The sequence below is a fragment of the Burkholderia sp. BCC1638 genome (genome assembly GCF_902833195.1).
Classification (GTDB): Bacteria; Pseudomonadota; Gammaproteobacteria; order Burkholderiales; family Burkholderiaceae; genus Burkholderia; species Burkholderia diffusa.
This window is the reverse complement of sequence record NZ_CADFEC010000002.1, coordinates 169238-223921: the sequence shown is the minus strand read 5'-3', so window position 1 is coordinate 223921 and position 54684 is coordinate 169238. Positions and strand designations below refer to the sequence as shown.

General features: G+C 68.7%; 54 protein-coding genes (2 of these 54 only partly in view). 22 read left to right on the top strand and 32 right to left on the bottom strand.

Annotated features, from left to right (window positions below; genetic code table 11):
* On the top strand, positions 1 to 419 hold the 3' portion of the coding sequence (locus HWX22_RS02865; protein ID WP_014895828.1) for a cupin domain-containing protein. It extends 133 nt beyond the left edge of the window; the window shows 419 of its 552 coding nt (coding positions 134–552); the start codon falls outside the window, past its left edge; its stop codon occupies positions 417 to 419.
* A gap of 85 nt (positions 420 to 504) precedes the next feature.
* Complete coding sequence (locus HWX22_RS02860; RefSeq protein ID WP_175910559.1) at positions 505 to 1995, top strand: aldehyde dehydrogenase; 1491 nt, start codon at positions 505 to 507, stop codon at positions 1993 to 1995.
* A 50-nt stretch (positions 1996 to 2045) separates the two neighbouring features.
* Here the strand turns inward: HWX22_RS02860 and HWX22_RS02855 are convergent, their stop codons facing one another.
* Positions 2046 to 2246 (bottom strand): heavy-metal-associated domain-containing protein, encoded by a 201-nt coding sequence (locus HWX22_RS02855; RefSeq protein WP_006754615.1) that lies wholly within the window; start codon positions 2244 to 2246, stop codon positions 2046 to 2048.
* A 333-nt stretch (positions 2247 to 2579) separates the two neighbouring features.
* Here HWX22_RS02855 and HWX22_RS02845 point away from each other — a divergent pair, with 333 nt between their 5' ends.
* Positions 2580 to 2912, top strand: a complete 333-nt coding sequence (locus HWX22_RS02845; RefSeq protein ID WP_059819894.1) for a cupredoxin domain-containing protein — start codon at positions 2580 to 2582, stop codon at positions 2910 to 2912.
* Positions 2913 to 2924: 12 nt separating this feature from the next.
* The gene (locus HWX22_RS02840) at positions 2925 to 3761 is read left to right on the top strand and encodes an FTR1 family protein (RefSeq protein WP_059523855.1); all 837 of its coding nucleotides are present in this window, start codon (positions 2925 to 2927) and stop codon (positions 3759 to 3761) included.
* 89 nt (positions 3762 to 3850) lie between these two features.
* Here HWX22_RS02840 and HWX22_RS02835 read toward each other — a convergent pair whose 3' ends face one another.
* From HWX22_RS02835 to HWX22_RS02795, 9 genes are all read right to left on the bottom strand, one after another.
* A complete protein-coding gene (locus tag HWX22_RS02835) occupies positions 3851 to 4069 on the bottom strand; it encodes a hypothetical protein (RefSeq protein WP_059450688.1) in 219 nt (72 codons plus the stop codon).
* Positions 4069 to 4539: a hypothetical protein gene (locus HWX22_RS02830; protein ID WP_175910561.1), complete on the bottom strand. Its 471-nt coding sequence runs from the start codon at positions 4537 to 4539 to the stop codon at positions 4069 to 4071. Before HWX22_RS02830 ends, HWX22_RS02835 begins: the two co-directional genes overlap by 1 nt.
* A gap of 88 nt (positions 4540 to 4627) precedes the next feature.
* On the bottom strand, positions 4628 to 4948 hold the full coding sequence (locus HWX22_RS02825) for a DNA-binding transcriptional regulator (RefSeq protein ID WP_175910563.1): 321 nt from the start codon (positions 4946 to 4948) through the stop codon (positions 4628 to 4630).
* Positions 4941 to 5306: a type II toxin-antitoxin system RelE/ParE family toxin gene (locus tag HWX22_RS02820; RefSeq protein WP_175910565.1), complete on the bottom strand. Its 366-nt coding sequence runs from the start codon at positions 5304 to 5306 to the stop codon at positions 4941 to 4943. Before HWX22_RS02820 ends, HWX22_RS02825 begins: the two co-directional genes overlap by 8 nt.
* Positions 5307 to 5436: 130 nt before the next feature.
* On the bottom strand, positions 5437 to 7254 hold the full coding sequence (glmS, locus tag HWX22_RS02815) for a glutamine--fructose-6-phosphate transaminase (isomerizing) (protein WP_059819891.1): 1818 nt from the start codon (positions 7252 to 7254) through the stop codon (positions 5437 to 5439).
* Positions 7255 to 7308: 54 nt separating this feature from the next.
* Positions 7309 to 8670 carry a bifunctional UDP-N-acetylglucosamine diphosphorylase/glucosamine-1-phosphate N-acetyltransferase GlmU gene (glmU, locus tag HWX22_RS02810; protein WP_175910567.1) on the bottom strand — a complete coding sequence of 454 codons (1362 nt, stop codon included), beginning with the start codon at positions 8668 to 8670 and terminating at the stop codon, positions 7309 to 7311.
* 134 nt (positions 8671 to 8804) lie between these two features.
* On the bottom strand, positions 8805 to 9800 hold the full coding sequence (gene ttcA, locus HWX22_RS02805; protein ID WP_175910569.1) for a tRNA 2-thiocytidine(32) synthetase TtcA: 996 nt from the start codon (positions 9798 to 9800) through the stop codon (positions 8805 to 8807).
* On the bottom strand, positions 9797 to 10201 hold the full coding sequence (locus HWX22_RS02800; protein ID WP_059450683.1) for a dihydroneopterin aldolase: 405 nt from the start codon (positions 10199 to 10201) through the stop codon (positions 9797 to 9799). The genes ttcA and HWX22_RS02800 overlap by 4 nt, the downstream gene beginning before the upstream one ends.
* 78 nt (positions 10202 to 10279) lie before the next feature.
* A complete protein-coding gene (locus HWX22_RS02795) occupies positions 10280 to 11023 on the bottom strand; it encodes an SDR family oxidoreductase (RefSeq protein WP_059523870.1) in 744 nt (247 codons plus the stop codon).
* A gap of 13 nt (positions 11024 to 11036) precedes the next feature.
* Between HWX22_RS02795 and HWX22_RS02790 the strand changes: the two genes are divergently transcribed.
* Positions 11037 to 12227: an SAM-dependent methyltransferase gene (locus HWX22_RS02790; RefSeq protein WP_175915009.1), complete on the top strand. Its 1191-nt coding sequence runs from the start codon at positions 11037 to 11039 to the stop codon at positions 12225 to 12227.
* Between the two features lie 13 nt (positions 12228 to 12240).
* Positions 12241 to 12435, top strand: coding sequence for a DUF2905 domain-containing protein (locus HWX22_RS02785; protein ID WP_059523874.1), 195 nt, complete (start codon positions 12241 to 12243; stop codon positions 12433 to 12435).
* A 77-nt stretch (positions 12436 to 12512) separates the two neighbouring features.
* Here the strand turns inward: HWX22_RS02785 and HWX22_RS02780 are convergent, their stop codons facing one another.
* The 6 genes from HWX22_RS02780 to HWX22_RS02755 form a co-directional block, all read right to left on the bottom strand.
* Positions 12513 to 12734 carry a hypothetical protein gene (locus HWX22_RS02780; RefSeq protein ID WP_059523876.1) on the bottom strand — a complete coding sequence of 74 codons (222 nt, stop codon included), beginning with the start codon at positions 12732 to 12734 and terminating at the stop codon, positions 12513 to 12515.
* A 98-nt stretch (positions 12735 to 12832) separates the two neighbouring features.
* A complete protein-coding gene (locus tag HWX22_RS02775) occupies positions 12833 to 13741 on the bottom strand; it encodes a carbohydrate kinase (RefSeq protein ID WP_175910575.1) in 909 nt (302 codons plus the stop codon).
* Positions 13738 to 15018 (bottom strand): AGE family epimerase/isomerase, encoded by a 1281-nt coding sequence (locus tag HWX22_RS02770; protein WP_059691381.1) that lies wholly within the window; start codon positions 15016 to 15018, stop codon positions 13738 to 13740. Before HWX22_RS02770 ends, HWX22_RS02775 begins: the two co-directional genes overlap by 4 nt.
* A complete protein-coding gene (locus HWX22_RS02765; protein WP_059691382.1) occupies positions 15015 to 16034 on the bottom strand; it encodes a LacI family DNA-binding transcriptional regulator in 1020 nt (339 codons plus the stop codon). The genes HWX22_RS02770 and HWX22_RS02765 overlap by 4 nt, the downstream gene beginning before the upstream one ends.
* Positions 16035 to 16369: 335 nt before the next feature.
* The gene (locus HWX22_RS02760) at positions 16370 to 18208 is read right to left on the bottom strand and encodes a phosphodiesterase (protein ID WP_175915008.1); all 1839 of its coding nucleotides are present in this window, start codon (positions 18206 to 18208) and stop codon (positions 16370 to 16372) included.
* Positions 18209 to 18460: 252 nt separating this feature from the next.
* Complete coding sequence (locus HWX22_RS02755) at positions 18461 to 19504, bottom strand: bile acid:sodium symporter family protein (RefSeq protein WP_175915007.1); 1044 nt, start codon at positions 19502 to 19504, stop codon at positions 18461 to 18463.
* A gap of 346 nt (positions 19505 to 19850) precedes the next feature.
* On the opposite strand from HWX22_RS02755, the gene HWX22_RS02750 reads away from it, so the two are divergent.
* From HWX22_RS02750 to HWX22_RS02740, 3 genes are all read left to right on the top strand, one after another.
* The gene (locus tag HWX22_RS02750; RefSeq protein WP_175915006.1) at positions 19851 to 20336 is read left to right on the top strand and encodes a peptide-binding protein; all 486 of its coding nucleotides are present in this window, start codon (positions 19851 to 19853) and stop codon (positions 20334 to 20336) included.
* Between the two features lie 346 nt (positions 20337 to 20682).
* The gene (locus tag HWX22_RS02745; RefSeq protein WP_059523888.1) at positions 20683 to 21759 is read left to right on the top strand and encodes a porin; all 1077 of its coding nucleotides are present in this window, start codon (positions 20683 to 20685) and stop codon (positions 21757 to 21759) included.
* Between the two features lie 173 nt (positions 21760 to 21932).
* The gene (locus HWX22_RS02740) at positions 21933 to 22895 is read left to right on the top strand and encodes a LysR family transcriptional regulator (RefSeq protein WP_059523890.1); all 963 of its coding nucleotides are present in this window, start codon (positions 21933 to 21935) and stop codon (positions 22893 to 22895) included.
* 113 nt (positions 22896 to 23008) lie between these two features.
* On the opposite strand, the gene HWX22_RS02735 is transcribed toward HWX22_RS02740, so the two are convergent.
* Positions 23009 to 23968: a nitronate monooxygenase family protein gene (locus HWX22_RS02735; protein WP_175915005.1), complete on the bottom strand. Its 960-nt coding sequence runs from the start codon at positions 23966 to 23968 to the stop codon at positions 23009 to 23011.
* Positions 23969 to 24247: 279 nt separating this feature from the next.
* Between HWX22_RS02735 and HWX22_RS02730 the strand changes: the two genes are divergently transcribed.
* The gene (locus HWX22_RS02730; RefSeq protein ID WP_059523894.1) at positions 24248 to 25144 is read left to right on the top strand and encodes an alpha/beta hydrolase; all 897 of its coding nucleotides are present in this window, start codon (positions 24248 to 24250) and stop codon (positions 25142 to 25144) included.
* A gap of 48 nt (positions 25145 to 25192) precedes the next feature.
* Here HWX22_RS02730 and HWX22_RS02725 read toward each other — a convergent pair whose 3' ends face one another.
* Positions 25193 to 25687 carry an Lrp/AsnC family transcriptional regulator gene (locus HWX22_RS02725; protein ID WP_059523896.1) on the bottom strand — a complete coding sequence of 165 codons (495 nt, stop codon included), beginning with the start codon at positions 25685 to 25687 and terminating at the stop codon, positions 25193 to 25195.
* Between the two features lie 113 nt (positions 25688 to 25800).
* Here HWX22_RS02725 and HWX22_RS02720 point away from each other — a divergent pair, with 113 nt between their 5' ends.
* Positions 25801 to 26703 carry a DMT family transporter gene (locus HWX22_RS02720; RefSeq protein WP_175915004.1) on the top strand — a complete coding sequence of 301 codons (903 nt, stop codon included), beginning with the start codon at positions 25801 to 25803 and terminating at the stop codon, positions 26701 to 26703.
* Between the two features lie 220 nt (positions 26704 to 26923).
* Here the strand turns inward: HWX22_RS02720 and HWX22_RS02715 are convergent, their stop codons facing one another.
* The 5 genes from HWX22_RS02715 to HWX22_RS02695 are packed head-to-tail and all read right to left on the bottom strand — an operon-like array spanning position 26924 to position 30001.
* Entirely contained in the window at positions 26924 to 27130 is a 207-nt protein-coding gene (locus HWX22_RS02715) for a DUF1289 domain-containing protein (RefSeq protein ID WP_006762224.1), read from the bottom strand.
* Entirely contained in the window at positions 27127 to 27633 is a 507-nt protein-coding gene (locus tag HWX22_RS02710) for a YbaK/EbsC family protein (protein ID WP_059523903.1), read from the bottom strand. The genes HWX22_RS02715 and HWX22_RS02710 overlap by 4 nt, the downstream gene beginning before the upstream one ends.
* 22 nt (positions 27634 to 27655) lie before the next feature.
* A complete protein-coding gene (locus HWX22_RS02705; RefSeq protein ID WP_059691385.1) occupies positions 27656 to 28588 on the bottom strand; it encodes a hydroxymethylglutaryl-CoA lyase in 933 nt (310 codons plus the stop codon).
* A 29-nt stretch (positions 28589 to 28617) separates the two neighbouring features.
* Positions 28618 to 29559 carry a glyoxylate/hydroxypyruvate reductase A gene (locus HWX22_RS02700; protein ID WP_175910584.1) on the bottom strand — a complete coding sequence of 314 codons (942 nt, stop codon included), beginning with the start codon at positions 29557 to 29559 and terminating at the stop codon, positions 28618 to 28620.
* Between the two features lie 4 nt (positions 29560 to 29563).
* Positions 29564 to 30001, bottom strand: a complete 438-nt coding sequence (locus HWX22_RS02695; RefSeq protein ID WP_059599989.1) for a VOC family protein — start codon at positions 29999 to 30001, stop codon at positions 29564 to 29566.
* A gap of 233 nt (positions 30002 to 30234) precedes the next feature.
* Here HWX22_RS02695 and HWX22_RS02690 point away from each other — a divergent pair, with 233 nt between their 5' ends.
* Positions 30235 to 30858, top strand: a complete 624-nt coding sequence (locus HWX22_RS02690; protein ID WP_059819874.1) for an alpha/beta hydrolase — start codon at positions 30235 to 30237, stop codon at positions 30856 to 30858.
* Positions 30859 to 30912: 54 nt separating this feature from the next.
* On the opposite strand, the gene HWX22_RS02685 is transcribed toward HWX22_RS02690, so the two are convergent.
* The 3 genes from HWX22_RS02685 to HWX22_RS02675 form a co-directional block, all read right to left on the bottom strand.
* Positions 30913 to 33033: a phospholipase C, phosphocholine-specific gene (locus HWX22_RS02685; RefSeq protein WP_175910586.1), complete on the bottom strand. Its 2121-nt coding sequence runs from the start codon at positions 33031 to 33033 to the stop codon at positions 30913 to 30915.
* A gap of 53 nt (positions 33034 to 33086) precedes the next feature.
* Positions 33087 to 33371, bottom strand: coding sequence for a hypothetical protein (locus tag HWX22_RS02680; RefSeq protein ID WP_175910588.1), 285 nt, complete (start codon positions 33369 to 33371; stop codon positions 33087 to 33089).
* A gap of 177 nt (positions 33372 to 33548) precedes the next feature.
* Positions 33549 to 34469 (bottom strand): LysR substrate-binding domain-containing protein, encoded by a 921-nt coding sequence (locus HWX22_RS02675; protein ID WP_175910590.1) that lies wholly within the window; start codon positions 34467 to 34469, stop codon positions 33549 to 33551.
* Positions 34470 to 34583: 114 nt separating this feature from the next.
* Between HWX22_RS02675 and HWX22_RS02670 the strand changes: the two genes are divergently transcribed.
* Positions 34584 to 35222, top strand: a complete 639-nt coding sequence (locus HWX22_RS02670) for a glutathione S-transferase (protein ID WP_175910592.1) — start codon at positions 34584 to 34586, stop codon at positions 35220 to 35222.
* A 97-nt stretch (positions 35223 to 35319) separates the two neighbouring features.
* On the opposite strand, the gene HWX22_RS02665 is transcribed toward HWX22_RS02670, so the two are convergent.
* Entirely contained in the window at positions 35320 to 36576 is a 1257-nt protein-coding gene (locus HWX22_RS02665; protein WP_175910593.1) for an MFS transporter, read from the bottom strand.
* A gap of 108 nt (positions 36577 to 36684) precedes the next feature.
* Here HWX22_RS02665 and HWX22_RS02660 point away from each other — a divergent pair, with 108 nt between their 5' ends.
* The 3 genes from HWX22_RS02660 (at position 36685) to HWX22_RS02650 (ending at position 38429) form a co-directional block, all read left to right on the top strand.
* Complete coding sequence (locus tag HWX22_RS02660) at positions 36685 to 37731, top strand: LysR substrate-binding domain-containing protein (RefSeq protein ID WP_175915003.1); 1047 nt, start codon at positions 36685 to 36687, stop codon at positions 37729 to 37731.
* Between the two features lie 84 nt (positions 37732 to 37815).
* Positions 37816 to 38055 carry a prevent-host-death protein gene (locus tag HWX22_RS02655; RefSeq protein ID WP_175909205.1) on the top strand — a complete coding sequence of 80 codons (240 nt, stop codon included), beginning with the start codon at positions 37816 to 37818 and terminating at the stop codon, positions 38053 to 38055.
* Entirely contained in the window at positions 38055 to 38429 is a 375-nt protein-coding gene (locus HWX22_RS02650) for a type II toxin-antitoxin system VapC family toxin (protein ID WP_175915002.1), read from the top strand. Before HWX22_RS02655 ends, HWX22_RS02650 begins: the two co-directional genes overlap by 1 nt.
* Before the next feature lie 20 nt (positions 38430 to 38449).
* Here the strand turns inward: HWX22_RS02650 and dapA are convergent, their stop codons facing one another.
* A complete protein-coding gene (gene dapA, locus HWX22_RS02645; protein WP_175915001.1) occupies positions 38450 to 39343 on the bottom strand; it encodes a 4-hydroxy-tetrahydrodipicolinate synthase in 894 nt (297 codons plus the stop codon).
* A gap of 452 nt (positions 39344 to 39795) precedes the next feature.
* Here dapA and HWX22_RS02635 point away from each other — a divergent pair, with 452 nt between their 5' ends.
* Both HWX22_RS02635 and HWX22_RS02630 read left to right on the top strand, forming a co-directional pair.
* On the top strand, positions 39796 to 40815 hold the full coding sequence (locus HWX22_RS02635) for a sulfate ABC transporter substrate-binding protein (RefSeq protein WP_175915000.1): 1020 nt from the start codon (positions 39796 to 39798) through the stop codon (positions 40813 to 40815).
* Between the two features lie 156 nt (positions 40816 to 40971).
* Positions 40972 to 41940, top strand: a complete 969-nt coding sequence (locus HWX22_RS02630) for an ion channel (protein WP_175914999.1) — start codon at positions 40972 to 40974, stop codon at positions 41938 to 41940.
* A 74-nt stretch (positions 41941 to 42014) separates the two neighbouring features.
* Here the strand turns inward: HWX22_RS02630 and HWX22_RS02625 are convergent, their stop codons facing one another.
* On the bottom strand, positions 42015 to 42629 hold the full coding sequence (locus tag HWX22_RS02625; RefSeq protein WP_175914998.1) for a glutathione S-transferase: 615 nt from the start codon (positions 42627 to 42629) through the stop codon (positions 42015 to 42017).
* A gap of 382 nt (positions 42630 to 43011) precedes the next feature.
* Here HWX22_RS02625 and HWX22_RS02620 point away from each other — a divergent pair, with 382 nt between their 5' ends.
* Positions 43012 to 43569, top strand: a complete 558-nt coding sequence (locus HWX22_RS02620) for a sugar O-acetyltransferase (RefSeq protein ID WP_059523933.1) — start codon at positions 43012 to 43014, stop codon at positions 43567 to 43569.
* A 1986-nt stretch (positions 43570 to 45555) separates the two neighbouring features.
* A complete protein-coding gene (locus tag HWX22_RS02615; RefSeq protein WP_175914997.1) occupies positions 45556 to 49128 on the top strand; it encodes an indolepyruvate ferredoxin oxidoreductase family protein in 3573 nt (1190 codons plus the stop codon).
* A 90-nt stretch (positions 49129 to 49218) separates the two neighbouring features.
* Here the strand turns inward: HWX22_RS02615 and HWX22_RS02610 are convergent, their stop codons facing one another.
* On the bottom strand, positions 49219 to 50886 hold the full coding sequence (locus HWX22_RS02610; protein WP_059819865.1) for a Na+/H+ antiporter: 1668 nt from the start codon (positions 50884 to 50886) through the stop codon (positions 49219 to 49221).
* Between the two features lie 291 nt (positions 50887 to 51177).
* Between HWX22_RS02610 and HWX22_RS02605 the strand changes: the two genes are divergently transcribed.
* Complete coding sequence (locus HWX22_RS02605; protein ID WP_175909222.1) at positions 51178 to 52464, top strand: EAL domain-containing protein; 1287 nt, start codon at positions 51178 to 51180, stop codon at positions 52462 to 52464.
* Between the two features lie 76 nt (positions 52465 to 52540).
* Positions 52541 to 53266, top strand: a complete 726-nt coding sequence (locus HWX22_RS02600; protein WP_059523942.1) for a copper homeostasis protein CutC — start codon at positions 52541 to 52543, stop codon at positions 53264 to 53266.
* A gap of 96 nt (positions 53267 to 53362) precedes the next feature.
* On the opposite strand, the gene bioB is transcribed toward HWX22_RS02600, so the two are convergent.
* A complete protein-coding gene (gene bioB / locus HWX22_RS02595; protein WP_059523944.1) occupies positions 53363 to 54382 on the bottom strand; it encodes a biotin synthase BioB in 1020 nt (339 codons plus the stop codon).
* A 36-nt stretch (positions 54383 to 54418) separates the two neighbouring features.
* Positions 54419 to 54684: the final stretch of a dethiobiotin synthase gene (gene bioD, locus HWX22_RS02590; protein WP_059703257.1), read on the bottom strand. It continues 454 nt past the right edge of the window; 266 of the gene's 720 nt are visible here — the last part of the coding sequence; the start codon falls outside the window, past its right edge — the gene reads right to left on this strand; the stop codon is at positions 54419 to 54421.

Below are 54684 nucleotides of genomic sequence, written 5' to 3'. Positions count from 1 at the left end.
CGGTCGGCTCGCTGAAGAAACTGCTCGAATGCATTCCGATGAGTCTCGCGGAGTTCTTCACGTTCGAACTCGTCGAATCGCGCTCGGTCGTATCGCGCCGTGACGAGATGCCGAACCTCGGCAACGACGCGCTCGCGTTTCATCTCGTCGGCGCGGGCGTGAAGGACCGCAACATGTGCATCATGCGCGAGATCTACCAGCCGCTCGCCGACACGGGGCCCGAGATGCTCGTGCACGCGGGGCACGAGGGCGGCGTGGTCGTGTCGGGCCGGCTCGAGCTCACCGTCGACGGCGCGACGTGGCTGCTCGACCCCGGAGACGGCTACTACTTCGAAAGCCGTTTGCCGCACCGTTTTCGCAATCCCAGCGCGGAACAGCTCTGCGAGGTCGTGTCGGCGAATTCGCCGGCCACCTTCTGACCGCGCATCACCGCATTCGCCGCCGGCAGTGTTGCCGTTGCGCGGCGTGCCGCAGCGCGAATGCCACGACAATTGAGGCATCCTGATGAACAAGTTGACTTTGGCTGACTGGCAGGACAAGGCGGCGTCGCTCACGATCGACGGGCGCGCATTCATCGACGGCGCGTCGCGCGACGCGCACGGCGGCAGGACGTTCGACTGCGTGAGCCCGATCGACGGCCGCGTGCTCGCGAAGGTGGCCGATTGCGGCGAGGCCGACGTGAACGCCGCCGTCGCGGCCGCGCGCCGCGCGTTCGACGCCGGCGTATGGGCCGGACTGAACCCGCGCGCGCGCAAGGCCGTGCTGCTGCGGTGGGCCGCGCTGATGCGCGAGCATCTCGACGAACTGTCGCTGCTCGAGACGCTCGATGCGGGCAAGCCGATCGGCGACACCACGACGGTCGACGTGCCGGGCGCCGCGTATTGCGTCGAGTGGTTCGCCGAAGCGATCGACAAGGTCGGCGGCGAAGTCGCGCCGGCCGACCATCATCTCGTCGGTCTCGTCACGCGCGAGCCGGTCGGCGTGGTGGCGGCCGTCGTGCCGTGGAACTTCCCGATCCTGATGGCTGCATGGAAGTTCGGCCCGGCGCTCGCGGCCGGTAACAGCGTCGTGCTGAAGCCGTCGGAGAAATCGCCGCTGACCGCGATCCGCGTCGCGCAGCTCGCATACGAAGCCGGCATCCCGGCCGGCGTGTTCAACGTCGTGCCGGGCGCGGGCGAGCCGGGCAAGCTGCTCGCGCTGCATCGCGATGTCGACTGCATCGCGTTCACCGGCTCCACCGCGGTCGGCAAGCTGATCATGCAGTACGCCGCGCAGTCGAACCTGAAGCGCGCGTGGCTCGAACTCGGCGGCAAGTCGCCGAACATCGTGCTGCCGGATTGTCCGGACCTCGACCGCGCCGCGCAGGCCGCGGCCGGCGCGATCTTCTACAACATGGGCGAGATGTGCACGGCCGGCTCGCGCCTGCTCGTGCATCGCGACATCAAGGACGCGTTCATCGAGAAGCTGGTCGCGGCCGCGCGCGCGTACGTGCCGGGCAACCCGCTCGATCCGTCGGTATCGATGGGCGCGATCGTCGACGGGATCCAGCTCGAACGCGTGCTCGGCTACATCGATGCCGGGCGCAAGGAGGGCACGCTCGTCACGGGCGGTGCGCGCGTGAAGGAGGACACGGGCGGCTTCTACGTGGAGCCGACGGTGTTCGAGGTGAAGCCCGACGCGAAGATCGCGCGCGAGGAGATCTTCGGCCCGGTGCTGTCGGTGATCGTGTTCGACGATGTCGACGAGGCCGTGCGGATCGCGAACGATACCGAGTACGGCCTGGCGGCGGCGGTGTGGACGTCCAATCTCACGACCGCGCACGACGTGTCGCGCCGGCTGCGGGCGGGCACGGTGTGGGTGAACTGCTACGACGAAGGCGGCGACATGAACTTCCCGTTCGGCGGCTACAAGCAGTCGGGTAATGGCCGCGACAAGTCGCTGCACGCGCTCGAGAAATACACCGAGCTGAAGTCGACGCTGATCCGGCTGCGCTGACGCGGCCGGTGTGCGGGGCGCGGTGCCGACGGGCGCCGCGCCCGCGCGCGTCAGGCCGAGCGCAGTGCCGGGTGGAAGCCCGCGGCTTCGATGATCGACTGCACGCGTTCGGCGCCTTGTGCCGACTCGACCTTGACCGTCTTCGCGGCCACGTCGATGTCGAGCTTCGCGGCGGGGTCCGCTGCCGTCACGGCGCGCGTGATGGCATTGGCACAGCCGCCGCAGGTCATGTCCTGGACTTCGAATTCCATCGTGTTCTCCTGGGTGGATGGGCGATTGAGAAACATGAGCAGCATGAAGCTTGCCATGGTGGGAAGGTCAAGCCCCTGCGATGCGTTCGGCGCCGCATAAGTAATTTGTAAAACTGAAGTCAGACGAATCGCAATCCGCCCGCGTGCGTCAGTCCGAATTTTTCCCGATTGACGCTCGGGTATTGTCGGCGAAATCTGGCGGAGCCTTGCGCGACAAGGTGCATGTCATGTCGGTGATGCACGATGTCCATGCCACCAGTAAGGGTACTTGAAGAGGGAAATGCGAATCGATCTTACTATCGGTTCCCCTCGATATTTCATTTCGTTACCCGTATGAATCGCTTCGCTTTCGGTTTCGCACTGGCCCTGCTGGGCGCATCGGCAACGTCCGCATTCGCTGCCGACGACGTCGTCAACCTGACCCTGAAGGACCACAAGTTTTCGCCCGACGGCGTGACGATTCCGGCCGGCAAGAAGGTGAAGTTCGTCGTGAAGAACCTCGACGCGACGCCCGCGGAATTCGAAAGCGACGATTTCAAGGCAGAGAAGGTCGTGCCGGCCGGCAAGTCGATCGAGATCCTGATCGGGCCGCTGAAGGCCGGCACCTACGAGTTCCACGACGAGTATCACGAAGCGCAGTCGAAAACGCACCTGACCGTCAAATAAGCGGATATCGCCATGCTGTCTACCGCCCTGATCGTCTTTCGTGAAGTGCTCGAGGCCGCGCTGGTGGTTTCGATCGTGATGGCCGCGACGAAGGGCGTGCCGAGGCGCGGCTGGTGGGTCGGCGGCGGGCTCGTCGGCGGCGTGATCGGCGCCGGCCTGATCGCCGCGTTCGCCGACGTGATTTCGCAATGGGCCTCCGGCATGGGGCAGGAAGTCTTCAACGCCGGCGTGATGTTCGTCGCGACGCTGATGCTGGCGTGGCACTGCATCTGGATGAGCCGCCACGGCCGCGAGATGGCGCTGCACATGGGCGAGGTCGGCCGGGCCGTCGCGGCCGGCAGCCGGCCGCTGACGGGGCTCGCGATCGTCGTCGGTGTCGCGGTGCTGCGCGAGGGCTCCGAGGCCGTGCTGTTCCTGTACGGCATCGCGGCGGGCGATCCGGGACAGACGCCGCAGATGATCGTCGGCGGGCTGCTCGGCGTGCTGGGTGGCGCCGGGCTCGGCTACGCGATGTATGCGGGCCTGCTGCAGATTCCGCTCAAGCGCCTGTTCTCCGTCACCAACGCGCTGATCGTGCTGCTCGCGGCGGGGATGGCGAGCCAGTGCGTCGGCTTCCTGCTCGCCGCCGGCCTCGTGCCGTCGTGGGGCGATGCGGTCTGGGATACCTCGTGGCTGCTCAAGGAATCGAGCATCGTCGGCAAGGCGCTGCATACGCTGATCGGCTATACCGCGCGTCCGGCGGGAATCCAGATCGCGGCGTACGTCGTTACGCTGGTCGCGATCGTCGTGCTGGCGCGGCTCGTCGGCCGGCCCCGGACGGTGGTGCCGCCGCCGCGGCCCGTTGCGTGAGCGGGCCGGGGCCGAATGCAGAAAGGGGCGTCATGGACGCCCCTTTTTTCTTGCGTTGATGATGGCGCGCGCGCAGCCGCGCGGCGCGTTCAGCGATGGTTGTCGATCCATGCGCGGGCCCATTCGAGCCCCGCTTCGCGCGCTTCGTCTTCGGTGTCGAACACGCCGAGCACGCCCGACGCTTCGACGAGCCGATTGTTCTGCGTGATCGTGCCGCTCGCCGCGAAGCGTTCGGGCTGCAGGATTTCGTCCTGCTGCAGGATCGAATGGCCCCAGATCTGGTAGCCGTGATAGGTCTGCGCTTCCATTATCGCGTCACCTCCGCGGAACGGCTGCCCGTGCCGACACGCAGCACATTGCCGTCCGGCGTGTATTGCCGCGGGATGTCCGAGAACTTGAGTGCGTGCGGCGTATCGGGCATGGCCGGCTGCATCACCGTGAGCCGGCCCGGCGCGGGCTGCGCGACCGGGCGCGGTGCGGCCGGTGTTTCGACCGTCGCGGCGGTCGGTCGATGTGGCACGGTTTTCACGGCTTGTGCGACGCGGCGCTTGTGCAGCTTGACCGCAGCCTTCGGCTGCACGCTCGCGTGCTTTTCCACGGTCTTGCCGCCCGCGTGCGCGTCGGCACCCGGGCGCGCTGCCGGCGTACGGGCGTCCGGCGTGCGCGCCGCCGGCAACCGTGCCTCGGGCGGGTTCCAGACTTCGACGTAGTGCTCGGCCGCCCAGCCCGTCGACGCGAAGCTCAGCGCCAGCAATCCGCATCCAAACAGTCTTACCATGGTCTCTCCGTCATCTTGCGTGCGGCTCGCGTCGCGTTGCGGTGCCCGGTGAGAAGGCGGCCGCTCATCCGTGCTCGGGGAGCACGTTTCACGAAAATACCTCGAGCCCGTGTTTCTCGACGATCTGCAACATGCGCGCGGCGATACCGCTCGGCCGCTTGTCGCCCTGTTCCCATTGGCGAATCGTCGACGTCGTCGTGTTCAGGTAGAGCGCGAACACGCTCTGGCTGACATTGACCGACTTACGGATGCGTGCGATCGCTTCCGGATCGAACTTCGGCGCCGCTTCGATGCAAAGGACGTCGTATTCGCGCATTGTCGTCTTGTCGATCTGCCGTGCGCGATAGAGACCCGACGCAGCGCTGTGGACCGCCTCCGTCGCGTCGCTCTTGAATCGGCTCTTAGCCATTGCAAATCTCCACCCACTCGTTCAGTGCGACCAGTGTCGCGATGTCGACGTCGGTGCGTCGACCGACATCCGCTGCGAGCTTTTTGAAGGCGCGCAGTTCGTGAGCGTCGATGTTGTCACGGTCGCACTTGGCGAACAGGAACACGAACACCCACGTATGCCCGACCTTGCCCAGCACGATGCCGCGCTGACGATTCCCGTCCAGACGCTTCTTCCAGACGTTGCCTCCAAGTTCGACGCCCTGGCCCCGCGCCAGCTGTCGCACTGCGCGGCACAGTTCGCCATCGGCGATTCCCGCTTTTCCTGCTGCCTTGTGAAACCACTTCGTCTTGAACACGCGTCGTACGGAAGCAGACATGTCGAGCCAGTCAAGTTAGCACAGGATTATATACCACCAAGTGGTATATATTTCGACTTGGCCGAATGGCCTGCTTCACGCGGATACTCAGCCCCGACGGGCCACTGGCCTCCCTCGCGGGAGGCACGCGTCATTCCACCGTCACCGATTTCGCGAGGTTGCGCGGCTTGTCGACGTCGGTGCCGCGCGCGCATGCGGTGTGATACGCGAGCAGCTGCAGCGGCACGACGTGCAGGATCGGCGACAGCTGCCCGTAGTGTTCCGGCATCCGGATCACGTGCAGGCCGTCGTCGTTGACGATCTGCGTGTCGGCATCCGCGAACACGTACAGCTCGCCGCCGCGTGCGCGCACTTCCTGCATGTTCGACTTCAGCTTCTCAAGCAGCGTGTCGTTCGGCGCGACCGTCACGACCGGCATCGCTTCGGTGACGAGCGCGAGCGGCCCGTGCTTCAGCTCACCGGCCGGATACGCCTCGGCATGGATGTACGAGATTTCCTTCAGCTTCAGCGCGCCTTCGAGCGCGATCGGGTAATGCAGCCCGCGGCCGAGGAACAGCGCGTTTTCCTTGCGTGCGAATTCGTCCGACCACGCGATGATCTGCGGCTCGAGCGCGAGCACGCTGTTCAGCGCGGCCGGCAGGTGGCGCAGCTCCTTCAGGAATTGCGCTTCCTGCGCGGCGTCGACGTGCCCGCGCAGCTTGCCGAGCGTCGCGGCCAGCACGAACAGCGCGACGAGCTGCGTCGTGAACGCCTTGGTCGACGCGACGCCGATCTCGGTGCCCGCGTGCGTCAGGAACTGCATCTCGGTGAGGCGCACCATCGCGCTCGTCGCGACGTTGCACACCGCGAGCGTATGCGTGTGGCCGAGCGACTGCGCGTGCTTGAGCGCGGCGAGCGTGTCGGCCGTCTCGCCCGACTGCGAAATCACCAGCACGAGCTGGCGCGGGTTCGGCACCGACTCGCGATAGCGGTATTCGCTCGCGATCTCGACCTGGGTCGGGATCTTCGCGATCGATTCGAGCCAGTACTTCGCGGTGAGGCCCGAGTAGTAGCTCGTGCCGCACGCGAGGATCAAAAGGCTGTCGATGTTCGCGAACGCGGCGGGGGCCGCCTCGCCGAACAGCGTCGCGTCGAACGCTTCGGTTTGCGGCACCGTGTCGCCGATCGCGCGCGGCTGCTCGAAGATTTCCTTCTGCATGAAGTGGCGGTACGGGCCCAGCTCGACCGCGCCGCCGTATGCGCTGACGACGCGGATCTCGCGCTGCGCGAGCGCGCCGTGGCGGTCGACGATCTTCACGCCGTCGAGCGACAGTTCGCACACGTCGCCTTCCTCGAGGAACGTGAAGCGGTCGGTGCTGCCGGCCAGCGCCAGTGCGTCGGATGCGAGGAAGTTCTCGCCGTCGCCGTGGCCGACGACGAGCGGCGAACCCTGGCGCGCACCGACGACGGTGTGCGGCTGGTCCTTGTGCGTCACCGCGATCGCATACGCGCCGTGCAGCTGCTGCACGGCTTCGCGCACGGCCGCGAACAGGTCGCCGCGATACAGGCTGTGCACGAGGTGCGCGATGACTTCGGTGTCGGTCTGCGACACGAACTCGTAGCCCTTCGCGCGCAGCGCTTCGCGCAGCGTCTCGAAGTTCTCGATGATGCCGTTGTGCACGAGCGCGAGCGCGTTCGACGAGAAGATCGGGTGTGCGTTGTGCGTGACGGGCGCGCCGTGCGTCGCCCAGCGCGTGTGCGCGACGCCGGTCGTGCCTTCGAGATGCGATTCCTGCACCTGCGCGTCGAGATCGGCGACGCGCGCGACGCTGCGCGCGCGCTTCGGCGCGCCCGGCTCGAGCACGGCGACGCCGCACGAATCGTAGCCACGGTATTCGAGGCGCCGCAATCCTTCGATCAGCACCGGAACGATATTACGCTGCGCAACTGCGCCGACAATGCCGCACATGAATGGTCAATCCTGTAAGTCGACGCGGGCGCCGTCCGGGCGCCCGCAAAAGGTTCAGCTCTTCTTCTTGACCGGGCGGACGTAGCCGCTCTTCGCGGTCTGCGTCTTCTCGTTCAATGCGAGGACGCCTTCGGCGACGTCCTTCCAGATCGTCGTGCCGGCCGCGATCGTCACGCCGCGGCCGACGCGCACCGGCGCGACGAGCTGCGTGTCGGAGCCGACGAACACGTCGTCCTCGATCACGGTGCGGAACTTGTTCGCGCCGTCGTAGTTGCAGGTGATCGTGCCCGCGCCGATGTTCACGCGCGCGCCGATGTCGGCGTCGCCGATGTAGGTGAGGTGGTTCGCCTTCGAGCCGTGGCCGATCACCGCGTTCTTCACCTCGACGAAGTTGCCGACGTGCGCTTCGTCGGCGAGCTGCGCGCCCGGACGCAGCCGCGCGTACGGGCCGATCACGGTGTTCGCGCCGAGCTCGGCGCCGTCGATGTGCGTGAACGCGTCGATGCGCGTACCCGCGCCGATCGACGCGTTGCGGATCACGCAGTTCGCGCCGATCGTCACGTTGTCGGCGAGCGTCACGTTGCCTTCGAACACGCAGTTCACGTCGATCGACACGTCGCGGCCGCAGCGCAGCGTGCCGCGCACATCGAGCCGCGCCGGATCGGCGAGCGTGACGCCGTCGACGAGCAGCGCATCGGCGACGTTGCGCTGATGGATGCGCTCGAGCTCCGCGAGCTGCGCCTTGCTGTTCACGCCGAGCGTTTCCCATTCCTCGTCGGGCTGCGCCGTGACGATCTCGAAGCCGGCCTCGATCGCGAGCTCGACGACGTCGGTCAGGTAGTACTCGCCCTGCGCGTTCTCGTTCTTCAGCGCGCCGAGCCACATCGACAGCTGCGCCGTGGGCGTGACGATGATGCCGGTGTTGATCTCGGCGATCCTCAGCTGCTCGGGCGACGCGTCCTTCTGCTCGACGATGCGCGTGACGAAACCGGACGCGTCGCGCACGATGCGGCCGTAGCCGGTCGGGTCGTCGAGCGTGACGGTCAGAATTCCGTAGCGGCCGTCGCGCGCGGCGTCGACGAGACGCCGCAGCGTCGACGCGCGGGTGAGCGGCACGTCGCCGTACAGCACCAGCGTCGGCTGCGCGGGATCGAGCAGCGGCAGCGCCTGGCGTACCGCGTGGCCGGTGCCGAGCTGCTCGGCCTGCACCGCGAACTGGACGTCGGGTGCGGCGACGGCGGCCTGGACCTGCTCGGCGCCGTGACCGACGACGACGACGAGCCGCGACGGCTGCAGCGTGCGCGCGGTGGCGATGACGTGGGAGAGGAGCGGCCTGCCGGCCAGGGGATGGAGCACTTTCGGCAGCGCGGAACGCATGCGCTTGCCGGTGCCTGCCGCCAAAATCACGATATTCATGGCGCCAGCTTGTCAGAGGAGTTCGAAGCCGTCCATTTTAGCATGCGGCCCCCGTCGTTCCGGGCCTGTCGCGGCGGGGCGACAGCGCCGGAACGAGGCCGCGGCCCCGGTTCCGGCGGATGTTCAGGCCCTGCTTACAGGTCGTCGAACTGGACGATCGAGATCGGTTTCGCCGAGCCCGGCGCGGCGGTCTCGTCGCCGGACGCGCACGGCTCTTCGTCGAACGCGATGTCGCCCTGCGGATCGGCCTCGCCGGTCGCGCGCAGCGACGCGAACGGGAACTGGGTCGTATCCATCAGGTGCGACGGCACGACGTTCGCGAGCGCGCTGAACATGTTGTCGACGCGGCCCGGGAAGCGCTTGTCCCATTCGCGGATCAGCGCCTTCATTTCCGCGCGCTTCAGGTTCGGCTGGCTGCCGCACAGGTTGCACGGGATGATCGGGAATTCGCGCAACTCGGCGAATTTCTCGAGATCGGTTTCCTTCACGTACGCGAGCGGGCGGATCACGACGTTCCTGCCGTCGTCCGACTGCAGCTTCGGCGGCATTCCCTTCAGCTTGCCGCCGTAGAACATGTTGAGCAGCAGCGTCTGCAGGATGTCGTCGCGGTGGTGGCCGAGCGCGATCTTGGTCGCGCCAAGCTCGCCGGCCACGCGGTACAGGATCCCGCGGCGCAGCCGCGAGCACAGCGAGCAGGTCGTCTTGCCTTCGGGCACGAGCCGCTTGACGATGCTGTAGGTGTCCTGGTTCTCGATGTGGAACGGCACGCCGACCTGCGTCAGGTACTCGGGCAGCACGTGCTCGGGGAAGCCCGGCTGCTTCTGGTCGAGGTTGACCGCGACGATGTCGAAGTCGATCGGCGCGCGCTCGCGCAGGCGCAGCAGCACGTCGAGCATTGCGTAGCTGTCCTTGCCGCCCGACAGGCACACCATCACCTTGTCGCCCTGCTCGATCATGTTGTAGTCGCCGATCGCCTGGCCGACCTGGCGCACGATCCGCTTGAACAGCTTGTTGTTCTCGTACGCTTCCTTCTGCTCGCGGCGCGTCAGCGCGCGGCGGCCGGTGTCGGCGGCGGTGGCTTCGATGGCGGCGCCATCGGCCGCCGTGTCGTTCATGTGGGGGGCGTTCATGCGCGCTCCTCGTCCTTGATGCGAAAGACTTCGACGCCGACGGCGTCGCAGTCCGGATAGGCGTCCGGTTTCTCGGTACAGACGCGTACCGCGCGCACGGCGTCGTGCGCCAGCAGGTTCGCGGCGATCGCGTCGCACAGCGTTTCCTGCAGGTGGATGTGGCCGCGCGCCACGCACTGCGCGACGCTCTGCTTCATCAGGTCGTAGTCGACGACTTCATGCAGCCGGTCGTCGACGGGGGTGGACAGCGCGAGCGGCACGAACAGGTCGACGTTGATGACGACGCGCTGCTCGCCGCGCTTCTCGTGTTCGAAGGCCCCGATGTTGATGTGCACCTCGTAGTCGCGCAGGTAGAGCCTGCGGCAGTCCGCGAGGCGGGGGTGCAGGAGAGCGGAAAACATGGTCGTCCCAGTCAAATTGGCGTGCGCGCACGCAAAGCGGCGCGGGCGGCGGCGATCAGGCCGCGCGATCCGCGCAGTTCATTCATTCGGGCCGGCGGCGTGCGGCACCAGGTGCTCGCCGCCGTCGACGGTCAGCGTCGCGCCCGTGACGCCGGGCGCGCTCGCGAGATAGCAGGCCGCCGCCGCGATGTCGTTCGCGTGCGGCGCATGGCCGCGCACGAGCGCCGCGACGCGCACTTTCGGCGCGAGGGCCAGCGCCAGCGCGGCGGTCGCGCGGTTCAGCGCGGCCTGCATCAGCGCATGCGACAGCTGCGCCGGCGCCGGGTGAAACAGGGCCTGATCCAGCACGTGGATCGCGCACGCGCGCAGCGATTCGTCGTCGCGCGCGGCGTCGGGCGTCGCGTCGGCAAGCGCCCGGGCCAGCGCGAGCGGCGCCGTCACGTTGCGCGCGAGCGCAGCGGCGAGCGATGCGCCGTCCACGGTGTGCGCGTCGTCGGTGCCGGCGCAGGCACTCACGAACACCGCGCAGGCGGGCCGGCCGAGCGCCGCGCCGCACGCGGCGACGAGCGCGGCCGCGTCGGTTTCCAGGGCCAGATCGGCGTCGAGGACGGCTGCACGGCGGCCGTGGGCGGCGACTTCGGCGACGAGCGCGTCGGCGGCGGCGCGCGGCGCGCCGGGGCTGCGCTGCAGCGCGACGTCCCAGCCGCGCTGCGCGAATCCGGTCGCGAGCGCACGACCGAGCGACGCGGCGTCGGCCGCGCTGCCCAGCGCGCCGGCGACGAGCGCGATGCGCGGGGTCGACGTATCGGCTGAAACGGTCATTTACAATGCCGGGATGAACCCGAAAGCTCACGAACCCGCTAGTTTACCTGCTCCCGGCCCTGACGCGCTCGCGCAGTCCGAAACCCTTGCCGCGCAACTGCGCGACGAGATCGCGGCGGCCGGCGGCTGGCTGCCGTTCGACCGCTTCATGGAGCGCGCGCTGTATGCGCCCGGCCTCGGCTATTACAGCGGCGGCGCGCGCAAGTTCGGCCGCCGCGCCGACGACGGCAGCGACTTCGTGACGGCCCCCGAGCTGTCGCCGCTGTTCGCGCAGACGCTCGCGAATCCCGTCGGGCAAGCGCTGGCGGCAAGCGGCACGCGCCGCGTGATGGAGTTCGGCGCGGGCACGGGCAAGCTTGCGGCCGGGCTGCTCGCGGCGCTCGATGCGCTCGGCGTCGAACTCGACGAATACCTGATCGTCGACCTGTCCGGCGAGCTGCGCGAACGGCAGCGCGACACGATCGCGGCGACCGCGCCGACGCTCGCCGCGAAGGTGCGCTGGCTCGACGCGCTGCCCGAGCGCTTCGACGGTGTCGTGGTCGGCAACGAGGTGCTCGATGCGATGCCGGTGCGCCTCTTCGCGAAGGTGGACGGCGCGTGGCTCGAGCGCGGCGTCGCGCTCGACGCGCGGCACGCGTTCGTGTTCGACGACCGGCCCGCCGGCGCGGCCGGCCTGCCGCCGGTGCTCGCGACGCTCGACGTCGACGACGGCTACGTGACCGAGACGCACGAAGCCGCCCTGGCGTTCACGCGTACCGTATGCGCGATGCTCGGGCGCGGCGCGGTGCTGCTGGTCGACTACGGGTTCCCCGCGCACGAGTACTACCATCCGCAGCGCGACCGCGGCACGCTGATGTGCCACTACCGCCACCACGCGCATGACGACGCGTTCCTGTACCCGGGGCTGCAGGACATCACCGCGCACGTCGAATTCACCGGCATCTACGACGCGGGCGTCGCGACCGGCGCGGACCTCCTCGGCTACACGTCGCAGGCGCGTTTCCTGTTGAACGCGGGCATCACCGACGCGCTGGCCGCGATCGATCCGTCCGACATCCACCAGTTCCTGCCGGCCGCGAACGCGGTGCAGAAGCTGATCTCGGAAGCCGAGATGGGCGAGCTGTTCAAGGTGATCGCGTTCTCGCGCGGGATCGACGGCACGCTCGACGCATTCGCGCGCGGCGACCGCTCGCACGCGCTCTGACGGGGAGCCCGGGATGCTGCGCTGGCTGATGGCGTCGTTCGTCGCGGTGATGATCCTGACGCGCTGCTGGCCGTGGCTCGGCAAGGTCGGCATCGGGCGGATGCCGGGCGACGTCACGCTGACGCTCGGCGGGCGGCGCTACCCGTTCCCGTTCATGTCGACGCTGGTGCTGACGATGCTGGTGTCGATGGTGGCGCGGCTGCTCTGAGCCGTACCGAATGCGGCGGCGCGCCGTGACCGCGCCGCGGCGCGCGTGTGAGGGTTCGGCGCGTCACGGTCCGCGCGTCACAGCTCGATTTCGCCGAGGATCCGGTGCGCGAGCGCCTTCGCTTCGTTGAACGCCTCTTCCTCGCTCGGACTCGTCGTGTGGACGTCGTAACGCATGTTTTCCGTCTCGTCGCCGTCGTCCCGGGCGAGGATCACGTAACCCTGGAACTGTCCGTTGGCGGCGTGCTGCGTGTGCGCCTTGGCCGTGTAGATGCCTTTCGTGAACGTGTTCGTGTCCATCGTGCCTCTCCCGCAATAGGACACTTCATCGTAGCACTGCGGCGCAGCATGTACAGCGCCGCTAATCGGCGACCGATCAGCGCGCCGTCATCGTCCCGTCACCGTTCGAGCAGCGCGACGACCTCGTCGAGCGTCGGCGCATGCGCGCCCGTATGCCGGCACGCGGCGGCGCCCGCCGCGAGCGCGAACGCGAGATGCTCGCGCCACGACCGCTGCGGCGCGGCCATCAGGCTGAACAGCATGCCGCCGATCGACGCGTCGCCCGCGCCGACGGTATCGACCACCTCGACGCGCGGCGGACTGGCTTCGAGCACGTCGCCGTCCGCGTAAAGCGTCGCCGGCTGCGCCCCGCGCGTGACGAGCACCGCCGCGCGCGGATTCAGCGCGCGCACCGCGGCGACCTCATCCGGGCCGTCGCCGCCGAACAGGTGGCGCAGATCCTCGTCGGACACCTTGATCAGGTCGGCGAGCGCGGCCATCTTCTCGAGCGTCGGCCGGTACGCGGCCGTCATCAGGTTCCGGTAGTTCGGATCGAAGCTGATCTTCACGCCGCGCGCGTGCAGCTCCGCCGCGAGCGCGACGAGCGTGCCCGCGAGCGGTTCGCGCACGAGGCTGATGCAACCGAAGTGCGCCCACTTCACGTGTGCGGCCCAGCCGGCCGGCAGCCGCGCCGGGTCGAACGCGAGATCCGCGCTCGCTTCGCCGATGAAGAAGTACGCGGGCGGCCGCGTCTCATGGACGATCGCGAGCAGCGGCGCACGCGGCACGCGCTGCAGGAAGCGCAGGTCGAGCCCGGCCGCCTCGCTGGTGCGCCACAGCACGTCGGAGAAGCAGTCTTCGCCGATCGCGCCCGCGAGCGCGCTCGGCACGCCGAGCCGCGCGACCGCGCGCGCGACGTTCCAGCCGGCGCCGCCCGGCACCGAGGTCCACTGCGCGTCGCCCGCGCGCACCATGTCGGTCAGGATGTCGCCCGCCGACACGAAGGCCGGAAAGGTGCCGCCGCTCATTGCGTCGGCTCGCTGCGCGCCGCGCGCGCGAGGGTCGCGAGCACGTCGTAGCATGCGCCCATCGTGTGATAGTCGGTCTTGCCGGCCGGGCTTTTCTCGTCGCTGTACTTGCGGTTGTCGCAGGTGAGGATCCGGTACCACGCGCCGTAGCGGTGATCGACGAAATGCGCCCAGCTGTAGCGCCAGATCTCGTCGTACCAGTCCCAGAAGCGCTCGCTGCCGGTGCGCGCGCCGAGCATCGCGGCCGCCGCGAAGGTTTCCGCCTGCACCCAGAAATACTTGTTGTGGTCGCAGATCGTGAAGTCGGGGCCGAAGCCGTAGCAGAGGCCGCCGTGATCGGCGTCCCACGCATGCGTGAGCGCCGCATCGAACAGCTCGGCCGCGCGCGGCACGAGCCAGTCGAGCGGGCGGTGCCGCTCCAGGATCAGCAGCAGCTTCGCCCATTCGGTCTGGTGCCCGGGCTGGAAGCCCCACGGACGGAAGATGTTCGAGCTGTCTTCCTTGTTGTAGTCCCAGTCGACCGACCAGTCCGCATGGTAGTGCTCCCACACGAGGCCGCCCGACAGCGAAGCCTGGCGCTGCGTGATGTGGGTCGCGAGTTTTTCCGCGCGATCGAGATAGGTGAGATGGCCGGTCGCCTCGTATGCCGCGAGCAGCGCTTCCGTCATGTGCATGTTCGCGTTCTGGCCGCGGTACGACGACACGTTCCAGTTCGGCGTCGCGTCGTCCGCGTAGAGGCCGGCGGCCGCGTCCCAGAAGCGGTGCTCGGCGAGCTCGTAGGTCGACGCGATCAGCGCGCGCGCTTCGTCGATGCCGGCCATCGTCGCGTGCGCGGCGGCCAGCAGCACGAACGCGAGCCCGTAGCAGTGGCGCGTGCCGTCGAGCGTCGCGCGTTTCGTGCCGTCGCGCCAGTCGAGTTCCCAGTCGTAGCCCTGCAGCGCTTCGTCCCAGTGCGCGTCGCGCAGGAAGCGCAGCCCGTGGCGGGCGTAGTCGAGGTGGCGCGGATCGCCGAAATGCCGGTACGCCATCGCGTAGTTGAAGACGAACCGGCAACTGCTGACCAGGTGCCGCGACGTGCGGTTGTAGATGCTGCCGTCGTCGCGGAAGTAATGGTAGAAGCCGCCCGTCGGGTCGAACGCGTTCTGCGCGTAGAAGCGCAGCGTGTCCTCGATGTGCGACAGCAGGAACGACGGATCGCGGAAGCTCGCGACGAACGGTGCCGCTTGCGCGTGGGCGGCCGGCGCGGCCGTGCGGGATTGGACCGGGGGCATGTTCATGATTCGGTGACCGTGGCGGTATCGAGTGCCGGTGAGCCGGCGGGCTGGCTGCTGGCCCGTACGATCAGTTCGACGGGCAGGGAGATCTCGGTGCGCTCGGGCGATTCGGCGAGCAGCAGTTCGACGCCGCGGCGGCCGAGCGCTTCCTTGTCGACGGCGAGCGTCGTGAGCGGCGGATTCGCGTGCGCGGCGGCCGGGATGTCGTCGAAGCCGACGATCGCGATGTCTTCCGGAATCCGCACGCCGCGCGCGATGCACACGCGCTGCGCGGCCAGCGCGGCGGCGTCGTTGTACGCGAACACGGCGTCCGGGCGCGGGCCGGGCGCGTCGAGCAGTTGCTGCATCGCGCGCGCGGCGCCGGTGTCGGGGTCGAGCCCGGCGTCGATCGTCACTTCGTACGCGGGATCGAACAGCCGCCCGGCCTCGAAGAACGCGCGGCGATAGCCGATCGCGCGCTGCGCGATGCTGAAGTGCGCGGCCGAGCCGCCGATGAACGCGATCCGCGAGCGGCCGATGGCGAGCAGGTGGCGCATCGCGAGCGCCGCGCCCGTCGCGTTGTCGATGTTCACCGAGCGCAGGCCGGGCGCCCACAGGTCGATCAGCACGAGCGGCCGGCCGGTCGCGGCGAGCGCCTCGATCGTCTCGGGCTCGATGAAGCCGGCCACCGCGATCGCGTCGGGCGCATGCGGGCGCATCTGGCGCAGCACGTCGTCGTTGGGGCCGACCGTGAGCAGCGTCGGCACGATCCCGCGCTCGCGGCACGCGTCCTCGACGCCGTGCAGCACGTGCGAGAAGAACGGGCTCGCGGGAAAGCGGTTGTGCTGGCGGTGCAGCAGGAAGGTGAGCCGGCGGATGCGCGGGCGCAACTGGGCCGGGTCGTAGCCGAGCTGCTGCGCGATCTCGACGATGCGCGCCCGCGTGGCTTCCGACAGGCCCGGCTGGTTTTTCAGCGCGCGGGAGACGGTGCCGATCGAGACCTCTGCCGCCCGCGCTACGTCGCGAATGGTGGTGCCCATCGTTCGGGTCCGGTTTGTTTAGGGTGACGGCGATTGTATAGTAAAACGCCGAGCCAAATTCGGGCCGGATAACCGGGGAATACCCGGAAATAACGGGTTTTTACGCGCTAATCTGCGAAAACGACGTTACTAAAAATACTAAACAAAACGCGGAAAAGGCAAGGTGATCGCACGGAAAGGGGCGGTGTCGGGCGGGCGCACGCGTTCGGAGGCCCGGTCCGCGAGGGGCGGAGGCGGACGGCAGGCTGTTGCCGGCAATCGGGCGCGCGCGAGGCACCGTCGTCGCCGTCCTTGCCGGCCGGCAGCCCGCTTGCATCCGGCAACCGCCCGCCGGTTCAGCCCGCCGCCGCGTGCGGCGGCCCGCCGCGATCGCGCAGCGCCGCGCGGCCGGCATCGAGATCGACGACCGCGAGCCCGCCCGGCTGCTGTTTCGCGCGCCGCTTCGCGAGCGCCGCGACCGACGCGATCTCGTCGCTGCCGTAGCGCATCGCGCCGTTCGCACCGGCCGGCACGCCGACCGCGCCGATCGCCATCGTGACGAAGCCGAAGAATGCGGGGTTGCCGTGGCGGTCCTCGCCGCGCAGCCCGCCCGCCAGCCGGTCGGCCTGCGTGTAGAAACGCCGCGCGCCGTCGTTGAAGTGCGCGATCGCGTCGGCCGCGCGCGCGTGCCAGTCGTCGCGCTGGAACAGCACGAGGAAATCGTCGCCGCCGACGTGCCCGAGAAAGTCGCGCTGCGGATCGCACACGCCGGCCAGCACCGTCGCCGCGAACTTCAGCACTTCGTCGCCCTGCCAGTAGCCGTACTGGTCGTTGAACGGCTTGAACTGGTTCAGGTCGACGTAGCACGCGTGGAAGCCGGCGTCGCGCGCCAGCAGGCGCTCGATGTGTGCGCTGATCGGGATGTTGCCGGGCAGGAAGGTCAGCGGATTCGCATAGCGCGCGGCCTCGATGCGCATCTCGGTCACCGCGCGCACGAGGCTCTCGCCGGTGCCGAGCCCGACGTAGCGGCCGTGCTCGGTGATCACGAAGCCGTCCGCGAGGTAGCGCTGGTCGTGGCTCGCGAGCAGCATCGCGAGCTGCTCGACCGTCGTCGCGTTGTCGATCATCAGCGGCGCGTCGTTCGCGAACTGCAGGCACGGCTTCTTTCCGAACACCTCGCGATGGTAAGGCAGCGTGAAGCGGTCGATGAAGCCGCGCCGGTTCACGAGCGCGACCGGCCGCCCGCGTTCGACGAGCGCGACCGCGTGCAGGCCGGGCATTCGATTGAACAGGTCGAGCACGTCGTTGCTGGTCGCATCGCGCGGCAGCGCCGGCGCGGGGACGAGCATCTTCGCCGCGATCGTGCTTGCGGGCCGCACGGCGCGGGTCGCACCGGGGAACACCGCGATGTGCGGCGCGCGGATCGCGTCGCGCGCGGCCGGTGCGACGACCCGCGACGGTTGCGCGTCCGGCCGGCCGAGCAGGAAGCCCTGCACGCAGCAGATGCCCATGTCGCGCACGACGATCAGGTCGCACTCGTTCTCGATCCCTTCCGCGATCAGCTTCGCGCCGCTCGCGTGCGCGAAGTGCTGCATCGCCCGGACCGCCTCGAACTTGAGCGGATCGCGCGCGATGTCGTGGATGAAGAAGCGGTCGATCTTCACGACGTCCGGGTGCAGGCGCAGCCACAGGTTCATGCTCGCGTTCGCGGTGCCGTAGTCGTCGAGCGCGAACTGGATGCCGGCGTCGCGCAGCGATGCGACCGCCGGCCCGATGTGCGCGACGTCGGGCATCGAGGTCTGCTCGGTCAGCTCGATCACGATGCGCTCCGCGCCGACCCGCGCGCGGCCGAGCAGTTGCCGCGCGCGCGCGCGTTCGCGCGCGAGTTGCAGGATCGTGTTCGCGCTGAAGTTGAGGAACAGCTTGCCGTCGCAGCCGAGCGCCGCGAACGCGTCGAGGCAGGTGAGGGCGGCCGCCTGTTCGAGCGCGACGGTCGCGCCGTCGCGGGCGGCCTGCGCGAACAGCGCGGCCGGCGTCTCGAGGTCGGTGCCGCGCGGGCCGCGGATCAGGCCTTCGTAGCCGACGACCGTGCCCGACCCGAGGTCGACGATCGGCTGGAACACGGCCGCGAGCGCACGCTCCGCGATCAGGCGCGTGGTTGAGACGGCGGACGGGTCGGGATGAGGCGCGGACATGGGCGAGGGCGGCCGAGGCGACGGGACGCCCGACTTTAACGGCAGCGCGCGCGGAGAATTGAATGAAGATTTCGTGACGCGATGCGCGTCGATGGTGCATGCGTCGCTTTGGGCGGGCGGTGGGGCGGTGGGGCGGCGGAGAAAGCGGACGAAGCGGGAAGCGGAAAGCGGGAAGCGGAAAGCGGAAAGCGTAACGAGAAAGACGCGAATCCACCCGCGCGGCCAGCCATGCCGGCCGCGCAGCCTCCCGCGTCAGCGTTTGCCCGCGCTCAGCGCGCCGCGTTCGCGTGCGGCACCGGCCGCGCCATCGTCGCCGTCACGCTCGCCGCGCATGTCGCGCGCGCCCCAGCGCTGCGCGAGCGCCGCGCACGCCATCAGCTGGATCTGGTGGAACAGCATCAGCGGCAGCACGATCGCGCCGACCGCCTGCGCGGAGAAGATCACCTTCGCCATCGGCACGCCGGCCGCGAGGCTCTTCTTCGAGCCGCAGAAGATGATCGTGATCTGGTCGGCGCGGTTGAAGCCGAGCCGCTTGCTGACGAATGTGGTCAGCATCAGCGCGATCGCGAGCAGCACGACGTTGACGACCAGCAGGCCGCCGAGCGCGCGCGCCGGCATCTGGTGCCAGAGCCCCTGGTTCACGGCCTCGCTGAACGCGACGTAGACGACGAGCAGGATCGATCCCTGGTCGACGAAGCGCAGCACGCCGCGATTGCGTTCGATCCAGCCGCCGATCACGGGCCGCAGCAGCTGGCCGGCGACGAACGGCACGAGCAGCTGCATCACGATGCTGCCGACGGTGCTCCACGGCGACGCGGCCGCGGCCGACTGCGACGTGATCATCAGCCCGACGAGCGCCGGCGTCACGAAGATTCCGAGCAGGCTCGACGCGGATGCCGCGCACACGGCGGCCGGCACGTTGCCCTTCGCGATCGAGGTGAACGCGATCGACGACTGGACCGTCGACGGCAGCGTGCACAGAAACAGCACGCCGGCGTAGAGCGCCGGCGTGACGAGCGGCTGCAGCACGGGTTTCAGCGCGAGGCCGAGCAGCGGGAACAGCGCGAACGTGCTGAGCAGCACGACCGCATGCAGCCGCCAGTGGGTCGCGCCCGCGACGACGGCTTCGCGCGACAGCTTCGCGCCGTGCAGGAAGAACAGCAGGCCGACCGCGATGTTGGTCGCCCAGTTGAACGCGTGGGCGGCCGGACCGCGGCACGGCAGCAGGCTCGCGAGCACGACGGTGCCGACCAGCGCGAGCGTGAAGTTGTCGGGAAGAAAACGGGGACGGGCCATCGGGAACTCGATTCGGAAACGGCAGGCGCGCATGTCGCGCGCGCGAAGCCGATATTGTCCCGGTTGGTTATTCAATACACAAATTCATTGTGTGAATCGATTGATGAATCGACGGCATAGGGCGGCGCGCGCCAGAGAGGGGCGGCCGATGCGCAAAACGGCAGAAGAATGTTCTGCCGCGATTGCGCCCTGAAGTGAAAAAACCTAGCAGTAACATGGTGTTACACCGATGCCCGCGACCTAACACTTTTTGGCTCGACACCGTTTCGGGCCGCTCATAAATTACTGCTGAAAGGCTTGCGTCGGCCGGAAACGACCGGCGGCGAGCGGTAACAGGCACTGAACGATGACGGAACGGGTGAAACTGAAGGTCGGACGATGGGTGGCAGGCGTGCTCGGCGCACTGCTGATGCCGCTCGCGCTCGCGCAACCGCCGCACGGCGGTCAGGCGTTCGGCGGCGGTCACGGTTTCGGTGGCGGCGACATGCGCGCTTTCGGCCAGCCGGCCGGCAACGCGCCGGTATGGCGCCGGGCGCTGCCGCCGGGCGGCGCGCGTGCCGGCGGCGTGAGCGGTTACGGTTCCCGCTGGGGGCTGCGGCCGACGCCGTCCTACGGCCATTACGCCGCGCAAAGCCCGTATCGTCCGATCAGCGCCGACTCCCGCCAGATGCCGCGCCCGCAGGGCGGCGGCAACGTGCCGCTGCGCGCCGGCTCGATCCGCGCCGACGTCGCGCGCTACAACGAAGAGCGCGGCGGCCGTCCGATGCCGCCCCCCCGCGCGCAGGAAGAACCTTCGCACTCGCCGTTTTTCTCCCCGTTCTACCGAAACTGAGCGCCCCGCGCGTTCGTCCCCCCGCCGGCGGTGATGCGAATTCGCCACAGTCGCGCGCATATTTCCGCTGATTTTCCCGCCGCATTGCGCTATCTTTCGCGCCCGGCACGCGCGCGCCCCGTGGCCGTCCCGTCGCGTGCCCGCTCCGCGCGCGGCCGCTGCGGCGCGCCTGGCCATGTGCCGATTCCGCGAAGTTAATGCCGCTGCTATACCCGCAATAAGTGTGCGCAATTTTGACCGGACGCACGATCCGTAAAGATGGCTGCGCCCCGAACGACGCAAGCAATCGGCTCCAAAAAACAACGCTCGCGCCACTTATCGACATTCGACAAAACCTGGAGATCCCATGAAAGCATTCGCTCGCCGTGCGTCGCGCACGTCCGTCAAGCTGATCGCCGCGGCCGCCTGCGTGGCCGCAACCGCACCCGTCCACGCGCAGTCGAGCGTCTCGCTCTACGGTCAGGTCGATGAATGGGTCGGCGCAACCAAGTTCCCGGGCGGCGATCGCGCATGGAACGTGTCGGGCGGCGGGATGTCGACGTCGTACTGGGGCCTGCACGGCGCAGAGGATCTCGGCAACGGCTACAAGGCGATCTTCACGCTGGAGAGCTTCTTCCGTGCGCAGAACGGCCAGTTCGGCCGCTTCCAGGGCGACACGTTCTTCGCGCGCAACGCATACGTCGGCGTCAGCTCGCCGTACGGCACGGTGACGGCAGGCCGCCTGACGACGCACCTGTTCCTGTCGACGATCCTGTTCAACCCGTTCTACGACTCGTACACCTTCTCGCCGATGGTGTACCACGTGTTCCTCGGCCTCGGCACGTTCCCGACCTATCCGAGCGACCAGGGCGCGGTCGGCGATTCGGGCTGGAACAACGCGCTGTCCTACACGTCGCCTTCGTTCGGTGGCCTGAATTTCGCGGCGATGTACGCGCTCGGCAACACGGCCGGCGACAACCGCTCGAAGAAGTGGAGCGCGCAGTTCAACTACGCGAACGGCCCGTTTGCCGCGACCGCCGTCTACCAGTACGTGAACTTCAACAACGGCCCGCAGGACCTGAGCTCGCTTGTGACCGGCATGAAGAGCCAGGGCATCGGGCTGGTCGGCGCGACCTACGACCTGAAGTACGTGAAGCTGTTCGGGCAGTACATGTATACGAAGAACGACCAGGTTGCCGGCAGCTGGCACGTGAACACCGCGCAGGGCGGCGTGTCGGTGCCGCTCGGCGTCGGCAATGCGATGGCGTCGTATGCGTACTCGCGCGACGGCGGCGGCCTCGACCAGACGCGCCAGACCTGGGCCGTCGGCTACGACTATCCGCTGTCCAAGCGCACGGACGTCTACGCTGCCTACATGAACGACCACATCAGCGGCCTGTCGAGCGGCAACACGTTCGGCGCGGGCATCCGCGCGAAGTTCTGACGATTCGTTTGCCGGACGCGCACACGCAGCGCGCGTCCCGCCTGCCGGTCTTCCGCCCCCGAAACGGCGCCGCTTCCCGCGGCGCCGTTTTGCCTTTGTTGACCTTCTTGTTTCCTTGCCTTTGTTACCCTATCTCGTAATTGCATGATTACCAGGAATTGCGAGCTAGTTCGATGGATACCCTCGTCAGCATGAATGTGTTTCGCTACGTCGTCGAAGTGGGCAGCTTCGTCGGCGCGGCCGAGCGCATGCAGATGTCGGCCGCGATGGCGAGCAAGCACGTGATGCATCTCGAGCAGCAGCTCGGCGCGCGGCTGCTGCATCGCACGACACGACGTGTCGCGCCGACCGAGGCGGGACGCGAATACTATGAGCGCCTCGTGCAGGCACTGTCGGAACTCGACGAAGCCGGACAGGCGGTCGGCGCCGCGAGCGTCGTGCCGCAGGGCCGCCTGCGCGTGACGTCGCTGTCCGCGTTCGGATTGCGGCACGTGATGCAGGCCGTCACCGATTATGCGGGCCGGTTCCCGGACGTGACCGTCGACATGACGCTGTCCGATCGCGTGGTCGACCTGATCGAGGAAGGCTACGACGTCGCGGTGCGCGCGGCGCCGAACGGGCTGAAATCGTCGTCGCTGGTCGCGCGGCAGATCGCCACCGCACATATCCTGCTGGTCGCGTCACCCGAGTATCTGGAGAAGCACGGCACGCCTCAGACGATTGCCGATCTCGCGCATCACAATTACCTGCGCCGCGATTCGAATTCGACGATGCTCGATTCGCTGGTGATCGACGCGGCCGCCGCGTCGCGCGTGAACCTGAACGGCAACCTGATCGTGAACCATCTCGAGGGGCTGCGCGCGGCGGTGCTCGCCGGCGCGGGCATCGCGCTGCTCGGCACCGAAGTGATCGGCGACGACATCGAATCCGGCCGTCTCGTGCCGGTGCTGCTCGACTCGGTGCCGCCGCACGAGGCGCCGATCTACGCGGTGTATGCGAGCCGCCGCCACGTGTCCGCGAAGGTGCGCTCGTTCGTCGACTTCCTCGCCGCACGCTTCGAAGGGCAGTCGCTGTGCCCGTCGATCGAGGCGCGCCTGCGCGTGCTGCCGATCACGCGGATCAAGCGCGCGGGCTGACCGCCGTCTGCCGCCTGCGCGGCGGACATGAAAAAAGCGCGAGCCGTTGCGGTTCGCGCTTTTTTGTTTTTGCCCGACGTCATGCGCGGCGGCGGCGCAACCTGCCGCCCGCGTCAGCGTGCGATGCCGAGCCGTGCCTTCGCGTCGTCGTACTCGCGCTTCAGCCGCTCGACGAGCGCGCCGACGCTCGGCAGGTCGTCCATCAGGCCGACGCCCTGGCCGGCACCCCAGATGTCCTTCCACGCCTTCGCCTTGTCGCCGCCGAAATTCATCTTCGACTTGTCCGATTCCGGCAGCGCGTCCGGATCGAGGCCGGCCTTCTCGATGCTCTCGCGAATGTAGTTGCCGTGCACGCCGGTGAAGAGGTTCGTGTAGATGATGTCGGACGATTTCGCGTTGACGATCGCGTGCTTGTAGTCCTCGACCGCGTGCGCTTCCTGCGTCGCGATGAAGCGCGTGCCCATGTACGCGAGGTCGGCGCCCATCGCCTGCGCGGCGAGGATCGAGCCGCCGTTCGCGATCGAGCCCGACAGCACGATCGGACCGTCGAACATCTTGCGCACTTCGCCGACGAGCGCGAACGGCGACGTCGTGCCCGCGTGGCCGCCGGCGCCGGCCGCGACGAGGATCAGCCCGTCGACGCCGGCTTCGAGCGCCTTCTGCGCGTGGCGCAGGTTGATCACGTCGTGCAGCACGATGCCGCCGTAACCGTGCACCGCGTCGACGATCTCGCGCGCCGGCGCGCGCAGGCTCGTGATGAAGATCGGCACCTTGTGGTCGACGCACACGCGCACGTCGTGCTCGAGCCGTACGTTCGACTGGTGGACGATCTGGTTGACCGCGATCGGTCCGATCACCGCATCCGGGTGCTTCGCCTTGTGGTCGGCGAGTTCGGACTGGATCTGCGTGAGCCACTCGTCGAGCAGTTCGGCCGGACGGGCGTTGAGCGCGGGAAATGATCCGACGATACCCGCCTTGCACTGCGCGAGCACGAGTTCGGGGTAGCTGACGATGAACATCGGCGACGCGATGACGGGCAGCGTCAGGTTCTGCAGGACGGCGGGCAATGCCATGTGATGTCTCCAGTCTCGAGGGGCGGCCGGATGCGGTGCTGTCGCGCCGATGCCGGCATCAATGCTTGGCGGTCGAACGGTGCTTCGAGTGTAGCGGTGCGGCGATGCGCTCATATTAATACGAACGGTCGTGCGATTCTACGCGAGCTTAGCAAACGACGCGGCATGGCGACAATCGAGTGAGTGTTCTCTTTCTACGCATTCGGGCATCTGCCGCGCGCAGCAGTCGGCCGGGCGCTCCTACAATACCCGCCATAACAAACCAATGAGAAACAAACCATGTCGTTTGAGGCGTTTGCACCGTTTCGCGTGACGGTGCAGGACACCGACATCTTCGGTGTCAAAGGAGGCGCGGGGCCGCCGCTTCTGTTGCTGCACGGCCATCCGCAAACCCACATGATCTGGCATCGCGTCGCCGCGACGCTGGCGAATCACTTCACGGTGATCGCGACCGACCTGCGCGGCTACGGCGCGTCGGGCAAGCCGCCGAGCGACGCGCGGCATGCGCCGTATTCGAAACGCGCGATGGCGGCCGACCAGGTCGCCGTGATGCGGCATTTCGGCTTCGAGCAATTCCACGTCTGCGCGCACGATCGCGGCGCGCGCGTCGCGCACCGGCTCGCGCTCGATCATCCGGCGGCCGTCGAACGGATGATGCTGCTCGACATCGCGCCGACGCTCGCGATGTACGAACAGACCGACCGCGCGTTCGCGACCGCGTATTTCCACTGGTTCTTCCTGATCCAGCCGGCGCCGCTGCCCGAAACGCTGATCGAAGGCCGCACCGATGCGTACATCGAGCGCGTGATGGGCAACCGGTCCGCCGGGCTCGCGCCGTTCGCGCCGGAGGCGCTCGCCGCGTATCGCGCCGCGCTCGCGCAGCCGGGCGCAGTGCATGCGATGTGCGAGGACTACCGCGCGTCGGCGACGATCGATCTCGAGCACGACCGCGCGGATCTTGAGCGCGGCAACAAGGTCGCGTGCCCGCTGCGCGTGCTGTGGGGCGAAAACGGGATCGTCGGGCGCTGCTTCGATCCGCTCGACGAATGGCGGCGCGTCGCGCGCGACGTCAGCGGCCGCGCGCTCGATTGCGGGCACTACATTCCGGAGGAGGCGCCCGTCGCACTGATCGACGAGCTGCTGGCGTTCTTCGAGGCGCGCGACGCGGCCGCGTGAGCGACGCCACCCGCCGCGGCCAGCGCGGTGCTTGCCGCGTGGTGACGATCAGCGGCGCGTGGCGGCATCGTCGTCGACGAGCGGCGGCAGGCGGCGCGGCACCGGCGTCGATTTCACGATCGCCGTGCTCGTTTCCGCGCGCTCCGTCACCTTCGACAGGATGTCGTCGAGGTGCTCGATCGTGCGTAAATAGAGCCGGCAGATGAAGCAGTCCTCGCCGGTCACCTTGTCGCATTCGACGAACTCCGGAATCCGCCGCAACACTTCCTCGACGAGATGCAGCTGCCCCGGCAGCGGCTTTACGCGCACGATCGCCTGCAGCGTGTAGCCGAGCGCGCGCGGGTCGAGCTCGACGGTGAAACCCGCGATCACGCCCTGCGCTTCGAGCCGTCGCACGCGGTCGGCGGTCGCGGGCGCCGACAGCCCGATCTGGCGCGCCAGTTCGCTGGTGGCGATGCGCGCATCCTCGGCGAGCGCCGCGAGGATCGCGCGGTCGGTCGCGTCCAGCGACGCGACGGCGGGCGGGGAAAGGCGTTTCGACATGATCGCTTTGCTTTCGAAGGTGAATCGGTGTTTTCGCTTCAGTTTAGTCGTGGATGCGCGGAAAGCAAGTTCCTAGAATCGAAGTCATCCCCTCTCGTCAAACGGAGTCCATGATGGCCTCGAACGAAATCCGCCGCGGTGCCGCCGAGATGGTCGTCGCGATGATGATGTCCGGCACGATCGGCTGGCTCGTGATGTCGTCGCAGCAACCGCTCACCAACGTCGTGTTCTTCCGCTGCCTGTTCGGCGCCGCGACGCTCGCGATCGTCTGCGCGGCGCTCGGCTTCCTGCGCCGCGCGCTGTTCTCGCCGCGCATGCTCGTGCTCGCGACGCTCGGCAGCGTCGCGATCGTCGCGAACTGGCTGTTGCTGTTCGCCGCGTATTCGCGTGCGTCGATCTCGATGGCGACCGCCGTCTACAACACGCAGCCGTTCATGCTCGTCGCGCTCGGCGCGATCGTGTTCCGCGAACGGATCAGCGCGTCGACCATCGCGTGGCTCGCGCTCGCCTTCATCGGGCTCGTGTGCGTGGTGCGCGTCGAGCCGGCCGTGCTCGCGGTGCCCGGCGAATATCTCGAAGGCGTCGCGCTGTCGCTCGGCGCGGCGTTCCTGTACGCGGTGTCGTCGATCGTCACGAAGCACCTGAAGGGCACGCCGCCGCACCTGCTCGCGCTGCTGCAGGCCGGCCTCGGCATCGTGCTGCTCGCGCCGTTCGCGCACTTCGACACGTTGCCCGCGACGGCCGCGCAGTGGGTCGATCTCGTCGTGCTCGGCGTCGTGAACACCGGCGTGATGTATGTGCTGCTGTACGGTGCGATCCAGAAGCTGCCGGTCGCGATGACGGGCGCGCTGTCGTTCGTCTATCCGGTCGTCGCGATCATCGTCGATCGCATCGCGTTCGGGCAGACGCTCGCGTGGACGCAGGTGCTCGGCGCGCTGCTGATCCTGCTCGCGGCGGCCGGCGTGAACCTCGGCTGGCGCATCGTGCCCGCGCGTCGGGCGGCGGTCGGCAACTGAAACGGTCGTGCGATTCGGCTTGCGGCTCCGGCAGGTTGCCGACACCCGCCGGCGCCGCGTCTGGGAACGAAGGTTGCGTGCGCAAACCGCTGTAAGAAGTTGTAGGGAAACACCCGATGCGACGCTGCAGCGTCGCTCGTATGATGCGGGCTGTGACGTTGATCACGTTCACAGGATTCCGATCTCATGCCGTTCGCCAAGCAGGCCGAACGGCATTTTTTTATGCGCCGCTCCGCGCGAGCAGGCGCCGCCGCGCGTCAAGCCGTGCGAGCAACGCGCGCCTCGCGTCGTCGTCCGACGCGCGCCATCCCTTGATCTCGTCGCGCGTGCGCAGGCAGCCCGCGCACCAGTCGGTGCGCGGATCGATCCTGCATACGTCGGTGCACGGCGACGCGACCGTCCCGACCGGTACCGGCACGTCGCTCATGCGTCGTTGCGCAGCGCGACGTCGGCGACCGGCGCGCCGGTCAGCGAGACGAGTTCCTGCGGCGACAGGTTGAACACCGCGTGCGGATGGCCGGCGGCCGCCCACAGGCTGTCCAGTTCGAGCAGGTCGGCGTCGATCAGCGTGACCGGTTCGACGAGATGGCCGATCGGGCAGACGCCGCCGATCGCGTAGCCGGTGTTGTCGCGCACGAACTTCGCATCGGCGCGGCCGACCGCGCCAACTTGCGCGGCGACCTTCTTCTCGTCGACACGGTTCGCGCCGCTCGCGACGACGAGCACCGGCAGGCCGTCCGATTCGCGGCGAAACAGGATCGACTTCGCGATCTGCGCGACCTCGCAGCCGAGCCCGGCCGCGGCCTCGGCGGAAGTCTTGCCGGTTTCGGCGAGCATCACGATCCCTTTCGCGTGCCCGCGTTCGCGCAGCAGCAGCGCGACGCGTCGCGCGGAATCGGGGAGAGAGTCGAATGAAGCGGGTGTCGTCATGGAGAATCCGTCAATGTCGGGGTCAGACGCAGCTCGGCGTGTCGGCCGCGCTCTGCGCCTTGGCGAGCAGCGCGCGACCGGCGCGCGACACGTTCGCGCGGCCGATCGCATGGGAGATGAAGTCGCCGGCGGCGACCACCTGCGCGAGGTCGATGCCGGTGTCGATGCCGAGGCCCTGCATCAGGTACAGCACATCCTCGGTCGCGACGTTGCCGGTCGCGCCCTTCGCATACGGGCAGCCGCCGAGGCCGGCGACCGACGCGTGAAAGATCTCGATTCCTTCGAACAGCGCCGCGTAGATGTTCGCGAGCGCCTGGCCGTAGGTGTCGTGGAAGTGGCCCGACAGCCGCTCGCGCGGAAACACCCGCGTGACGGCCGACAGCACTTCGCGCGTGCGCTTCGGCGTGCCGACGCCGATCGTGTCGGCGATGTCGATCTCGTCGCAGCCGAGCGCGGCGAAGCGTTCGACGACGTCGACGACCGAGGCGACCGGCACCTCGCCCTGGTACGGGCAGCCGAGCGTGCACGACACGCTGCCGCGCAGCCGCAGGCCGGCATCCTTCGCGGCCTTCGCGACCGGCTCGAAGCGCGCGATGCTCTCGGCGATGCTGCAGTTGATGTTCCGCTGCGAGAACGCCTCGCTCGCCGCGCCGAAGATCACCACTTCGTCGGCACGCGCGGCGAGCGCGTTCTCGAAGCCTTTCAGGTTCGGCGTGAGCACCGAATACACGGTGCCCGCGCGCCGCTCGATGCCGGCCATCACGTCGGCGCCGTCGGCCATCTGCGGCACCCATTTCGGCGACACGAACGACGCCGCTTCGATATTGCGGAAGCCGGCGCGCGACAGCCGGTCGACGAGCGCGATCTTCACGTCGGTCGGCACGAAGGTCTTTTCGTTCTGCAGCCCGTCGCGCGGGCCGACTTCGACGATCTTGACGGCGGTGGGGAACGTCATGGTTGTCTCCAGTTTCGTATAGGCGGAATTCAGTAGCCGCGCGCGTAGTCGACGATGCCGCCGACGCGCTCGCCGCGCTCGAGCGCGCGGATCTTGCCGGCGATCTGCTCGACGGCTTCGTCGCGCAGCGTCTCGGCCGAGCTGTGCGGCGTGATCGTGATGCGCGGCGCGTGCCAGAACGGGTGGTCAACGGGCAGCGGCTCGTGCTGGAACACGTCGAGCGTCGCGGCGGCGATCCGGCCGCTCGCGAGCGCGTCGAGCAGGTCGGCCTCGACGAGATGTGCGCCGCGTGCGACGTTCACCAGGTACGCGCCCGGCGCCAGCTTCGCGAAGGTCCGTGCCGACAGGATTCCGTCGGTATCGCGCGTGCTCGGCAGCAGGTTCACGAGCACCTTCGCGCCGTCGATGCACGCGTCGAACGCGCCGTCGCCCGCGAAGGTCTCGACACCGTCGAGCCGTTTCGGGCTGCGGCTGTAGCCGCGCACCGGCAGGCCGAGCGCCGCGAGCGCCTGCGCGACCTGCGCGCCGAGCACGCCGAGACCGAGCACTGCGACGGTGAAACCCGCGCGCGGATGCGGCTCGAGCACCTGCCAGCGGCGTTCGCGCTGCAGCGCGTCGTATTCGTCGAAGCGGCGCAGGTAGCGCAGCACCGCATGCGTTACGTATTCGATCATCTGCCGCGCCATGCCCGAATCCTCGAGGCGCACCAGCGGCACGTCGCGCGGCAGCGTGCCGGGATGCGCGCGGTCGAGCGCGAGCAGCGCGTCGACGCCCGCGCCGAGATTGAAGATCGCGCGCAGGCCGTCGCGGGGCGCGAACAGCTCGCGCGGCGCGCGCCAGACGAGCGCGTAGTCGGCGGCGCCCGCGTCGCCCGGCTGCCACGCGCGCAGCTCGGCCTCGGGCAGCGCACGCGCGATCGCGTCGCGCCATGCGTCGGCTTCCTGATGCGGCGAGTAGAACAGGATCTTCATGCGCCTACTTCGCGAACAGCTGGCCGATGTCGGCGAACGCCTTGAACTCCAGCGCGTTGCCGCACGGATCGAGGAAGAACATCGTCGCCTGCTCGCCGACCTCGCCCTTGAAGCGGATGTGCGGCTCGATCACGAAGCGCGTGTGCGCGGCCTTGAGCTTGTCGGCGAGCGCCTGCCATTCATCCATCGACAGCACGACGCCGAAATGGCGCACGGGCACGTCGTCGCCGTCGACCGGGTTCACCGCGCTCTTGCCGGTTTCGTCCGGCGCGAGGTGCGCGACGAGCTGGTGCCCGAAGAAATCGAAGTCGACCCAGTGTTCCGAGCTGCGGCCTTCGGGGCAGCCGAGCAGGCCGCCGTAGAACGCGCGCGCGCCGGCGAGGCTCGACACGGGAAAGGCGAGATGGAACGGGCGCAGCGCGCCGGCGGGCGTAGCGGACATCGGGCGTCTCCTGTCGATCGGAACCGGCGCGGCAGCGCCCGGTTCGATCCGATGCAAGGCAAGCGGGAAGCCCACATTCTACGGTTTCGTGGCGCGTTGCGCCGCCGCGAGGCGGCCGGCCCGCGCCGCGCGGCCGTACCGCGCAAAAGCAAAGCACAAAATATTGGTTCGGCCGCCGCGCGCGGCACGCCACAATCGAATCCCGTCTTCAAGCAAAGCAAGCGAGGGCAATCATGCGCGCATGCAGCAAATCGGCGTGGCCGCCGCGGCTCGTGACCGTTCCGGGCCTGCACGGCAGCGAAGGCGCCCACTGGCAGACCTGGCTGGAGCGGCAGTTCCCGCGCTCGCTGCGGGTCGAACAGGCCGACTGGGATGCGCCGGATCTCGCGCGCTGGGCGCAATCCGTGCGCGCGCTGCTCGATCGCGAGCGCGGCCCGTTCGTGCTGGCCGCGCACAGCTTCGGCTGCCTCGCGGCCGCGCATGCGCTCGCGCAATGGCCGCAGGCGGCCGACGTCGCGGGCGTGCTGCTCGTCGCACCGGCCAGCCCGAAGAAATTCACCTTTGCCGGGCCGTTCGACGCGCGCCGGCTCGCGGTGCCGTCGATCGTGATCGGCAGCGAGACCGATCCGTGGATGCCGCTCGCCGATGCGCGCACGCTCGCGCGGCGGCTCGGCAGCGCGTTCGTCAATCTCGGCGACGCGGGACACATCAACACCGCGGCCGGCTTCGGGCCATGGCCGCGCGCGAAGTACTTCATCGACACGCTGGTGCACTGCGCGGCGCCGCTGCGCTTTCGCGACGCGGACGACGGCTTCGACGCCGCGCTCGTTGACCGCGCGCTCGCGCACGCGATCTGACACTCACGCGCACGCGCTGCGCGGCGAGGGCCGCTTTGCGCGTGCGCGCTGCGCTTACGACGCGGAAACGGGCCGCACCGCGGCCGGATCCGAGTAGCTCGGCCGGCCGTTCTCGACGTGGCCCGCGAAGCGGCGCGAGAACGTGCCGTTCGCGCCGTCGCTCACCGTCACGTCATACCAGTGATGGCTCGACGCGAGCGCCCATTGCTCGACGTGTTCGTCGCCGCCGTGCAGCGTCACCTGGCGCGCGGGCGTGCCGTATGCGTTGTCGGCCAGCGTCAGCGTCACGTGGCCCGCGCCATGGTTGCGCAGCTTCAGGTACAGGTTGCCGTTCGCGATGTCGTAGCCGGCCTTCACTTCCGGCTGCGCATGGTTGCGGCGGCGCGCCGTCGCGGCCGACACGTTGCCCGCGAACATCCGCACGAAGCCGTTCGGCCCATACACCGAGAACGCATACGCGCCGTTCGTCTCCGTCAGGTCGAAGTCCGCGTGCAGCACGCGGCGCGCGCCGACCGTGTAGCGCCACGGGCCGTCGGTGCGGTTCGTCGCGTACACCTGGAAGTGCGCGCCCTGGTTGCCGCGGTTCGCGAACTCGATGCGCAGCGTGTTGCCGCTGTAGATGCTCGCGTTCACATGCAGTTCGTACGGCAGCGCGCGCGCGGGCCGCACGCCGGGTTCCTGCGGATCGATCGGCGACGGCGTCGCGGGCACGGTCGGCGCGGGTTGCGACGTGCATTGCTGGTCGGCGATCGAGCGGTACTGGCTCGTGTCGGGCAGCGTCGGGAACGACGCGTCGGACGAGCGGAAGTCGAACGCGGCGGTGAGGTCGCCGCAGACGGTCCGGCGCCACGGCGTGATGTTCGGTTCGTCGACGCCGAAGCGCTCGCCGATGAAGCGGATCACCGACGTGTGGTCGAACACCTGCGAGCACACGAAGCCGCCTTTCGACCACGGCGACACGACCGTCATCGGCACGCGCGGCCCGAGGCCGTACGGGAGGCCGTCGGCCGTATAGCTGCCGCCGCGGCCGGGATTCACGACCGTGTGCAGCTCGCCGTCGGTGGTTACGGTCGATGCGCCCTGCGCGGCCGACGTCGGCGGCTGCGGCGGCACGACGTGATCGAAGAAGCCGTCGTTCTCGTCGTACATGATGAACAGCACGGTCTTCGCCCACACGTCCGGATTTGCCGTGAGCGCGTCGAGGATCTGCGACGTGTAGTTCGCGCCGTATGCCGGCGTGTATTTCGGGTGCTCGGAGAACACGGCGGGCGGCAGCAGCCACGACACCTGCGGCAGGCGGTCGTTGATCACGTCGTCCTTCAGGTTGTCGAGCGTGCGCACCGTCTGCGCGCGCTGGTACAGCGACGAGCCCGGCTTCGCGTTGATGAAGTTCGTGAAGTTCTGCAGGATGTTCGTGCCGTAGTTGCCGTTGTACGGATCGGCCCACGTCAGCCCCTGCTGGTAGATCTGCCACGACACGCCGCGCGCCTCGAGCCGTTCGGGGAAGGTCGTCCACGACAGCAGCTGGTACGCGGGCGGCAGGTCGCCGTCGACGTAGTCGGCGTTGTCGAGCAGCGGGCCGCCGAACTTGCCGGTCGGGTCGACGGTGCCCGTCATCAGGTACGAGCGGTTCGGGTGCGTCGGCCCCGGCAGCGAGCAGAAGTAGTTGTCGCACACGGTGAACGCATCGGCGAGCGCGTAGTGGAACGGGATGTCCTCGCGCACGTGATAGCCCATCGTCATGTCGGTCTTGTTCGCGGGCCACTGATCGTAGCGGCCGCCGTCGATCGCCGCGTGGGTCTTCGCCCACGAGTGGTCGAGCGCGCCGAGGCACTGCGCGCTGGTCGTCTTCGTGTCCAGCCGGAACGGCAGCACGGGCTTCGCCGGGTCTTCCTTCGACGGCTGGTACCACACCGGCTTGCCGTTCGGCAGCGGGATCGGGAAGCGGTCGTTGTAGCCGCGCACGCCGCGCAGGTGTCCGAAGTAATGGTCGAACGAACGGTTTTCCTGCATGAACACGACGATGTGCGCGACATCGCGGATCGTGCCGGTGCCGCGCGCGGCCGGAATCGCGAGCGCGCGGCGGATCGACTCGGGGAACGCGTTAAGCGCGACGGCCGCGCCCGCGGATTGTGCGACGGTATGCAGGAAACGGCGGCGGCTGGATGACGTCATGTTATTTCACCTCGGTTCTGCGATCGGGGGGGGCAGGGACAGGAACGGCGGGATCAGTGCGCCGACGATGCGGCGACGCCGGACGCGCCCGCGTTCGCCGCGGGCTTCGTGTCGTCGTCATCGTCGGGCGGGTAGTGGACGACGGGCGGCGCGAGCGGTGCGGCATCGGACGCGGCGGCGTGCGCGCCCGCATCGCTGTTGAACGCGCTCGCGGAGCCGGGCGATGCGCCGGCCTGTTGGGAGGCGTCGGCCGTGTGCGCGTCGTGCGGCGCGTCGTCGCTGCAGGCGGCGATGACGGTGGCGGCACATAGAACGACGACGAGGGCAACGCGACGCATGACTTCTCTCCTGGCAGGCGGATCGGGAAACGTTTTCGAGTATGCCGGTGCGATGCGACGATTCGGTGAATCGTTTGCGACCGGAGCATGATCGCGAACGGCTTTCGTCGAGCCGACTAAATGCTTTCGCGCGCGTTGTGCTTTCGCGCGCTTCGCCGCGCAGGCGGGCGCCGTGTGTCAGCGGCGCGGCGTCCGGCGCCGCACTTCGCTGCGCAGCCAGTCGAGCCACGTACGGATCGCCGCTTCGCGCGGATGATCGGGGCGCCACACCACGTAGTGCGCATACACGTCGGTCACGCGCACCGTCGACACGCGCACGAGCGTGCCGGCGGCGAGTTCGGGTTCGATCAGCGAGCGGCGTGCGAGCGCGACGCCGCGTCCTTTCAGCGTCGCGTCGATCAATGCGTTCGCGTCGGTGAAGCGCGGCGCGCGCGCGGATTCGGTCAGGTCGAGCCGCGCGGCCTGGAACCACGGTTCCCAAGGCTGCGCGGGATGGCGCAGCAGCGTCGCGCGCACGAGATCGGCAGGCGCGCGCGGCGCGATGCCGTCGCGATTGCGATACGCGGGGCTCGCGACCGGGAACACCGTCTCGTTCATCAGCTTCTCGGCGACGACGCCCGGCCAGCTGCCGGGCCCGTAGCGCAGCGCGACGTCGATGCGGTCGCGCTTGCGCAGCGGCGCGAGCGCCGCGTCTGGATGCAGCACGATCGCGATGTGCGGATGCGCGGCCGCGAAGCGCGGCAGGCGTGGCACGAGCCAGCGCTCGGCGACGCTCGGCAGCACGCTCACGTTCAGCGTGACGTCGCAGATACGCGGGCGGCTGCGCGCGGCGAGCGCCGGCTCGAACGCGCGTTCGAGCACACTCAGGCCCTGGCGCACCTGCAGCACGAGCGCATGCGCGGCATGAGTCGGCGTCGCGCCGCTGCGCTCGCGCGTGAACAGCGGATGGCCGAGCTGCGCTTCGAGCGCGCGGATGTGCTGGCTGACCGCGCCCTGCGTGAGCGCGAGTTCGTCGGCCGCGCGCGTGAAGCTCTGCAGCCGCACGGCGGCTTCGAACGCACGCAACGTCTGCAGCGGGGGAAGGTGAATGCGTCGCATCGCGCATTAGTATCACTAATGTCCGAGCACGACAATTCATCGTTTGCGGCGGCGGTCGATGCGTTCCTACACTCGGTGCCGTCTTTCATCAGGTGCCCACCGGGCAACGCCATCATGAACGCCTATCGTCTCTATCTTTCTCCGGGCGCATGTTCGCTCGCCGCTCACATCGCGCTCGAGGAAACCGGCGTGCCGTTCGACATCGAGGTCGTGTCCGTGCGCGAGCAGCAGAACCTCGATGCGCGTTATCTCGCGATCAACCCGAAGGCGCGCGTGCCCGTGCTCGCGATTCCGGGCGAGCCGCGCGTGCTGACCGAAACGCCCGCGATCCTCACGTATCTCGCGCGCCGTCATCCGGACGCGCGGTTGCTGCCGCTCGACGATCCGCTGCGCGAGGCGCGCTGTCACGAATGGCTCGCCTGGCTGGTCGGCTGGGTGCATGGCGTCGGCTACGGCACGCTGTGGCGGCCGGGGCGCTTCATCAGCGATCCGGCGCTGCACGGTGCGGTCAGCGCGCACGGGCGTGACGTGATCGATGCGGCGAACGCCACGATCGAAGCCGCGCTCGCCGACGGACGCACGTGGGCCGAGCCGGGCGGCCATTCGATTGTCGATCCGTTCCTGCTGGTGCTGTATCGCTGGGGCGTGGCGATCGGGCTCGACATGGCGCGGCATCCCGCGTGGACCGCGCACGCGCAGCGCGAGGCCGAGCGGCCGGCCGCGCGGCGTGCGCTGGCGCGCGAGGCGGCATGACGGTGGGCGGACGTCGTGGCATGCGCGCGACGGGCTGCATGCATGTGCCGCAAGCAGGACGGCGTCCGCGCGTGCCGCGCGCTGGCGATCGTGGTCGTTACCGCGCGAACAGCGGCCAGGTCGCAGCCGCGATCAGCGCGGCCGCGAGCCAGACCACGCTCCACGAACTGACGGCGAGCAGCGGCGGAATCGCGAGCGGCGTCGCGAACAGCCCGAGATAGACGATCGTGTTCGCCATCCCGAGCGCGGTGCCGGCGTGGTTCGCGCCCGCGAGCGTCGCGAGTTCCGTATACGCGACGCCGTGCCACGCCGACACGCAGATGCCGGCGAACACGAGGATCGCGACGATCGCGGCGAGCGGCACGTGCGGGCTGCCGGCGGTGGCGGCCGCGAGCAGCGCGAACGAACCGGCCGCGACGCACACCGACCCGCGCAGGTACGCCCGCCGGTTGCCGTGCCGGTCGGTATGGCGGCCGCTCCACACGCGCATCACCATCGCGCCGAGCTGCAGCGCGACCATCGCCGCGCTGATGCCGGCCAGGCCGAGCCGGCCGAAATCGTGCAGGAACACGGTCGCGAATGTGAGCACCGCGAACTGCGGCGCACACAGCGCGCCGATGCCGAGCACGATGCGCCACACGCGGCCGCTCGCAAGCGGGCTGCGCGCGGGCGCGGCCGGCTGCTGCTGCGCGACGGGGCGGTGCGCGCCGGCCGGCGCCTCGGGCGGTTCGTGCAGCCAGCGCCACGTCAGCGCGGCCGATCCGGCGCACAGCAGCATCAACGCGCCGTACACCGCGGCGAAGCCCGCATGCGACGCGAGCGACGGCAGCAGCGCCGCGCCGACACCGCCGCCGAGCGGCACGGCCGTCTGGCGGATGCTCATCGCGAGCCCGCGTTCGCGCTCGCCGAACCAGCGCATCACCGCGCGTCCGCTCGATCCGTTCACGCTGCCGCCGAGCAGGCCGACGCAGCACATCGCCGCGACGACACGCGTGAGCGGCGGCACCGCGTGCGCGGTCGGGACGATCGTGGCCACCATCAGCGCAAGCATCGCGGCCGTCGCGACGAGGCCCGTGAGCAGCACGCGGCGATCGCCGAAGCGGTCGGCGGCGATCCCCCACGGCAACTCCGACAGCGCGACGCCGAAGCCGAGCGCGCCGAGCACGAGGCCGAGCGCGCCGTTGTCGAGGTGATAGGCCGAGCGCATCCACACGGCGGTGGTCGGAATGCCGGCCGCGGCCGCGGAAAAGCTCATGTTCGCGGCGACGCCGGCCGCGAGCACGCGCCAGCGATGGGCCGGGCCGCGCGCGGCGTGCGCGGGCGAGGACGGGGAAGCGAGGCAGGAGGTATCCATGACGACAGGGCCCGTTCGGGAAATTGACATCGTCAGTGTGGCGATCTACATTCATCCCGAAAATCGGAAAGTTTTTGATGAATCGTTCGATAAAACGGGATGATTGAAATGTCCGGACAAGACAATGCCCACGGCGCGGCGGCGCTCGCGGCACCCGACGCCACGCTGGCCCGGCCGAACTTCGACGTCGCGGCGTTGCGCAGCCTGGTGGCGGGCGTGGATCTCGGCAGCTTCGCGAAGGCCGCCGATCGCGTCGCGCGTTCGTCGTCGGCGGTGAGCGCGCAGATCCGCAAGCTCGAGGAACAGGCCGGCACGCCGTTGTTCGTGAAGGCCGGGCGCGGGCTCGCGCTGACCGACGCCGGCGACGCGATGCTGCGCTATGCGCGGCGGATGATCGAGCTGAACGACGAAGCGGCCGCGGCGGTGCGCGGCGTGAATCTCGACGGCTGGGTGCGGGTCGGCCTGCAGGAGGACTTCGGCGAAGCGATCCTGCCCGACGTGCTCGGGCGTTTCGCGCGGGCGCATCCGAAGGTGAGGATCGAGGCGCGCGTCGCGCGCAATGCCGAGTTGCTCGAGCGGCTCGACGCGAACCAGCTCGATCTCGCGCTCGTGTGGGGCGATCCGGCGTCGGCGACACTGGTGTCGCGCGCGGGCATCGACAGCGACGCGATCGCGCAGGTGCCGATGCAGTGGATCGCGGCGGTCGGCGCGAGCGGCTTCGGGATGCCGGACGGCGACGGGCCGGCGGACGCGGCCGACGATGGCGGCGCGCGCCTTCGTGCGATGTGCGCGTCGGGCGAGCCGTTGCCGCTCGTCGTGTTCGACCGGCCGTGCCGCTTCTTCGGCGCGGCGACCGATGCGCTCGATCGCGCGGACGTGCCGTGGCGCGTCGCGTTCACGACGCCGAGCCTGGCCGGGCTGTGGGCCGCGGCGGCGGCCGGCCTCGGGCTGACGGTGCGCTCGCACTACGGGCTGCCCGCGTCGGTGCGCGTGCTCGACGCGGCGGCGTCCGGGCTGCCGGCGTTGCCGAGCCTGCCGCTGATGCTGCTGCGGCGTACGTCGTCGGCGACGCCGACCGTCGAGCGGCTCGCGCGGATCGTCACGCAGGCGGTGCGGGACGCGACGGCGGGGGAGGGGGTGGCGCTGGCGGCGTGATATCGATCGACACGCAGGCGGTCGGCCGGACGTTCGGCCTATTGGAGGGACGGGGCGAATGTCGTGACAATGGAGGATCACTCAATGGAGGCCCTCATGCAAGTTGCCACTGTCCCCGAAGCCACGCTCGACCTTCAGCGGCTTCTCGATGCCGCGATCGCCGGCGAACGCGTCGTGATCATGCAGAACGGCAAGCAGTCGGTCCGACTTGTGCCGCTCAAGCCGATTCATCATTACGGGCTTCTCAAGGGGCAGATATGGATCGCGGACGACTTTGACGCACCGCTTCCCGACGATTTGCTGGATGCGTTCGAAGGAAAGTGATGCGGTTGCTGTTCGATACGCACATCTTTCTCTGGATGTGGGCCAACGATCCGAAACTGAGCGCTCGCGCGCGCAATCTGATCGCCGAAGCCGACGAAGTGTTCATCAGCAGCGCGAGCATCTGGGAAGTCGCGATCAAGGCCGGGACGGGGAAGCTGGATGTGGATCGGATGGTCGAGGCGATTGCAATGAGCCGGTATCGGGAGCTGCCGGTTCGGGCCGCGCACGGCGCAGCCGTGCGCTATCTGCCCCATTACCATCGCGACCCGTTCGATCGTTTGCTGGTCGCGCAGGCGTCGTCCGAACCGATGCTGCTCATAACGGCTGACAGCCGTCTTTCGCAGTACGGCTCGTCGAGAGTCTTGACGGTCTGAAACAGTTTCGGAGCGAAATCCTACGCTGCCGCGACAACTTGCGCTGACGCCTCGAGCGCCGCACACAGCTTGCCCAGCCTCCCCCGCAACCCCTCGCTCGCCGGCACGAACGGCAACCTCAGCCCGTCCTCGCACCACCCCTGCGCAGCCAGCACCGCCTTCACCGGCGCCGGATTCGGCTCCGCGAACAGGGCCGCGACGAGCGGCTGCAGCGCGACCGACAGCCGTCGCGCGTCGGCGAGGCGGCCGTCGCGCAGCAGCGCATGAATGCGCACATGCCATTCGGGCAGCACGTGCGCGCTGCTGGCGATCGCGCCGTGCGCACCGGCACATAGCGCGGCGAAGTTCTGGTTGTCGTCGCCGGAGAGGATCGCGAGCGGCGTGTCGTGCACGAGCTGGTTCATCCGGTCGAGCGTCCCGCCGCACTCCTTGATGCCGGCGACGCGCGGATCGCGCGCGAGTGCCTGCAGCGTTTCCAGTTCGACGTTCACGCCGGTGCGGTACGGGATGTTGTAGACGAGGACCGGCAGATCGGCCGCATCGACGATCGTTTCGACGTGGCGGCGGATTCCGTCCTGCGTCGGCCGAACGTAGACGGGCGGCGTGACGAGCAGCCCGTCGGGTCGCAGCGCGGCGAGTTCGCGTGCGCGGGCGGCCGCGAAGTGCGTCGCGCTCGCGGTGAGCCCGACGACGATCGGCAGGCCGGGCACGGCATCGCGCAGCGTCGCGAACACGGCGTCCTGTTCGCGCGCGTCGAGCAGCACGCCTTCACCGGTCGTCGCGCCCGCGACGAAACCCGCGATGCCCGCCGCAGCATAGTGACGCGCGAGCCGTGCGAGCGCACCGTGGTCGACCTCGCCGTCGTGGAGCGGCGTGATGATCGGCAGCCAGATACCTTCGAAACGTGTGTGCATGAAAAGCCTCAAGGTGGAAACGGAGTGGGAAGGAACCGTTCCGCCGGCGGTGTGCCGGAGCGAGGCATGCGAGCAAGGAGAAAGAAACGACCTGCGTGCATCCCGTCCGGCATTCGCCTGACGGGACGCGACGTCCCCGTCAGTCGAGGAGTCGTTTTTTCAGTTTCAGCCCGGCCGCGCGCGCACCGGCCGCGATGGCGGCAAGGATCGAGGGCGAGCGCAGGGCAGCGGACATGGATGAACCGTGAAATGGGCTGAGCGGCGATCTTAACATCGGATCCGGCGCGTACGCGAGCGACGCGCGCCGTTTAGCAGAATTCGAGATTTGCTTTGCACGACAGATTGGAAAGCGCGCGGCGTCCGGCCGCTAGAATGCCCGCTTACGTTTCGATGACAGCGCGTACGCGTGCCGTCACGCACATTCACCACCACTGGAAACGGGGCATATCACGATGGCAAGCATCAACGGGATCGGCCGCTGGCTGCACACGGGCGCCGCGGCGGCGCTGGTCGTGGCGGCAACGGCCGCGCACGCGGACACGTCGATCCTGAACGTGTCGTACGACGTGACGCGCGAGCTGTACAAGGACATCAACACGAGCTTCGCCGCCGCGTACAAGCAGCAGACAGGCGAAACCGTGACGATCAAGCAGTCGCACGGCGCGTCGAGCGCGCAGGCGCTGTCGGTGCTGCAGGGGCTGCAGGCCGACGTCGTGACGATGAACCAGCCGAACGACATCGACCTGCTCGCCGAGCGCGGCCAGTTGCTGCCGAAGGACTGGCGCGCGCGCTTCCCAGACGGCAGCTCGCCGTACTCGACGACGATGGTGTTCCTCGTGCGCAAGGGCAATCCGAAGGCGATCAATGACTGGAGCGATCTCGCGAAGCCGGGTGTGCAGGTGATCATCGCGAACCCGAAGACGTCGGGTAACGGCCGCTACGCGTATCTCGCCGCGTGGGGCTACCAGAAGCAGAAGGGCGCGACCGACCAGCAGGCGCTCGACTTCGAGAAGGCGGTGTTCCGCAACGTCCCGGTGCTGGACTCGGGCGGCCGCGGCGCGACGACGACCTTCACGCAGCGCGGCATCGGCGACGTGCTCGTCACGTTCGAGAACGAGGTCGCGCAGATGGACACGGGCGCGTCGGGGGCGGAATTCGACGCCGTGTACCCGTCGGCGAGCATTCTCGCGGAGCCGCCCGTCGCCGTCGTCGACAAGGTCGTCGACAAGAAGGGCACGCGCAAGGTCGCGCAAGCGTATCTCGACTACCTGTACACGCCGCAGGCGCAGGAGATCATCGCGCGGCACCATCTGCGTCCGCGCGACGCGAACGTGCTGAAGAAGCATGCGGCCGAGTTCAAGCCGCTGAAGACGTTCAGCGTCGAGCAGGTTTTCGGCAGCTGGGCGAACGCGCAGAAGACGCACTTCGCCGACGGCGGCACGTTCGACCGCGTGATCGTCGACCGCAAGTAAGCACGCCGCACGCCGCGCGCGTGCCGGCGGGACGACCACGAAACCGGCCGCTCATGCGGCCGTTTTTTTGCGCCTCGCGCGGAAAGCCCGCTCCGCATCCCCGGCCGCCGCCTTCGCGTGCTACGCTCATCGCCTCCCTGCTTCAGGCCTCGCGCGATGAACGTCGATCCGTCCTCCCCAGCTTCCCGCGGCCGCGGCCGCAAGATCTGGTCGGGCACCCGCCCCGTGGTTGCATACGGGATGCCGCCGCTCGGCTGGCGCGACCTCTATCACCGTGCGCTGACGGTGAGCTGGCCCGTATTCTTCCTGTCGCTCGCGGTGCTGTTCCTGCTGCTCAACGGCGGCTTCGCGACGCTTTACCTGCTCGGCCACGCGCCGATCGCGAACCAGTCGCCGCCCGGGTTCGTCGGTGCGTTCTTCTTCAGCGTCGAGACGCTCGCGACGGTCGGCTACGGCGACATGCATCCGCAGACCGTCTACGCGCACCTCGTCTCGACCTTCGAGATCTTCATCGGGATGTCGGGCATCGCGCTGGCGACCGGCCTCGTGTTCGCGCGCTTCTCGCGGCCGCAGGCGAAGATCCTGTTCGCGCGTTACGCGATCGTGCGCCCGCTGAACGGGCAGATGACGCTGATGGTGCGGGCCGCGAATGCGCGCCAGAACGTGATCGCCGAAGCGCAGGCAAAACTGCGGCTGATGCGCCTGGAAGGCACGCACGAGGGTTATACGCTGCGCAAGATCCACGACCTGCCGCTCGTGCGCAGCGAGCATCCGATCTTCCTGCTCGGCTGGAACCTGATGCACGTGATCGACGAAACGAGCCCGCTGTTCGGTGAAACCGCCGAGTCGCTCGCTGCGCACGACGCGTCGCTGCTGATCACCATCGAAGGTTCCGACGAGACGACCGCGCAAGTCATGCAGGCGCGCTACTCATGGGCGCATGCGGAGATCCGCTGGCGTCACCGTTATGTCGACCTGATGCACGACGAAGGCGGCATCACGCACATCGACTACACGCATTTTCACGAAATCGTGCCGGTCGACGCCGATACGGACGAGCGCGGCTCGCCGGGCGTGGTGGTCGGGGCCGAGGCGGCGACGCAGGCGCCCGGGCCGGCTGCATGACACTGGCGAGCGGCGCGAACCGGCGCCGGCATTCGGTCGCGGCAGCCGCGATCGAATGCCGTGCCGTTCATGCATCACGCATGCAGCAGACGCACCGCTTCCCGCTGTTCGACCGCGACCGCGCGGCGATGGCCGTCGCGATCCTCGGCGCGCGCGACATAGTCGCCGAGCACGCCTTCGTGCGGCAGGAGGTGCGCGTCGAACGCGATCTTCAGCGTGCTGGCGAGCAGCAGGTCGGCCGCGGTGAAGTGATCGCCGACCAGCCAGCGGCTGTGGGCGAGCGTTTGCGCGAGCGCACGCTGCACGCGCGTGATGTTGCCCCAGCCGAAGGCGACGGGATTGCCCGACGCACCGGTGAATTTTTCGGCCATCGCGGGTTCGAGGCAGGTGGGCGTGAAGAACATCCATTGCAGGAAGCGGCCGCGCAGCGGATCGTCCGGCGCGATGCCGAGCCCGGCGCCCGGGCAGCGATCGGCGAGATAGAGCAGCACGGCGCCGGATTCGGCGAACGGTTCGCCGCCGTCGTCGAGCGCGGGCAGCTTGGCCATCGGATTGACCTGGACGAACGCGTCGCTGCCCTGTTCGTGCGAATGCAGGTCGATCGGCACGAGTTCGTAGACGGCGCCGATTTCCTCCAGCATCCACAGCGCCCGGAATGCCCGGGTCTTCGGCCAGTAGTAGAGCTTCATCGCGCCTCCGCGTCTCGGTATGCGTGTCGGTTCGGTGGATGCTCAAGCGTACCCGAGCGGGAGAGGTTCGGACAGGGGCGAAAGGCGGAAGCGGGTAACGAATTTCCCGCAAAGCCCGGCGCTGCCGAAGTTCATGAAATAACTAGTTATTGATTAACTAGTTATGAATTGATGCGTGAGCGCCCGGCCGATGCGGCAGTATCGGTGACGGGTCGCTCGAGCCCGGACGACGTTCGTCGACCGCGCGCGAAACACGAAAACCGGGTCACCCCGCGCGGGGCGACCGAGGGATTGAATTCAGGCCAGGCGGTCGCATTCGGCGAGTCAGGTGCTGCGTGACGCGCAGCGTGCCGGTGCGATCGCGCACGGAGAACAGCAACGAATGGCGAACGACGATCGCACCACGATCATTCCGCGACGCACGCCGGAATCGGCCGCGATGCGCGCGGAGCTCAAGCGGACGATGGCGATCACCGCGCGGCTCAACCGTCTGACCTTCGACGATGCGGACGAAGTCCGGGCATTGTTCGGAGAACTGATCGGCAAGCCGTTGGACGACGGCTTCCTGCTGATCCCGCCGTTCTACGCGACGGGTGGCGCCGATACGCGGATCGGCCGCAACGTGTTCGTCAACCAGAACTGCACGTTCTACGACCTCGGTGGCCTCGACATCGGCGACGACGTGATGATCGGCCCGAACGTCAGTCTCATCACGTCGGGCCATCCGGTCGAGCCGTCCCGCCGACGCGACGCCGTCGTCGCCCGGCCGATCGCGATCGGCCGCAACGTATGGATCGGCGCGGGCGCGACGATCATCGGCGGCGTGACGGTTGGCGAGAACGCGGTCGTCGGCGCGGGTTCCGTCGTGACGCGCGACGTTCCGCCGAATACGCTGGTCGGCGGAAACCCGGCACGGATCATCCGTTCGATTGCCGAATGACGGCGCTTGCGGGTGCGGCTCGCTGCGCAGCGAATGTGGACAACCGGCCGCGCCGTTCACTCGAAATGCTGTGGATTCGAACGGTGAGCGAGCACCCGGAGGTCGAATTTGCGAGGCTTTCCGGCATGTGACGCCGATCGCTGGCAGGGGCAGGAGCCGACGTTGCCGATGCGCCGGCGGAAAATGTCCGCGCCGGGCCGCTTGTGGATATCCCGGCCTCGAAACCACTCGGCATGCTGTGCATTTCACCGGTGAGTGCGACGTCGTGCGACCGGATGCGCGGGGCAGGGTGTGGACAACCGGGCTCCCGACGACGAAAAAAGCTGTGCCATCGAACGGTGAGTACCGTCGACCGATTGCGCGTGAGGCTTGCCGGGTGCGGACTTCCGGGCGTCGCGCGAAATCCGGAACGCCGCGCATTCTAGCGGCGCGTGCGGATCGGCGATAGCTCCGCGCGCGTATCGCGGTGTGGATATCCTGCCGTGCCGTTCACTCGAAGCGCTGTGTATTTCAATGGTGAGCGTCGCGCCCGGTCGAACCGGGTGTTGGCTTGCGCGCCCGTTCGCGATCGTCGATCGCGGCTTCGAGGGTCGCGCATTCTACCCGCACTCGCGATCGCGCGTTTCATTCGAGTATGTGCCGCGATGTGGATATCCGGTCGCCGAAACCAGTCGACGTGCTGTGTATTTCAGCGGTGAGCGCGGGCGCGTGCGGCTCGGCCATGTCGGTGCGAGTCCCGACCGACGGGCCTCGGCGGGGTTGCGGCCACCGCTGTTCATGCCTGAATCGGCGACTGCATTCGACACCGTGCCGACGCTCACCGTTGAATTTCACAGCGTTTCGAGTGGTCGTAGGGTGGGTTATCCACACCCGGGTCGGTGTCCTCTTTCGATCGCCGTGCCGCCGCTCACCATCGGAATTCACAGCGTTTCGAGTCGTCGTGGATCGCGCTATCCACACCGGGATCGGCGCGCTCTTTCGATCGAGTGCCGTCGCTCACCGTCGAATTTCACAGCGTTTCGATTCGTCGCGGGTTGGGATTTCCGCACCTGAGTAGGCATTTTCGTTCGGTCGCGTGCCGGCGCTCACCATCGAAATTCACAGGGTTTTTAGTGTCTGGCGGCGACGATATCCACACGCGGATCTGCGCCGCGTTCAGTTGCGCGACGGCATGTTCAGATGAACGCCAAAGCCGCGCCAGTGCTCGTGCGGGGACGCCCATCCGCGCAGAAACTGGCACCCGACGCGAGCCCGCCGCGCACATGCCTGCATTGCCGTGACGACCGGATCGCCGCTCCCGAGCAACGCGAGCGCGGACAGCGGTGTGGATATCGCACCGCCGAATCGACTCGCAAATCTGTGCATCCGACAGGTGAGAGCGAACGTCGCAGTGGCCGGGCGGGAATCCGGCGGTGTGGATATCTCCCGCCGGCATCGACTCGTCGCGCTGTGAATTTCAACGGTGAGCGTCGGCATCCGCTCGAACCGCGGAGCGATCGAGGTGTGGACATCCGGCCTTCGACGCGACTCGAAACCCTGTGCAATCGACCGGTGAGCACGCCCAACCGCTTCGCCCGCAGCCCGCGGCCCCCGGCATTGTGGACATCCCGCATCCGCGACCAATCCGAACGCTGTGCATCCGACGGGTGAGGACGCGCCCGTTCCGCCGCGCGAACCCTTGCCGCACGGCCCGCGAGCGCCCACCGCCGGGCCCGCGGGCCGTCTCCCGCATGTCCCCGCGTTTTCGAGGCAACCGCTTCGGCCACGCCGATATGCCTCCAGAAGCCGTCCGCCACCCCGCGCGAAAACTCACTCAATTCCCGGCCAAAACCTGCGCAGTTTTTCTCACTCCGGCGCCGCCCGAGCAAGATGAGAAAAAACTTTCTCGCCTTCCCGCGAAAAAATAGAGCCATCCAGTTGCTCCCCGGCCGGCGTCGCCCGACGCCCCGGTGCACGGCATAGAACACACAATCAGGAGACATCCCCATGACCGCCCGACTGCCTGTCGACGGCACGCCCGCTCTATCCGACTACCGCCTGACCGACAACCTGACCGCCACGCGCGGCCGGATCTTCCTGACCGGCACGCAGGCGCTGGTGCGCCTGTTGCTGATGCAGCGCGCGTCCGACACCGCGCAGGGCCTGAACACGGCCGGCTTCGTCAGCGGCTACCGCGGCTCGCCGCTCGGGATGGTCGACCAGCAGCTGTGGAAGGCGAAGAAACTGCTCGACGGCGGCGGCGTGCGCTTCCTGCCCGCGATCAACGAGGAACTCGGCGGCACCGCAGTGCTCGGCACGCAGCGCGTCGAGGCTGACCCGGAGCGCACCGTCGATGGCGTGTATGCGATGTGGTACGGCAAGGGCCCCGGCGTCGACCGCGCCGGCGACGCGCTGAAGCACGGCAACGCATATGGCTCGTCGCCGCACGGCGGCGTGCTGGTGGTGGCGGGCGACGACCACGGCTGCGTGTCGTCGTCGATGCCGCACCAGAGCGACTTCGCGATGATCGCGTGGCACATGCCGGTCGTGAACCCGTCGAACATCGCCGACATGCTCGAGTTCGGCCTGTACGGCTGGGCGCTGTCGCGCTTCTCGGGGGCGTGGGTCGGCTTCAAGGCGATCTCGGAGACCGTCGAGTCGGGCTCGACCGTCGATCTCGACGCGCTGCAGACGCAATGGCCGGCGCCGACGGGCTTCACGCCGCCGGCGGGCGGCCTGCACAACCGCTGGCCCGACCTGCCGAGCCTGACGATCGAGGCGCGTCTCGCGGCGAAGCTCGACGCGGTGCGCCATTTCGCGCGCACCAACAGCATCGACAAGTGGATCGCGCCGAGCGCGCACGCGAACGTCGGCATCGTCACGTGCGGCAAGGCGCATCTCGACCTGATGGAAGCGCTGCGCCGGCTCGACCTCACCGTCGCCGACCTGGAAGCGGCCGGCGTGCGGATCTACAAGGTCGGCCTGTCGTATCCGCTCGAGATGACGCGGATCGAAACCTTCGTCGACGGCCTGTCGGAAGTGCTCGTCATCGAAGAGAAGGGCCCGGTGATCGAGCAGCAGATCAAGGATTACCTGTACAACCGCGCGGACGGTGCGCGCCCGCGCGTGCTCGGCAAGCACGATGCCGAAGGCGCGTGCCTGCTGTCCGAGCTGGGCGAACTGCGCCCGTCGCGCATTCTGCCGGTGTTCGCCACGTGGCTCGCGCGTCACAAGCCGGCGCTCGATCGCCGCGAGCGCGTCGTCGATCTCGTCGCGCCGCAGATCCTGTCGAACGAGGCGGACGCGGTGAAGCGCACGCCGTACTTCTGCTCGGGCTGCCCGCACAACACGTCGACGAAGGTGCCGGAAGGCTCGATCGCGCAGGCCGGCATCGGCTGCCACTTCATGGCGTCATGGATGGAGCGCGACACGACGGGCCTGATCCAGATGGGCGGCGAGGGCGTCGACTGGGCCGCGCACGCGATGTTCACCAACACGAAGCACGTGTTCCAGAACCTCGGCGACGGCACCTACTTCCATTCGGGCATTCTCGCGATCCGCCAGGCGGTCGCCGCGAAAGCGAACATCACGTACAAGATCCTCTACAACGATGCGGTCGCGATGACGGGCGGCCAGCCGGTCGACGGCAGCATCTCGGTGCCGCAGATCGCGCGGCAGGTCGAGGCGGAAGGCGTGTCGCGCTTCGTCGTGGTGTCCGACGAACCGGAGAAGTACGACGGCCATCACGGCTTGTTCCCGAAGGGCACGACGTTCCATCACCGCAGCGAGCTCGACGCGGTGCAGCGCGAGCTGCGCGAGACGCCGGGCGTCACCGTGCTGATCTACGACCAGACCTGCGCGGCCGAGAAGCGCCGCCGCCGCAAGAAGGGCGAGTTCCCCGACCCGGACAAGCGCCTGTTCATCAACGACGCGGTGTGCGAAGGCTGCGGCGACTGCGGCGTGCAGTCGAACTGCCTGTCCGTCGAGCCGCTCGAGACGCCGCTCGGCCGCAAGCGCCGCATCGACCAGTCGTCATGCAACAAGGATTACTCGTGCGTGAACGGCTTTTGCCCGAGCTTCGTGACGGTCGAAGGCGCGGCGCTGAAGAAGGCCGCGGGCGCGGCGTTCGACGAGGCGGCGCTCGCCGTGCGCGTCGACGCGCTGCCCGTGCCCGCGACGCATCTCGACGCGGCGCCGTACGACATGCTCGTCACCGGCGTGGGCGGCACGGGCGTCGTGACGGTCGGCGCGCTGATCAGCATGGCCGCGCACCTCGAAGGCAAGAGCGCGTCGGTGCTCGACTTCATGGGCTTCGCGCAGAAGGGCGGCTCGGTGCTGTCGTTCGTGCGGATCGCGTCGAGCGACCGGTGGCTGAACCAGGTGCGCATCGACACGCAGCAGGCCGACGTGCTGCTCGCGTGCGACATGGTCGTCGGCGCGAGCGCCGAGGCGCTGCAGACGGTGCGCCATGAGCGCACGCGAATCGTCGTCAACACGCACCGGATTCCGAACGCGTCGTTCGTGCAGAACCCCGACGCAAACCTGCACGCGGATGCGCTGCTCGAAAAAATGCACCATGCGGCCGGTGAAGGCTACCTGTCGAGCTGCGACGCGCAGGCGCTCGCCGCGAAGTTCCTCGGCGATTCGATCGGCGCGAACATCCTGATGCTGGGCTACGCATGGCAGCACGGCCTCGTGCCGGTGTCGCTCGCCGCGATGATGCGCGCGATCGAGCTGAACAACGTCGCGGTGCCGATGAACAAGCTCGCGTTCGCGATCGGCCGGATGGCGGCCGGCGACGCTGCAGGCCTCGATGCGTTGTGGAACGCGCGTCACGCGGTGGCCGCGGCGGTTTCGCCCGAAACGCTCGCCGAACTGATCGCCGATCGCGAAGCGCGCCTCGACGCATACGGCGGCGCGCGATACGTTGAGCGCTACCGCGCGCTGGTGAGCGCGGCGCGCGCGAAGGGCGACGATGCGCTGACGCGTGCCGTCGCGACGACGTTCTACCGGCTGCTCGCGGTGAAGGACGAATACGAAGTCGCGCGGCTGTATGCGGACGGTGCGTTCCGCACGGCGCTCGAAGCGCAGTTCGAAGGCGTGCCGGGGCAGGACTATCGCGTGAAGTTCAACCTGGCGCCGCCGACGGTTGCGAAGGCCGGGCGCGACGGCAGCGCGCCGAAGAAGCGCGTGTTCGGCCAGTGGATGTGGCCGGTGCTCGGCACGCTCGCGCGCGTGCGCGGCCTGCGCGGCACGTGGCTCGATCCGTTCGGCCGCACCGCCGAGCGCAGGATGGAGCGCGCGCTCGCGGACGACTACGAGACGACGCTCACGCGCGCGCTCGCCGCGACGACCGCCGGCAACGCGGCACAGGTCGCGCAGCTTGCGGATCTTCACGCCCGCGTGCGCGGCTTCGGTCACGTGAAGGTGCGCAACCTCGCGGGCGTGAAGCGCGCGGAGCGCGAGCTCGCGCTGCAACTCGGCATCGACGCGGCGACGAGCGCGGCCGTGCAGCACGCGCTCGACGAGATGAAGGGCGCGGGGATGCTGAAGGGAATCCCGGTCGTGATCGCGAAGTGACGCGAACACGCGAGGATGTGAAAACGGCGACGCCTTCGCGTCGCCGTTTTTTTATCGGCAAGCCGAGCAATCGCGCCGCGGCGCGGCCGCTCAGATGATCCCTTTCTTGCGCGTCGACAGCGCCGTTTCCGACAGATCGATCTCGCGGATCAGCTTCGTCAGCGTCTCGTCGGAAATCTTGCTTTCGCTGCGCAGCCGGTACAACACCGAACGTTCCGCGCGCACCGCCGCGATCCGCATCTGCAGCTCCATCGTTTCGGTCTGCTTGGCTTCCGCGCGCGGCGTCGGGCCGTCCTCGGCGAGCGCGGCCAGGCGCCGGCGATACTGGTCCATCACGCGCGCGGAGATGTCCGCGCAGCGCGCGGCGCCCGATTCGTCGAGATCGGCCGAGATCGCGTCGTGCGACGAGTCGATCGCGCGAATCGCGGCCTGCGCGGCGGCCGCGCGCGCGGTGCGCTCCTCGTCGGCGAGCGGATTGCGCGTCGAGCGCACGCCGCGCAGCAGCAACGGCAGGCCGATCACCGCGACGACCAGCGAACCGAGGATCACCGCCGACGCGACGAAGATCGCGGTGTCGCGCCCGGGCAGCGGCGCGCCGTCGGACAGCGCGACGGGGATCGACAGCACGCCCGCGAGCGTGACCGCGCCGCGCACGCCGCCGACCGTCATCACCGCGATCGTGCGGACGCCGGCCATCGTGCCCGCGAGGCCGTGGCGGGCGGCGCGGCGGCTCGCGATCCAGCGCAGCAGCCAGACCCACAGGAAGCGGATCGCGTACAGCGCGAGCATCATCGCGCATACATTGAAGATCATCCGGCCGACGAGCGCGTCGCTCGTGTGATGCGCGTCGACGAGCGCGCGGCCGATGATGTGCGGCAGCTGCAGCCCGAGCATGATGAACACCATGCCGTTGAACACGAACTCGATCATCGCCCACGTGCTCTCGGCGCGCACGCGCGACGCGACCGTGCTTTTGCGGGAGAAGCTCGTGTAGTTCATCATCATCCCGGCCGACACGGCCGCGAGCACGCCCGACAGCTCCAGGTGCTCGGCGAACAGATAGGCGGCGAACGGCACGAGCAGCGTCATCACGATGCCGGGGGCCGGGTCGCCTTCCTGCTCGGCGTTCAGGAACCGCGTCGACAGCGCGCTGAACACCCACGACACGATCGCGCCCGTCGCGAGCCCGCCGGCGGCGACGATCACGAACGTGATCGACGCATCGCGCAGCGAGAACACGCCGGTGAGCGCGGCCGCGACCGCGAACTTCAGCGCGACCAGGCCCGACGCGTCGTTCATCAGCGCCTCGCCTTCGAGGATGTGCATCAGTTGCGGCGGAATCCGCCCCTTGCCGGCGATGCCCGACAGCGCGACCGCGTCGGTGGGCGACAGCACGGCCGCGAGCGCGAACGCGATCGGCAGCGGCAACTCGGGTATCAGCCAGTGCGCGAAGTAGCCGACTGCGAGTACCGTCATGAACACGAGCCCGAACGCGAGCATCAGGATCGCGCGGCGCTGCAGGTACAGCTCGCGTTTCGGAATCCGCCAGCCGTCCGCGAACAGCAGCGGCGGAATGAACAGCAGCATGAAGATTTCGGGATCGAACGTGACGTGCAGGTTCAGCTTCGGCCATGCGAGCATCGCGCCGAACGCGATCTGCATCAGCGGCAGCGGCAATTGCAGTGGCAGGATGCGCGTGACCGCGCCGGACAGCGCGACGGTCAGCAGCAGGATCAGGACTGTGAAGACGATTTCCATCGATACGGCGATTGTGGAGAATGAAACGACCGTACGGAGTTTAGCGTGGCGACGTGACGGGTGCGTTCGAGTGCGCCGGTGCGCATGCACGCGAACGGTGCATCCGGCCTGCGCCACGCTGGTGCGGCGCCGCCGCACGCAGGCGCGGCGCGGGTGATCGGCCCTTGCACGGACCTTGCTTGATGCTTGCCTACCGTCCGGCACCGGCCGGACAACCGAGGATTCCACCATGACATTGCGCGCGCCGTTTCAAGCACTCGCCGCGTTCGGCTGCATCGCCAGGAGGGCGCCATGACGATCGTGCAACAGGAGCGTCCGGCCACCGCTTCGCCGTATCGTTTCGAGCGGGAGATGAGCTCCGGCCTCGAACGCCTCGCGACGCAGCATCGCGACCTGACGCTCACGACCGTGTTCCAGCCGATCTTCAGCCTGTCGCACCAGCGTGCGGTGGGCTACGAGGCGCTATTGCGCGCCCACGACGCGCTCGACCGGGCGGTGTCGCCGCTCGACGTGTTCGGCGAGGCCGCGCGCCAGGGCGAACTGCTGCAGCTCGACCGGCTCGCGCAGGCGCTGCATCTCGAGAACTTCGCGCTGCTCGGCGCCGAGCGCGAGTGGCTGTTTCTCAACGTGCATCCGGGCGTGCTCACCGACCCGTTCCAGGCCGCCGCGCTGCTCGCGAACCTGAAGCGGATCGGCATGCCGCCGCGCCGCGTCGTGCTCGAAGTGCTCGAGCAGCGCGCGGAGGACATCGAGCGGCTCGCCGAAGCCGTGCGCGAATTCCGCGCGCAGGGTTTCCTGATCGCGCTCGACGATTTCGGCGCCGGCCACTCGAACCTCGAGCGGATCTGGCAGCTGAACCCGGACATCGTGAAACTCGACCGGATCATGCTGTCGCACGCGGCGCACCGCACGGGGCTCACCGCGATCCTGCACGGGCTCGTCACGCTGCTGCACGAGGCCGGCAAGCTCGTGCTCGTCGAGGGGATCGAGACCGAGCACGACGCGCAGATCGCGCTGTCGTGCGAGGCCGATTTCGTGCAGGGCTATTACTTCGGCCGTCCGGCGCCCGGGCTGCCCGACAGCGCGACGGCGACCGGCTGCATCGGCGAGCTGACCGAGCGTTTTCGGCAACAATCCGAAGCGCGCGAGCGGCGCGACGCGCAGCGGCTCGCGCCGTACCTGCGCGCGTTCGAGCGTGCGGCCGAGCGGGTGGCGGCCGGCGAGCCGCTCGACGAGGTGTGCTGGAACTTCCTCGCGCTCGACGCCGCCGCGCGCTGCTTCCTGCTCGACGCGCGGGGCCGCCAGGCGGGCCGCAACGTCGTGCTGCGCGCGGACCGCGCGCTCGCCGAGGCGCGCTTCTCGCCGCTGTCCGACGCGCAGGGGGCGAACTGGTTGCGCCGGCCATATTTCCGCACGGCGATCGCCGAGCCCGGACGCGTGCAGGTGACGCGCCCGTACTTGTCGATCAACGAGGCGCAGCCCTGCGTGACGCTGTCGGTGGCCGTGCGCATCGGCGATGCGCAGCATGTGCTGTGCGGCGATATCGACTGGATCGACGAGGAAGCGGATGGCGCATAGCGACGGCGTCGCGCTGGCGCCGTTCACGCCGCTCGGCTAGGATGCGCGAATTGTCCTGACGATTCGCGAGCCGCCGATGAACCGAACCGCCGCTTCCTCCGTCCTCCTCGAAGTGATCGCCACCACCGTCGGCGACGCGAAGGCCGCCGCCCGCGCGGGCGCCGACCGCCTCGAACTCGTGACCGCGATCAGCGAAGGCGGGCTGACGCCGAGCGTCGGCCTGATCGAGGCCGTCGTGGCCGCCGTGGCGATTCCGGTGAACGTGATCGTGCGGCCGCACAGCCGCTCGTTCGTCTACGATGCCGACGACCTGCGCGTGATCGAGCGCGACGTGCGCGCGGCCGTCGCGGCCGGTGCGAACGGCGTCGTGTTCGGTGCGCTCGATGCGCGCGGCGACGTCGATCTCGATGCGCTCGCGCGCGTCGCGGCGGCCGCGGACGGGCGCGACCTGACGTTCCATCGCGCATTCGACGTGTCGCGCGACCTCAATGCCGCGTTCGATGCGCTGCTGCGCGTGCCGGCCGTCACGTCGGTGCTGACCTCGGGCGGCCATCCGTCGGTGCTCGACGCGGTCGCGACGATCACGCGGCTGGTCCGGCAGGCGGCGGGCTCGACCTGCACGGTGCTGGCCGGCTCGGGGCTCACGATCGACGCGGTCGGTGATTTCGTTCGCGCCACCGGCGTGCGCGCGGTGCATTTCGGCTCGGGCGTGCGGCCGCGCGGTGAAGTGCTGGCGCCGGTCGACGAACAGCGCGTCGAGCGCGTGCGCGCGGCGCTCGACGGTGCGGCGGCGCATGTGTGACGGGCGGCGCTGAAAGCCGCGCGCCGACGATCGGGCGAAAAAAAGCCGGGGCATGCCCCGGCTTTTTCGTCTGCAAGCCAAACGCGCTGCAGTCGCTTACGCGTTCTCCGCCAGTGCGTCGGCCTGGCTCGCGCGGATGCCGAGGCGCTCGAACAGCGCGCGGTCGCGCTGCGTCTGCGGGTTGCTCGTGGTCAGCAGCTGGTCGCCGTAGAACATCGAGTTCGCGCCCGCGAGGAAGCACATCGCCTGCATCGCGTCGTCGAGCTGCTCGCGGCCGGCCGACAGGCGCACGACGGCCTTGGGCATCGTGATGCGCGCCACCGCGATCGTGCGCACGAACTCGAACGGGTCGAGCGGTGCGGTGCCTTCGAGCGGCGTGCCTTCGATCGCGACGAGGTTGTTGATCGGCACCGATTCCGGATACGGGTTCAGGTTCGCGAGCTGCGAAATCAGGCCCGCGCGTTCGCGGCGCGATTCGCCCATCCCGATGATGCCGCCGCAACACACGTTGATGCCCGCATCGCGCACGCGGTCGAGCGTGTCGAGACGATCCTGGTACGTGCGCGTCGAGATCACCTGGCCGTAGAACTCCGGCGACGTGTCGAGGTTGTGGTTGTAGTAGTCGAGGCCCGCGTCGGCGAGCTGCTGCGCCTGCTCGTTTTCCAGCATGCCGAGCGTCATGCAGGTCTCGAGGCCCAGTTCCTTCACGCCGCGCACCATCTCGGTCAGCGCCGGCATGTGGCGCTCCTTCGGGTTGCGCCAGGCGGCGCCCATGCAGAAGCGGCTCGCGCCGTTCGCCTTCGCCGCGCGCGCGGCGTCGAGCACCGTGTCGACGTCCATCAGCTTCTCGGCCTTCAGGCCCGTTTCGTGATGCGACGATTGCGAGCAGTAGCCGCAATCTTCCTCGCAGCCGCCCGTCTTGATCGACAGCAGCGTCGACAGCTGCACCGCGTTCGCGTCGAAATGCTCGCGATGCACCTGCTGCGCGCGGAACATCAGGTCGTTGAACGGCAGTTCGAACAGCGCGACGACGTCGGCGACGCGCCAGCGCTGCGGCGCCGGAGCGGCCACGGGGATCGCGTCGGGTTGCACGGCGGCGGTCTGGGCTTGGGTCATGGTGGTTTTCCTGTCGTGAATGCGGGGATCGTGAGGTCAATGCCGCGCGTGGCGCAGCGTATCGACGAGCGTGGCGATGTCGAGCATCGCCGCCGCGGATTCGGGGGCGGCCGGCGCCAAGTGCGCGATGCGGCCGAGGAGCGGCGCGCGGTGCTCGCGCGCGAGCCAGTCGCGGATCGTCGCGACGTTCTCGTCGGCGTACGACATGGCCGGGTCGACGTGGTTCGCGACCCAGCCGGCGAGCGTGAGGCCGCGCTGGCGAATCGCGTCGGCCGTGAGCAGCGCGTGGCTGATGCAGCCGA

Excerpts from the sequence above, each read along its gene's own strand:
- HWX22_RS02860 (WP_175910559.1), top strand. The coding sequence starts at position 505 with ATGAACAAGTTGACTTTGGCTGACTGGCAGGACAAGGCGGCGTCGCTC.
- HWX22_RS02855 (WP_006754615.1), bottom strand. The coding sequence starts at position 2,246 with ATGGAATTCGAAGTCCAGGACATGACCTGCGGCGGCTGTGCCAATGCC.
- HWX22_RS02845 (WP_059819894.1), top strand. The coding sequence starts at position 2,580 with ATGAATCGCTTCGCTTTCGGTTTCGCACTGGCCCTGCTGGGCGCATCG.
- HWX22_RS02840 (WP_059523855.1), top strand. The coding sequence starts at position 2,925 with ATGCTGTCTACCGCCCTGATCGTCTTTCGTGAAGTGCTCGAGGCCGCG.
- HWX22_RS02835 (WP_059450688.1), bottom strand. The coding sequence starts at position 4,069 with ATGGAAGCGCAGACCTATCACGGCTACCAGATCTGGGGCCATTCGATC.
- HWX22_RS02830 (WP_175910561.1), bottom strand. The coding sequence starts at position 4,539 with ATGGTAAGACTGTTTGGATGCGGATTGCTGGCGCTGAGCTTCGCGTCG.
- HWX22_RS02825 (WP_175910563.1), bottom strand. The coding sequence starts at position 4,948 with ATGGCTAAGAGCCGATTCAAGAGCGACGCGACGGAGGCGGTCCACAGC.
- HWX22_RS02820 (WP_175910565.1), bottom strand. The coding sequence starts at position 5,306 with ATGTCTGCTTCCGTACGACGCGTGTTCAAGACGAAGTGGTTTCACAAG.
- glmS (WP_059819891.1), bottom strand. The coding sequence starts at position 7,254 with ATGTGCGGCATTGTCGGCGCAGTTGCGCAGCGTAATATCGTTCCGGTG.
- glmU (WP_175910567.1), bottom strand. The coding sequence starts at position 8,670 with ATGAATATCGTGATTTTGGCGGCAGGCACCGGCAAGCGCATGCGTTCC.
- ttcA (WP_175910569.1), bottom strand. The coding sequence starts at position 9,800 with ATGAACGCCCCCCACATGAACGACACGGCGGCCGATGGCGCCGCCATC.
- HWX22_RS02800 (WP_059450683.1), bottom strand. The coding sequence starts at position 10,201 with ATGTTTTCCGCTCTCCTGCACCCCCGCCTCGCGGACTGCCGCAGGCTC.
- HWX22_RS02795 (WP_059523870.1), bottom strand. The coding sequence starts at position 11,023 with ATGACCGTTTCAGCCGATACGTCGACCCCGCGCATCGCGCTCGTCGCC.
- HWX22_RS02790 (WP_175915009.1), top strand. The coding sequence starts at position 11,037 with ATGAACCCGAAAGCTCACGAACCCGCTAGTTTACCTGCTCCCGGCCCT.
- HWX22_RS02785 (WP_059523874.1), top strand. The coding sequence starts at position 12,241 with ATGCTGCGCTGGCTGATGGCGTCGTTCGTCGCGGTGATGATCCTGACG.
- HWX22_RS02780 (WP_059523876.1), bottom strand. The coding sequence starts at position 12,734 with ATGGACACGAACACGTTCACGAAAGGCATCTACACGGCCAAGGCGCAC.
- HWX22_RS02775 (WP_175910575.1), bottom strand. The coding sequence starts at position 13,741 with ATGAGCGGCGGCACCTTTCCGGCCTTCGTGTCGGCGGGCGACATCCTG.
- HWX22_RS02770 (WP_059691381.1), bottom strand. The coding sequence starts at position 15,018 with ATGAACATGCCCCCGGTCCAATCCCGCACGGCCGCGCCGGCCGCCCAC.
- HWX22_RS02765 (WP_059691382.1), bottom strand. The coding sequence starts at position 16,034 with ATGGGCACCACCATTCGCGACGTAGCGCGGGCGGCAGAGGTCTCGATC.
- HWX22_RS02760 (WP_175915008.1), bottom strand. The coding sequence starts at position 18,208 with ATGTCCGCGCCTCATCCCGACCCGTCCGCCGTCTCAACCACGCGCCTG.
- HWX22_RS02755 (WP_175915007.1), bottom strand. The coding sequence starts at position 19,504 with ATGGCCCGTCCCCGTTTTCTTCCCGACAACTTCACGCTCGCGCTGGTC.
- HWX22_RS02750 (WP_175915006.1), top strand. The coding sequence starts at position 19,851 with ATGACGGAACGGGTGAAACTGAAGGTCGGACGATGGGTGGCAGGCGTG.
- HWX22_RS02745 (WP_059523888.1), top strand. The coding sequence starts at position 20,683 with ATGAAAGCATTCGCTCGCCGTGCGTCGCGCACGTCCGTCAAGCTGATC.
- HWX22_RS02740 (WP_059523890.1), top strand. The coding sequence starts at position 21,933 with ATGGATACCCTCGTCAGCATGAATGTGTTTCGCTACGTCGTCGAAGTG.
- HWX22_RS02735 (WP_175915005.1), bottom strand. The coding sequence starts at position 23,968 with ATGGCATTGCCCGCCGTCCTGCAGAACCTGACGCTGCCCGTCATCGCG.
- HWX22_RS02730 (WP_059523894.1), top strand. The coding sequence starts at position 24,248 with ATGTCGTTTGAGGCGTTTGCACCGTTTCGCGTGACGGTGCAGGACACC.
- HWX22_RS02725 (WP_059523896.1), bottom strand. The coding sequence starts at position 25,687 with ATGTCGAAACGCCTTTCCCCGCCCGCCGTCGCGTCGCTGGACGCGACC.
- HWX22_RS02720 (WP_175915004.1), top strand. The coding sequence starts at position 25,801 with ATGGCCTCGAACGAAATCCGCCGCGGTGCCGCCGAGATGGTCGTCGCG.
- HWX22_RS02715 (WP_006762224.1), bottom strand. The coding sequence starts at position 27,130 with ATGAGCGACGTGCCGGTACCGGTCGGGACGGTCGCGTCGCCGTGCACC.
- HWX22_RS02710 (WP_059523903.1), bottom strand. The coding sequence starts at position 27,633 with ATGACGACACCCGCTTCATTCGACTCTCTCCCCGATTCCGCGCGACGC.
- HWX22_RS02705 (WP_059691385.1), bottom strand. The coding sequence starts at position 28,588 with ATGACGTTCCCCACCGCCGTCAAGATCGTCGAAGTCGGCCCGCGCGAC.
- HWX22_RS02700 (WP_175910584.1), bottom strand. The coding sequence starts at position 29,559 with ATGAAGATCCTGTTCTACTCGCCGCATCAGGAAGCCGACGCATGGCGC.
- HWX22_RS02695 (WP_059599989.1), bottom strand. The coding sequence starts at position 30,001 with ATGTCCGCTACGCCCGCCGGCGCGCTGCGCCCGTTCCATCTCGCCTTT.
- HWX22_RS02690 (WP_059819874.1), top strand. The coding sequence starts at position 30,235 with ATGCGCGCATGCAGCAAATCGGCGTGGCCGCCGCGGCTCGTGACCGTT.
- HWX22_RS02685 (WP_175910586.1), bottom strand. The coding sequence starts at position 33,033 with ATGACGTCATCCAGCCGCCGCCGTTTCCTGCATACCGTCGCACAATCC.
- HWX22_RS02680 (WP_175910588.1), bottom strand. The coding sequence starts at position 33,371 with ATGCGTCGCGTTGCCCTCGTCGTCGTTCTATGTGCCGCCACCGTCATC.
- HWX22_RS02675 (WP_175910590.1), bottom strand. The coding sequence starts at position 34,469 with ATGCGACGCATTCACCTTCCCCCGCTGCAGACGTTGCGTGCGTTCGAA.
- HWX22_RS02670 (WP_175910592.1), top strand. The coding sequence starts at position 34,584 with ATGAACGCCTATCGTCTCTATCTTTCTCCGGGCGCATGTTCGCTCGCC.
- HWX22_RS02665 (WP_175910593.1), bottom strand. The coding sequence starts at position 36,576 with ATGGATACCTCCTGCCTCGCTTCCCCGTCCTCGCCCGCGCACGCCGCG.
- HWX22_RS02660 (WP_175915003.1), top strand. The coding sequence starts at position 36,685 with ATGTCCGGACAAGACAATGCCCACGGCGCGGCGGCGCTCGCGGCACCC.
- HWX22_RS02655 (WP_175909205.1), top strand. The coding sequence starts at position 37,816 with ATGGAGGCCCTCATGCAAGTTGCCACTGTCCCCGAAGCCACGCTCGAC.
- HWX22_RS02650 (WP_175915002.1), top strand. The coding sequence starts at position 38,055 with ATGCGGTTGCTGTTCGATACGCACATCTTTCTCTGGATGTGGGCCAAC.
- dapA (WP_175915001.1), bottom strand. The coding sequence starts at position 39,343 with ATGCACACACGTTTCGAAGGTATCTGGCTGCCGATCATCACGCCGCTC.
- HWX22_RS02635 (WP_175915000.1), top strand. The coding sequence starts at position 39,796 with ATGGCAAGCATCAACGGGATCGGCCGCTGGCTGCACACGGGCGCCGCG.
- HWX22_RS02630 (WP_175914999.1), top strand. The coding sequence starts at position 40,972 with ATGAACGTCGATCCGTCCTCCCCAGCTTCCCGCGGCCGCGGCCGCAAG.
- HWX22_RS02625 (WP_175914998.1), bottom strand. The coding sequence starts at position 42,629 with ATGAAGCTCTACTACTGGCCGAAGACCCGGGCATTCCGGGCGCTGTGG.
- HWX22_RS02620 (WP_059523933.1), top strand. The coding sequence starts at position 43,012 with ATGGCGAACGACGATCGCACCACGATCATTCCGCGACGCACGCCGGAA.
- HWX22_RS02615 (WP_175914997.1), top strand. The coding sequence starts at position 45,556 with ATGACCGCCCGACTGCCTGTCGACGGCACGCCCGCTCTATCCGACTAC.
- HWX22_RS02610 (WP_059819865.1), bottom strand. The coding sequence starts at position 50,886 with ATGGAAATCGTCTTCACAGTCCTGATCCTGCTGCTGACCGTCGCGCTG.
- HWX22_RS02605 (WP_175909222.1), top strand. The coding sequence starts at position 51,178 with ATGACGATCGTGCAACAGGAGCGTCCGGCCACCGCTTCGCCGTATCGT.
- HWX22_RS02600 (WP_059523942.1), top strand. The coding sequence starts at position 52,541 with ATGAACCGAACCGCCGCTTCCTCCGTCCTCCTCGAAGTGATCGCCACC.
- bioB (WP_059523944.1), bottom strand. The coding sequence starts at position 54,382 with ATGACCCAAGCCCAGACCGCCGCCGTGCAACCCGACGCGATCCCCGTG.